Here is a 57,671-nt window from a genome sequence, read left to right as displayed (position 1 = left end):
GTTGGGAAAAGGTGTCTACCGGACTGGAACCGGTAGCTGGCGAGCCATTCACTTATACTGCTTCAAACTTTGACATTTTGTACGATAGCCCGATTGAAGTGGGCAACCAAGACGTATTTGAATTTACCGCCGCGGGGGTAAAACACGAAGTAGCCATGGTAGGAGGCGGCAATTACGATACAGAGAAACTGAAGAAAGATATGGCGCGCATTGTTGAAGAAGCAACCGCTATGTATGGTGAAAATCCCAATAAACATTATACGTTTATCGTCCACAACTATCAGAGCGGCGGCGGGGGACTGGAACACCTGAATTCAACCGTGCTGGGCGCGACAAGAAACGGCTATACCAACCCCAAAATCTATCTTGGCTTTCTGAACCTTGTAGCGCATGAATACTACCACCTGTGGAACGTCAAAAGATTGAGACCTCAGGCCCTCGGACCCTTCGACTATGAGAACGAGAATTATACCACAAGCTTATGGGTAGCGGAAGGTTTTACAGCCTACTATGAAAACAAACTGATGCACCGTTCCGGGTTCCTTACAACGGAGGAGACGGTTCAAAACCTAGCCACCGCCATAACGGGGGTGGTTAACACGCCCGGAGCAAAAATACAATCGGTCGCAGAAGCCAGTTACGATGCCTGGATCAAGTATTACAGACCAAATGAAAATTCCAATAACAGCACGATCTCTTATTACAACAAAGGCGAAGTGCTCGGCATGTTTATGGACTTGGAAATTTCTAACGCGACGAAGGGCACAAGAAATCTAGACGACGTCATGAAAGCGATGTATGACGAGTATTACAAAGCCAAAGGACGCGGGTATACAGACTCGGAATTTAAGGCCATGGTTGAAAAGTTAAGCGGGGTAGATTTTACAGCGTTCTGGGAGAAGTATGTGAATGGAACCGGGCCTTTGGATTATGAGAAATATTTTGGTTATGCCGGCATTAACGTGAAAAACATCACGGAAGGCCTTAACATTCCCTACCTCGGAACAGCGACGAAGCGGACGGAAGCTGGATTCTTTGTATCAGCAGTGTCCCGCAATTCTGCTGCCTGGACAGACGGCATTAACGTGAACGACGAACTGATCAGCGTAGACGATGTTCCGGTCGACATCTCTGTTGAAAATATGCCAGTTATAATGAGTAAAAAGCCAGGCGAGTCTGTTATGATCCGGGTAAGAAGAGATGGACTGATCAGGGACTTCAAAGTGACTTTAAAAGCAAATCCTAACGTAAAGCTGGAAGTCACCATAGACCCGAAGGCTACAAATAAACAAAAGGCGGTGCTGAAAGGCTGGCTTAAATAATAAAAAACAAAAAATGCCGTGGTAGCCACGGCATTTTTTTGTTCTATAGAGATGTTGTCCTAGAATGCATAGCGCAGGGAAATTCCGAACCGTGCAGCTGAAAAATCAGTACCGTGATTTAAACGGAAAGCTGGTCTCCAATCGAAAGCGAAATCAATTGGCGCGCTGGGGACTTTATAGTCAAGTCCGGCTACAGGCCTCAGTTGAACCGCAGTAACCTCATCATAGAAAAGGAAATTCGGACCAAGACCCAAATACCAGTCGAGCCCTGAAGCTCCCTTAACGCGATCGTTCCATTGCAACTCTGCACCCAGTCCTATAACGTCTCCATCATAGAACAAGAGATTTGCATCGATAGCAGTGTTGCTGCTAAAGAAGTGCTTAGCATTAAAACCAACGCCTGTTGAGCCATCTCCTGCCTCAATACGCATTCCAAGCGCGGTTTTGTAATTTTGTGCCTGTGCGGTGCTCTCGTTAAAGAAAAACATCGCTGCACATCCAATAAGGGTAATAAACAATTTTTTCATATTGATATTTGTTTGTTGAAGTGATAAGCATTCAACAAGTATTGTGCCGATTATAAGTCTGACGCCGCTGACTACTTCCTGGTCACTTTAAACTCAGTACGCCGGTTTAATGCCCGGCCTGCAGGATTGTCCTTCCCGTTCGCAAGCGTGTTGGGTGCTACGGGCCTGGTCTCGCCATAACCCTTACTCGTCATACGTGATGCAGAGATTCCCTTTGAGACCAGATAATCCACACAGGATCTGGCTCTTCGCTGCGACAAGTCCAAATTGTAAATATCTGGCCCTTTGCTGTCTGTGTGGGCGCCTAATTCTATCTCAATATTTGGGTTGTCGATCATGATACTGTATAAATGATCAAGCTTTCTTTTAGAATCCTCCGTTAGTGCAGCCTCATCAAACTCATAAAATACATCTTTAAGGACTATCGGCTTATCAACTTCAAAAGGCGTAAGGCAAAGTTCCGGACTAAACAAGGTATCTTTGTTTGCAAGCTCATCATAGGTGTAAACGAGAGCCTTCGTAAAATACCTGTCCTTTTCGGCGGTCAGTCTTAGTTTCCGGTTACTGCTTACTTTGAAGGTGTACGTACCATCATCACCTGTCGTCATCACCTGGCTTCCTGCAGAGTCTACCAACGTCACTTTTACCATACCAAGCGGTTTATTTGTATTGCAATCGAATACCGTGCCTTTTACATTGAGATACTCGCGCCGGATCTTAAAGATTTCGAGACAGCATAGCGATTCGCGGTCCGAACTGATATAACCCTCGGTTTCGTCGTGCCCTGCCGGGCTGAAATACATATCGTCTTTAGATGAATTAAAAGGGTATCCAAGATTTTCCGGAGTTGTCCAGCGACTAAAGTCGCCTGTGCTTTCGAAGAAGTCAAAACCTCCCATGCCTACCCTGCCTTTACTACTGTAGATAAGCTTCTTACTCACACTACTGTAATAGGGAGCCTGATCATCTTCACTCGTATTGATAACGTTCCCCATATTAATTGCCTGACCAATCTGGCCGTCAGGGCGAAGTGGACAATACCAAAGATCATATCCTCCAAGTCCACCAGGCCGGTCCGACGAAAAGATCAGGTATTTGCCGTCGGTGGTGACAAAAGGCTGAATAGCATTATAACCTCTAATGTTCACCTGGATACCTGCGTCGACAGGATCCGACCACTCCCCGGCTGCAGATCTCTTCTGTTTCGTGATTATTTTTTCGCCTTTTCCCGTCCAGCTCGTACAAAACATCACGTTCCCATCCGGCACAAATGCCGGCGCTGCTGACTCCCGCTGCCTTCCGCCGGTAACCTTGCTGATTCTAATGCTGGTATTTACCGGGTTATCCTTTACTTCATAAATGGCATTGAGGAAGGGCGTTTCCTTTTTTGCCACCCGGGTATTTTCTGCTCCGGTGAGAACCTCTGTTTTGCCAGAACCTCCCTGAGGCCTGGAGGACGTGAAATAAAACACACCTTGATGCATCAGGGGTGTATAGTTTGATCCCTTTTCGTTAATGTCGTTTGTTAAACGGCTAAGCCTGAACATCCGCGGGTAACGTAATTCATACAGCGCGAAACGGCAGGACGAGATTTCTGTCTTTGCGCGTTCCTTGAATTGATCGTTCTGACGATATGCGGCAATAAATGCATCAAAAGCCTTAATGGCTTGTTCGTATTTTTGGTTTGCCCTTAAGCATACCGCGTACCAGTATGGTGCCGTTGCATATTTTGGATTTTTAAAGTTTTTCGCCAGCGCATACCATCCCTCAGCATCCGTAAAATTCTTATATAGCCGCAAGGATTCCGCCAGCCTGAACACGCTGTATTCGTAGTCACCTTGATTCGAAGCGTCGTCTTTCATCCTACTTTCAAAACCATAAGGAACTACAAAGCCCGAACTATCTGCAGAGATCTGCAGGGATCTTTTGTAATATTCTGCTGCGGCAAAATATTCCTGATTGTGAAAGTAAACATCTGCCATCCGTTTATTATTCGTTGTAAACTGGGCTACGGAAGCGGCACTAAACATCAAAAACACTATTGAAGTATAAAGCAGTTTCATTGTCTGAAAATTTAAGTCTGTTTGGATAGTATTAGAGCCTCGGACAAAAAAAGTTCGGTCCTATAAACCCCTTACGGCTCGTAAATGAAACGGATAGTTCCAGCCCGCCCTGACTTCTGGTAGCCCGGCTGAGGCTAGAAGTGTTAAAGTCATAACTCAGCCCGAAAACCATATTCTTTAAGTGAAGGCCAAAGAATGCAATCGCTGCGTCATCGACCCGGTAGTTCGCACCAAACATGAGGTCTGTTTCCTGGTTTACCATAAGTTGCGCGTAACCGCCCGCGGCAATCTCCTGTGCATTGCCTTGCCGCATAAAAAGCACATTCGGAGTGAGGTCGAGCACCTCAGATATACGTGTCCGGGCACCCCCGTGTGCTGCATACCTTATCGGCATGCGCACATCATTCCCCAAAAACTTATCCACTGGCCGCGTAAGATGCGCCGCCATAGCCCCCCCAAAGACGTTTACCAGTTTACCTGGGTTTCCGTCGAAGTACATAAACCCCGCATTTACGTCCGGCACCAGTGTATTGGATGAAGTAAATGATTCATTAACCCCAAAGCCGGGATCGAAGCCTGTAACCGGATTATACTGTGATCCTAAGGTAATCTTTGACGGATCGAAGCTTTTATTCAGAATACCCGCCTGAAGCCCAAAGTTAATCATGTGCATACCCATCTGCCCGAAGTGTATCCGGTAGGCACCTGATACCAACGCACTAAGATGGTTATAACTAATATCCCCGGCATTCTGATTGAGCACCATAGCACCGAAAGACAGATTCTTAACCGGTGCCATGTCAAACGAAGCTCCACCGGTGAAGAAGCCGTTAGATAGGGAACTCCATTGCTGCTTAGCGTTCAGAGACACCCGGTATTCACCATCGGTAACACCCGTAAGGGCTGGATTCAGCCACAATGGATGCGCGTAGTATTGTGAAAAATGCGGATCGATCTGGGCTTTAGTTCCGGTTGGCGTAAAGCAGATTAAAAGAGCCGCTATTATTGTATTGATTAAATTTCTCATAACTATTCCTTTCGGTCTTTTGGTAAATGATTGTGATCGGACATCAGGTTATCTCAGCAATGTTATCGTTCCCTTTCTCGTTTGCTTACTTCCGTCGTTAAACTGGACATCGAGGTAGTATACATACACTCCATTTGGCTGCAGCACGCCCTTATATGTACCGTCCCATCCTGTTTGAATGTGCTGAGATTCGAAAAGGAACTGCCCCCACTGGTTGTACACCCGGAGTTTCATCCTCGATATGGTGTTTCCGTATACATAAAAAATATCGTTCCGTCCATCGTTGTTCGGCGTAAAAGTATTTGGCACAAATACATTATTGCCCTGCGGATTTTCAGCTCTGGCCGTAATGCTCGTCGCGTCACTTTGCTGACATGCCAGTTGACCTACCGCCCTTACCCGTATGGAAACCAACTGATCAGGGTTTAGTCCGGTCACCGTGTGACTCCTTCCTGCCGCGCCGGACGAAGGTGAAATCCAGTTTAGCCCATTGTCTATAGAAACCTCATAACCAGTTGCACCGGTCACATCGCTCCACTGGAACGTGATGCTGGTGGCGGTAGTCTGCGCAGATACAACCGGAGCTTCCAGTTTAGGAAGTACCATCACCGTAACCGGCAAGCGCGAAGTACTTGCACAACCAATTGTTGTGTTTACTGCCTCTAGATAATAAACCGTGGTTGTGGTAAGTACTGGTGTCATAAATGTAACGCCTTCGGCCAGCATGGTGCCTCCCGACTGCTGTGCATACCAACGGTATGTCAGGCTGGCATCCGGATTGTCGACCGAAAGGCTGGCATTGGTACCAGGGCATAATGGTCCGGAAGCGCCGGATACAGAGAGAGGTACATTCGGCGCAGCAGCGAAATTAACCGTCACTGCTGTACGTGATACGCTGGTACACGTTCCAACGGCCGCTTCAACATAAACAGTCGTGGTTGCGGTTATCGGGCCTGTCGTATAGGTAGCCCCTGTGCCCAGCAGGTTACCACCCGATGCAGCATCATACCAGTTATAGACCGTACCAGTTTGCGGAGCTGACACAGTAAGTACCGCAGGGCTTCCTCCACATGTATTTACTGAGGTAGAGGCCACGGAAGGCACCTGAGGTCTTGGCAATACAGTTATGGTAACGCGAACCCGGCCTGTCTCATTTCCGCAGCCTGTCGGGCTTACCGCTGCCACGTAATAATCAATGGTTCCGCTGAGCGGGCCTGTTGTAAAGCTTGTTCCAGTACTAACCAGGGAACCGCCGGTAGCGGCATCGTACCATTCGTAGGCCACGCCGCTCTGCGGATTTTGCACCGAAAGCACGGTTACGTCACCAGCACAGATGGAAGTACCAGCCGTACCTACTATCGGAACGTTAGGCGCCGGGTTTACGGTTACAACCACCTGTTTAGCTGTGCCCGGTACATTCGCACAGGCATCACTTCCACTCACTGTAACGTAAAACGTGGTAGTCGCATTCAGCAGCGGGGTTTGGAATCTCGCACCAGTACCGGCAACGTCGCTGAGCAGTGCATCGCGATACCAGGTAAAGACCGGATTAGACACAGTAGTACTCGCAGCGGTCAGCGTGGTAACGCTGCCAGCACAGATGGTCGTACTTCCGGAAGTAATGATATCATTCGCCGTCGCCGTACGTGTTACGTTCACTGTAATTACCCTGGCATTCATCATGTCGTTCGCACATGCATTACTGCCACTTACTGTAACATAATACCTTGTCGTCGTACTAAGCGCCGGTGTATTGAATATAGGACCGGTAAAAGCAAGATCTGTAAGCGACGCATCACGGTACCATCTGAATACAGGATTAGAAACCGTTGCACTGCTGGCATTCAAAGTCGCGCCGCCGCCCGCGCAGATCGCCATATCAGCTACATCTATATCCGCGGCCACTGCGTTCCTGTTCACGGTTACGGTTACGATCTTGGCATTAGCTGCGTCGTTTTCACATACCTCAGCCGAGCTCACCGTGACGTAATATTGAGTGGTATTAGCAAGTTGCGGCGTAATAAAAACAGCCCCCGTTTGTACCAGGTCTGTCAGCGCCGCATCACGATACCACCTGAATACCGGATCTGTAACCGTAGCGCTGGTCGCATTCAGCGTTACTGCTGTGCCGGAACAGGTCGTCGCATCTGCGAGGGTAATATCCGCAGCCGTAGCGTTGCGTCCTACATTCACCGTCACGATTTTCGCGTTTGCAGCATCGTTAGCGCAAACATTCGTTCCGGTTACGGTTACATAATAGCGCGTCAAACCAGTTAAGGCCGGTGTCGTAAACGAAGCGCCTTCAAAAGCCAGGTCGGTAAGCGCAGCATCATTGTACCACCTGAACACCGGCGATGTCACAGTAGTGCTCGCTGCTGTTAGGGTTACTGAACTTCCGGCGCAAACAGATGCCCCCGGGGCAAGAATGTCGGACGAAACTGCATTGCGGTTAATTGTCACCATGACCGTCCTGGCTGTGGCAGGAGTATTTTCGCAAGCATTCGAACCGCTAACGGTAACATAGTACTGCGTATTCGCGGTCAGTCCAACTGGGGAAAACACCGGACCAGTGGCCAGCAGGTCGGTCAACGCTGCATCCCTGTACCATCTGAATACAGGATCGGTTATAGTGGAAGTGCTTGCGTTCAATGTAACCTGAGCGCCAGCACAAATATTCTGATCGGCCACCGTAATGTCTGACGCTACAGCATTTGAGTTTATCCTGACGGTAATTACTGTACGGACTGGATTGCTGCATGAACTGCCATTTACTGCTTCTACATAATAAATATACGTTCCGGCAGACAATGCAGGGGATGTGGTGTAGCTGGCAGTATTGGCCGCCAGCAAGGTACCGCCAGATGCCGCATCATACCAATTGAAGCGAATTCCCGGAACAGTATTTACAGCAAGCGTGGCCGATGTTCCTGCGCATATCGTTTGTGGATTTCCACTGCTTGCGACTGGTCCCTCCGGAAGCGGAAGCAGGGTCACGTTCACCGGAGTCCGCTCGCTAGGACAACCGTTACGTGTAGCAGTTACGAAATAAGTGTACGTTCCAGGTGCAAGCAATGCATCTGTCTGATATGTAGCTCCCGTTGCAACCGGCGTGGTGGAGCTACCCAAGTACCAACTGTAAGTTACTGACCCATCTGTAACCGGGTTCTCCACCGCAAGCTGGGCCTGACTGCCTGCGCAGGCAGTCACCGTTGAGGCCTCAACAGTTGGAGGCACTACGATGCGTTGAGCATAATTGAAGTTTATGCTGTTTAAGGCGCCAAGTAAACCAGAATTAAGCCGTACTTCTACCCTATCAAATCTGTTCAACGGTGTGAACTCTACAATAGCTTCCGAATTGCCCGAAAGTAATTGAAGTGAGATTAAAGGGTTATTCAGAGCGCGGGTATCACTATTAGATACGCCGCCATTGTAGGTAGTTACCTGAATGTTCGACAACAAGCCCACTGATAACAAGGCTGCCGGAGAAGTCAGCCGGATTCGTATACGGTCGCCGACCGTTGAAGGGCCATTAAAGATTGCCCTCTGATATACGAAAGCGCCAACACCAACCGGTATCCTGAGCAATGAACCGGTATTGGCGTTATCGTCGACTGCAAATTGTGGATTGTCTACACCCGAAAGTACCGACAGAATACCGCCTACGCCGTTTTCCTCGGCTGAAGCTGACTCGCAAAATACAGCTCCAGGTCCGGACGTAGGAAGTACCGTAACAGTTACCTGAGCCGGCACCGAGGTGCAGCCTCCAGCGGTGCTAACCACCCAATACGTCGTTGTTGCGCTAAGCACAGGTGTAAGGAACGTACCGTTTTCGCCATTTGAGGACGTGGAAATGATGTTCGCCGCCGGGTCAGACGGGTCTGCATCGTACCAAACAAAGCTTGCCCCGGCGGAAGAAGAAGTTGCTGTAAGCAAAGCCCTTTCATTTTGATTAATGGTACTCGACGAAGGGATAACCTCAGGGGCATTTGGCGTACCCACTTCCACAGCAACAGTTGTGGAAGCCGAGGTCAATCCGCAGCTGTTAGAGGCAGTCACTGAATAAGACATCGGGCCGTTCACGGAACCGATCGTATATGTTGTTGCAGGTCCGGCCTGAAGCACGGTTATTCCCTGGCTGAAAGTGTAAATCATACCAGGCTGCGGGTTAGTCACCGTAAGTATGGCGCCCGCGCCCTGACATACCGTAATGGCAGTATTTGCGAGCTGAGGTTGCACAGGAGCCGGTGTAACATTCACATTCACTGTGGTTCTGCTGCTTGCGCAACCGCCCGGAGTACTGGCCGTCACAAAGTATTGCGTGCCAGTAGTCAGCGCCGGTGTCTGGAAGGTATCGCCCGAGCCCTGAAGGGTTCCGGCAGCATCGTACCAGTTATAAGTTATGCCCGGACGAGGATTAAGAACCGCAAGACTGGCTGTCTGCGTTTCGCAGCCGGAGACATCGGATGAAACAACATCAGGCGCCTTCAATGTCCGCTGCGCATAATTGACCCCTATTGTTGACAAGGCCCCGGCAATGCCAGCGTTCAAACGAATCTCTATTTGATCAAACGGTTGACCAGGCACCAGGGTTATCAATGCTTCGGTGCTTCCACTCAGCAATTCCAGACGAACCAGAGGATTGTTTAGGCCGACCGCATCGTTGTTGCTGGTTGTTCCGTTATAGGTGGTAAGCGTTACCCCAGACAACACGCCTAAAGACAATAATTTGCCAGGTGAGGTTAATTTCACTCTTAAGGTGTCGCCCGGAGCCGACAAACCTGTGAAGCCGAGGCGCTGATAAACAGAACCACTAAGAAGACCTACAGGCAAAACAAGCGTAGACGCCGTTTCCGAATTGTTGTCGATCGCTAATGCCGGATTCACGACACCAGCCAATATCGAAATCCCGTTCACGCCGTTGGTCTGGTTTACGGCAGACTCGCAGGGAACCGGGTTGGCTGCACCGCCATTATCTACTGTTACCGTAACTTGAACCCTTGCTGACGACTCGCAGCCGGTCACATTTGAAGTAGATGCTACATAGTAGGTCGTTGTGGCCGTAAGTGGTGGTGTAACATAAGTAGGCCCGCTATAAACCGGAACACTGGATCCAGGAGAGTCATACCAGTTATAGGTAACGTCTGCCTGATTTGAGGAGGCAGTCAGAACCGCGGATTGTCCGGGGCTGACTGTTGTAGACGATGCCTGAACTGCCGGCAATGCGGGACGGGCATTTACGATCACTTCTGCCATGGCTCTGCTGGTGCTTACGCAGTCTCCCTGGGCAGCTTCTACGTAATAAGTGACATTTGTGTTGAGCAACGGGGTGGTATATACAGACCCCTCGAAAACAGGTGTTCCCCCCGACGGCGCTGTATACCAACGGTAAGTTGCTGTAGCGGATGGATTTGACACGGATAGCGTTGCTGCAGACCCTGAACATACCGGTGCAGTGTTTACCAAGACAGGAACGGCTGGCGGAGTTGCTACGGATACAGTTACCGGAATCCTTTGCGGATTTGGACAGTTGCCCCTGCTTACTTCTATATAATACGTAGTTGTTGTTGTAAGAACCGGAGTTGTGAAGCTTTCCCCAGTGCCTAATGAAACGCCTCCGCTAGGTTGCGCGTACCAATTTAACGTGCTGCCCGCAGCTGGCACTGCCGACAATGTCGTAGCGCTGCCTGCACAGATCGTTTGTCCTTCTGAAGAAACAGCGGGACTTGGATAGATGACTTCTGCACCGTATATATTCAGATTACTGAGTGCAGAAGCAACTGCACCAAATCGCACTTCCACGCGATCGTACACGCCGGCTGCTGGTAAGGTTGCGCTAAAGCGGTTACCTCCTAATAATCTCAAATTCAGGAGGGATGAATTCAAAGGATAAGTTGCCACAGTTGCATTGCCACTCATCACCCTTACCGTGATGTTACCCAGCAAGGCAAGATCCGCCAATCCTACCGGTGTAGCCAGGTCTAAGCGAATACTGTCTGTTGCCACACCTGCCCCGGCAAATATCAATCGCTGATATCCGGTTGAACCGACCCCGACAGCCAGATTGATTCTCGTAAAATTATCCGGGTCTGCATCCGTTGAGTTACCCGCGCCCTGTATACTGCAAAGTACGCACACGCCATCTATTCCAGATTGCTGGGCAATAGCCACGTTACATCTTGGATCTGCTGGTACCGGTGTTACGGTTACCGTCACCGGCGTCCTGTTAGCGCTTACGCAACCTGATGTGTTGACTGCTTCCAAATAATATGTCGTTGTCGCGGTCAATGGTGGCGTTGTGTAAGTCGCGCCGGTAAAAAACGGACTGCCCCCGGTAGCACTGTTGTACCAGTTTATGGTAGTATTAGCCGCAGCAGTTGCGCTAATCGTTGCCGTCTGGCCGGCACTTATCGTCGGGCTTACAGAAGCTAAAGTCACCGGAGCCGGTACCGGGTTTACCGTTACAACTGCTTCAGACCGGCCGCTAACTGCCGCGCCCGAAACTGCCTGAATGTAATAGGTGGCGCTTGCACTAAGCGGTGAGGTGGTATACGTGGTGCCGGTATATACAGGGACGTTACCGGTTGAAGCATACCAATTATAAGTCACGCCCGATTGCGGGTTAGAGACCGAAAGTGTGGCCGCCGATCCTGCACAAATGCTTGTGCCTGCCACGACAGGGTTTCCGACTGTGACTGCCAGCACGTGGTCTGTCGACGTACTAAGTCCTCCTGCATCGGTTGCCGTTTGCGTTACATTGAACGTGCCTCCTATCAGCGGTGTTCCGGTAATTTCCCTGGTGTCGGGATTGAAATTTAATCCGGCCGGCAAACCAGTAACTGCATAAGTATAAGGCGCCGTACCGCCCGTTGCAGCAGGCAATACCTGAACCGGGTAAGGTGTGCCGACCATACCTGGAGGTAAAGTCGCCGTCGGAATACCAAGTGGGCCGCCAACAACCAATACATAAGTCTGGCTAGCCGAGCCGTTATTGGAATCAGTTACGTTAACGTTTATGTTAAAGGTACCGGATTGTGTAGGCGTGCCCGCAATCTGGCGTGTAGCAGCATCGAAAGTCAGCCCAGGCGGCAGGTTCGTTGCACTATACAGGTATGGCGCTACCCCACCTGTGGCAGCAGGAAGCGTTTCTGTCGGATAAGTTGCACCAACAACACCGTTGGCCAAAGACTTTCCGGCAAGAGCCAAAGGATTTCCAACCACAATGCTGAAGTCGGTCGTTGTTGTCTGGCCGACCGCATCTGTTACGGTCACCGGGATGCTATAGGTACCAGCCTGAGTTGGTGTACCGGTTATTTCACGGGTTTGGGGATTGAAATTTAATCCCGGTGGCAGATTAACTGCGCTGTATGTATGAGGCAGCGTGCCACCTGTAGCAGCGGGAATGATTTGAGTTGGATAAGGGACGCCAACGGTTCCCGGAGACAGTGATGCCGGAGCCAGTACAAGTGGATCAGCTATGTTTATGTTATAATCGGTGGTCGTAGCGTTGCCGTTAGCATCTGTTACGGTTACCGGAATGGTAAACGTGCCGCTCTGAGTCGGCGTACCTGTAATGTCGCGCGTTGCAGGATCGAAACTTAGTCCCGGCGGCAGGTTATCAGCCATATACACGTAGGGCCCAGTACCTCCAGATGCACTTGGAATTGTTTGGGGAGGATAAACTACGCCCACAGTACCTGGAGGTAACACAGCTACTGGCAATGTTAACGCATCGGTGACCACAAGTTCAGCAGACGCTGATGTTGAACAGCCTGCTGCATCCGTTGCCACCAGGGTAAAGTTATAACTGCCAGCCAATGTTGGTGTGCCATTTATGACACCGTTGGGCGACAGGGATAAACCTGCAGGCAAAGTGCTGCCCGCAGCAAGCGCATAGGTAACCGGCGCCGTGCCTCCCGCAGCAGGTTCAAGCTGCCTGGAATACGCAGAGCCGATGGTAGCGTTAGCAAATACGGTAGGGGTAAATACAAGCTGCGGATTTACGGCTACAGTCACTGGCACTCTGGTTGGATTAGGACAACCCCCGCGAACGGCTTGAATATAGTAGGTGGTAGTCGCCGTTAACGGTGCGGTTGTTGTGAATGACTCGCCGGTGGTGAGCAAGTCTCCCCCGGTGGGAGCCGAATACCACTCCAGTGTTGTCCCGGCGCCTGCGGTGGCCGACAATGTGGTCGTAGTGCCGAAACAAACCTGCTGCCCGGTTGCTGCTACAACGGGGTTAGGATAAATGACCTCTGCCCCGTAAATATCTATCGCTCCAAGAGCTGTAACAGTACCGCCAAGCCGTACTTCTACACGGTCGTACGCGCCCGTGGCTGGTAAGGTTGACTGGAAACGTGATCCTCCAAGTAGCCGAACGTTAATAAGTGAAGAGTTAAGCGTATATGTCCTTACAGTGGCTGCCCCGTTCATAACGGCAACCGTAATGTTGCTCAATACACCGGCATCAATTAGTCCGGTAGGTAAACCAAGATTTAACCGTATACTGTCGGTCGGCAGCCCTGCCGCTGGAAAAATTAAACGCTGGTATCCGGTTGCCGCCGCACCAACGGCCAGATTGATGCGCGTAAAGGTGTTCGGATCGTTATCGATAGCACCCGTTGGTGTAGTTATGCCACAAGCTACGCACAGTAAAGCGTTCACGCCGCTTTGCTGTGCGTTCGCTGCGTTACAGGCCAATCCATTTGCAACACCAGTTACAATAATGTCGACCGGAACGCGTGCTGAACTAACACATCCGCCCGGACCTATTGTTCCTGCATAATAGGTGGTATTATTATTTAAAGGATCTGTAACATAGGTATTCCCTGTAGCAAGGGGCGTCCCTCCGTTCGCTGCCGCATACCAGGCAACTACACTGCCTGTCGTTGGCGCAACAGCCTGCAAGGTGGCCGACTGTCCTACGCTGACAGCAACGCTGTTTGTAGACAGCTCAGCGTTCTCTGGTACAGGGTTTACGGTGATTTGCACTTCTGTCCTGGAAGCGCTTGCGCAGCTTGCGTTTACAGCTTCCAGGAAGTACGACACCCCTGCACTTAGTGGCTCGGGTGTCGTAAACGTTACGCCAGTCCCTGCTATGGTTCCACCAGTGGGCTCGGTATACCAGTTGTACGTATAGCCTGGCACCGGGTTCGTTACAGTAATTACCCCAGGATTCCCCGCGCAAACAGGAGCAGCACTTGCTGCAGGCGCCTCCGGTACGGCAGTAACGGTGACTGACGCGACGGCCACGTCAGACTCCCCATTACACCCGGTTCTCTGGGCGGAGAGATAATAGTTATATTGGCCCGGCGATAAGTTTGCCTCTGAAAAGGTTCCTGATGTAGAGCTCCCTACCAATACCCTCGCCGCTCCGTTCCCTCTGTACAAGTTGTATGTAAACCCGGATACGGGATTGCTCGCCGAGAGATTTACCTGATTGCCGCAAAAACTTACAGCGCCTGCAGTTAAGCCTTCAAAAGTAGGTGGAGCTACAGTTTGCTGCACTTCATGGACGTTTAGTCCGCCAGACAGTAAGTTGCCGCCTACCGCCAGTGTATTGTCTATACTTATACGTATCCGGTCAAACGCAGCGCCAGGCTGGAAAAACACAGGCACAACAGAGGTATTAGCCAGCAAACCCAGTAAATCAGCTGAGAGCAGGCTGCTTACCGACCTCCCGGCGCCTACAGCATTGTTTCCATGGAATGCCTGGAGCGTAACCGTATTGAGGAGATTAACATTGAGGATGCTGGCAGGCAAAGACAAGTATACCTTGGCGTAAGCGTCAGCGGGCGACAGTCCGTTAAGAAAAATTGTCTGCGAAACGACTGATGCGACGCCCACAACTCCGGCCTGAAGCTGCGATGCAGTAGCAACGTTGTTGTCGACTGCAAACTGAGGGTTCAGCACGGGCGCCGTGAGGCTTACGTTTATGCCCGAGGTTTCACCTACTGTAGCAAATAGTGCTGGCGCACAGTTCTCTGCACTCACGTTAAACGCGTTATAAACCCGCATACTTATGGACGACCCTAATGCCAGACCAAGCAGGTTGCCTCTAAACCGTAACCGGATCCGCACAGAGTTATAAGATGCTTCGGGCGTTACGGCAAAATAATTGGCTCCGGAAGCATCCCTGACTACCGTACTGCTCACTGTTGCCGACGGAAGTAAAGTGCCGTCTGCATTTGCAGTCGCGCCGGAATACACATCCAATTGTACCAGGTTGCTGCTTAAAAGGCCAGTCAGATTGCCTACCAGCTGAAGCAGATCGAGGCTAAGTCCGCCTCCAGTAGAAGGCTGATCGAATCTTATATAGGTCGTTTTGCCTGCGGGTAGAGCTGTGGGATATTTTAACTGCAACCAGGCCTCGCCTTCCCCGGTAGCCAGACCAAGAATATTACTGTAGTTGGCAGTTAAGGTTGCAAACGTCGAATTGTCGCTCGTAGCTGCGTTGCCCGCTCCGTTTACTGAACCTGCTCCCGAACCGGGATTGGTATTCGTAGTAGGTACGCCAAGCAAGCTATAATAAGCAACCAACCCGCTTGAAGGGGTAGCCGTAGCATAATTTTTGGATTGCCCATACGATTTAGATGTAACGAGCGTTAAAGCAAGATAGATGACAGAACTTACCAGGAAGTTCGCAGATCTTTTAAGATTTCTTAAAGGTGTAAACGTCAATTTCATAGGCCTGTATTAAATCTGATACAAGTTTATGCATCGATGCCATCCCTATGGTCGTTCGAGTTATTCAATTCATGCCTTCAAAGCCGTCCATTTTGTTCATTTTGTTCAATTTATACGACACAATCTTTTTACAATTTAAATTGGTATTTTTATTCATCTGTTAACCAGATAATTAATTGTAGTCACAAAGGAAGATATCAACTAATCACACGATTAAATATTTATTTCTTTCATTAAATGGGTTATATTCGGTTTATTCTTATTGAATCATCCGATATCATATGAATGAGACGCCTACCTTAAACGAGATCAAGTCCCTGATATTAGCCAAAACGGGAATCAGTATTCCTACGCCCTGCGACTGTAAACGTATTTCATTAGAAATCAGTAAGACCCTAGGAAAAAACCTGAGCGAGACCACAATAAAAAGACTTTTCGGCTTCGCCAATGCCAAACATAGTTTCTCGAAATTTACGGTGACCACCTTAGCTGAATTTGTGAGCGATCAACATGCGGCTATGACAGACAAGGGCGTACTGGCGGCAAACGATGGCTGGCAGCATGTAAGAGATAAAGCATCTGCTATTAGCAGCCTAACCGTCAAGACGTTTAAGAACCGTTCAAGCATCCCTTATGAATTAACTGTTCCGAGGAAGTTTTCCGAGGAGGACTTCGACCTATTTTTGGCATCCGAACAGAGCTATATGTGTTTTATTTCGCAGCCTGGATATGGAAAAAGCATCATACTTACGCAACTGGCCGAAAGATTTCTGACTACCCCTGCCTATGAGGGTAATCCTACCCTTTTTATAACTGCGCACAGCTTTTTTAGCGAAGGATTCGTTCCGGTAAGTCTTGGCGAACACATCAAGTCACTTCTGGGAATTCCTTCACATGAAAACCTGGCAACTTACATAACCAGGCATCTTGCCCCCACAAAGGGCAAATTCGTTATCTTCATGGATGGGTTCTCCGATCATGAGTTTACAAACGATTTAAAGACACAAGTTTTTGAAGGCCTTATAAACTTTTTGTGTACGCTGGAAAACGTTCCGCACATTAAGGTCGTCTTTGCTATGCGCTCGGCCACATGGATCCGCTTCTATAATAAGGTCAGGCATTCGTCCTACCTTAAAAAAAAGTGGTTCCAGGGAAGCTTCTATAACAGCAATGAGGTCTCCAATGTGCCATTACTTACCGGAGAGGAAGTCGACCAGCTTTTATCGAGAATAAATCTTGCAGGAAAAGCGACGATTAGTCCAGAGCTCAAAGCTCAGTTGAAGTTTCCATTCCATATACCGTTCCTATATCAGCTTAAAGACGAAGATTCTTATTTTAGTTATTTTACTTCCGTTATCTCCCATGAACTTGTGTCCCGTTTTGTATATGACAAAATTTACCTTCCGGGGGAATACACACAGAAACTTATCTTTTTCCGTAAGATAATTACTGTCACGGACTACGGAAAACTCAGTGCTGCGTTAAAAGACGAGCTGCTAGACGAAATCCGTCTGGATGTAAAGGCCTATGCCGAACTGCTTTCGGACGGCATTCTGATCGAAGAAACTGAAATAAGTGACCGGCATCCGAAAGAATATATAAGATTCGTGCACCCGCACATATTTGAATATTTTCTTTTTCTTGAATTGCTGGAAAAGTTTACCGTGTCAGATGGAAAGGCCTTCTTTGAGTTCGTATCAAAAACATATACAAATAATCAGACCAGGTTTGAACTTTATCAATGGATGATCCGGTATCTTGTCAGAAATGGAGAACTATCTTCCCTCCGGCACTTGTTTAAAACCGATTTGGACAGTTTTGAAAAAAACTATCTTATCTTGTTTATCGCAGAAAGTCTCTATTACAGAAGCAAGTCTTGCCCTGACACCTATTTACTGATAGACCAGCATGACCTCCATGACATCATGCTTAACCAGCTCATGCATTTCGATCTCGTTGATTCGATGTACAGAGAGGCCATCATTATGTTACTTCAAATAACCGAGAACCCGAAATATCTCACGGCTTACCATTCCATCTTACTTATATTCGATTTGCTTACATCAAATGTACGCCAGATTACTTTCAGGGGTAATCTGTTAGAGGGTCTTCAGCCTCAATCGTGGCCGGCTAACCCCGCGAAAGTAAGTCTCAATGCACTTGATCATATGCTAGGAAATGCCGGGGAGATCAATTTCATAGATGATCTACGGAACACCATGCCACTGCGTGATTCCGCAGAACTGACCTGGCAGGAGGGCGTTCAGTACACCCTTGCAATTATGCTTTCGCTATTCTACAGTGAGGAGGAAATGTTTAAAACGCTTAAACATCTGTTTGAGAAGCGTCGCCGGCTATTTTCGCGGAGAACCCCTTTTACCATTTTCAATATGAGTGTCTTTGCGTTGGTTAACTCCTGGCTAAGACCCGACCACCCCGATCGCTTGCCAATGGAAAAATCGAAAAAACTGGAGCGTATTCTCTTCATGCTGGATCAGGGGAAATTACGTTTCAGAATAACTAATTTCACGGCGGCAAATATTAAGCTAATGTATGCCATCAGCTTAAAGGATTCCGGACAATTCGAGGCAGCGCACCGCCTTTGTTTGGAGTGCATGGAAGTATACAAACGCAACCGGCTTAATCTAAGCTGTTTGTTTACCTACCGACTTATCATTAAGATCCTTATCGAAAAGGGGGATTTTAAGAAAGTAGAAGAGTACAACTGCGAACGGCACCGCTTTATTGAAGAAAACGGCATTTCCGGAAAGCTGCAGCCGTTCATGAATGAATCTATAAAATAGAAGCCGCTAAAGATTTAATCTTCAGCGGCTTCTCAACGATCTTTCTATTTTACTATTTATAACCCTCTGCGAGTTTTAAAGCATTGTAGGCGTTAACGATTCCACCTGTTACACACAGATCACTGAAAGGTACCGTCTTAGCACCTGAGTCGTCTGTGATGGTAACCGACTGGTCAACCTTAACTACCGACTTCATAATGATATCTTTTACCTGAACGGCTGTTAACTTAGGATAATACGAACGGATTAAAGCAGCCAGACCTGCTACTACCGGAGCGGCCATACTGGTACCGTTTAACTTTTCGTATTTTGAACCAGGTACTGTTGAGTTGATATTCACACCAGGCGCAAACACATCCACAGTGGTCTTACCGTAATTTGAGAAGCTCGCCCTAATAGTTCCGTCATTCTTCCAACCAGAGGCACCTACGGTTAACCATGAACTTGCTACGCCTCCGTCCACATATCTTGGGTCAGGAAAATTCTCCTTCTCTTCAAGATTGTTGTTGTCATTACCTGCAGCATGTACAAGCAGTACATCTTTAGAAACAGCATATTTTACAGCTTCATCTACGATGCCCTTGTCCCAGGAATACGACTTCCCAAAGCTCATATTGATCACTTTAGCACCCTTATCAACAGCATAGCGAATGGCGTTTGCCACATCCTTATCACGCTCGTCGCCGTTAGGAACAGCACGCACCACCATAATATCTACATTATCAGCTACACCCATAATGCCAAGACTGTTTGTGCGCGTTGCGCCAATAATACCGGCAACGTGCGTTCCGTGTCTTGCATCCGGGCCCTGCACCTCGGCAGTTCCATAAAAGCGTTCCTTCATGTTGTTCGGATCATCTCCAACAATAGAACGGGGATCATAATCAAGATTAAGGTTGTACTCCAGCTGGCTATGGTAGTGCTCATACCCCGGTTCGATCTGAGATTTGTAGAACTCAGCAAAGGTTTTGCCTTCCAGTTGCTGAAGCATGATGCGCTGAACATTAGCCTCCATATTATCAGCCGGCTTCAAAGCTTTAAAGTCCTCAAGCGTAGGGTTTTCTTTCCCCATCTTTTTTACTACGCCATCGATCGCATTTTTCACTGCAGAAAACTGCTCCAACCCGGCCTTCGCTTCAGCGACCTCCTGATCAAATGCAGCTTTATTTTTTAAATAAGTTTCATAAGCGGCTTTGTCTGCTGCAGGGATCTGAGAAGCATCCTTATCGCCAAACCTGGCTTTATCGCGTCTCACCAAACGGGTCAGTTCCAAAGTTTCGTTATTGATCGAGCCTTTGGCTGAACCTAAGAAACTCCAGCCTTTAACGTCATCAGTATAACCGTTTTTGTCATCATCCTTGCCGTTCCCCGCCTTTTCCTTCGGATTGACCCAGATTACCGGCTTAAGGTCTTCATGTTCAATATCCACTCCGGAATCTACCACCGCAACAGTCACTTTTTTTGACTTCTTTCCTTTCAACAATTCACTGTACGCTTTTTCGGTACTGATCCCGAATGTAGAATCAGCTTGTAAATCGAGATTCTGCCAATTCGGCTTTTGCGAAAAAGATAAAAAAGGGACGGCAACCATCAATCCAACGCCCACCAGGCCCTTACAAAAATTGTTCATCATTTTTTCAATCATAAAAATTAGTTTTTTCAAAGTTAGTCTTAAAAACGGATAAGCGCGTACGCAGCAACAGGTGATTATCACCTAATTCAACTTACAGCGATATTATCTGTCTCCCTTGCCATCACATCGGCAATAGAAGTCGAAGCAAGAACGTTAAGTGTGGCGTTTCTTACATCTATGAAAGTTTTCCGGATACCACATGTGACCTCATCATGACACTCATCACACTTACGGTAAAATTTTAAACTGGCGCAGGGCACCATAGCGATCGGCCCATCAGTAATCCTCAATATATCCGCTAAAAAGATATCCCGGGGATCCTTGTTTAAACTGTAGCCGCCACCGGCACCCTTTTTACTGTACAGATAGCCGGCATTACGCATATCGAGCAAAATCTGTTCAAGAAACTTCCGGGGAATCATCTCCTGTTCCGCAAGCCGAACAATTTGCATCGGCGGATTTCCAGTGTTCTTGCCCAGTGCCACAAGCGCCTTTATCGCATACTTTGTTTTTTTAGACAGCATATTAGCAAATTTACAAAAAGATTCAGGTATTGTAAAGGTTCTACACCTTTTAGCACGGGATTTCGTAGTTTTGTCACACATCTACCCATCCCCTATGGCAAAAACACTAATCATTGAAGATGATTTAACTTTCTCCCATATATTGGAGGGCTTCCTGACTAAAAGCGGGCATCAAGCTGTTTTATACCAGGACATTAAAACCAGTCTCCCAGCCCTGGAGCGGCAATCACCGGAGATCATCCTGCTTGACTACCGCCTTCCTGACGGCACAGGCATCGATGTGCTTTCCTACTTACGTGACAGGCAGATAGATGTCCCGGTGGTAATTATGACCAGCTTCAACGATGTACGTACAGCCGTAAAGTCTATGCAAATGGGGGCGGTCGACTATATCACAAAGCCGGTCAACCCTGATGAGTTGCTCATGGTCATCAATCATGCACTTAACAGCGGCGATACGCCCTCCAGCATTGAATTTGCTGATGCCTTGAAGGGTAAAAGCCCGAATGCTGAAAAGTTATACGAACATATAGCGCTGGTAGCCCCCACAAATATGTCGGTCATTATTCAGGGCGAAAGCGGAACGGGAAAAGAATACGCTGCGAGGGCGGTACATATGCAAAGCAGCCGTAAAGAGCATCCTTTTATTGCGATCGACTGCGGCGCTTTATCAAAAGAACTTGCAGCCAGCGAACTGTTCGGACACGTTAAAGGTGCTTTTACCGGGGCCCTTTCTGACAAGGCCGGGCAATTTCAGGCAGCCAATAAGGGGACAATTTTTCTGGACGAAATCGGCAACCTGAGTTACGAAGTGCAGATCAAATTACTGCGTGCCTTGCAGGAACGGGTGATACAGCCCGTGGGAGGCACCAGAACGATTAAAACCGATGTGCGCATCATTGCAGCCACAAACGACGATTTAAAAACAAGTGTTGCCAATGGCACCTTCCGGGAAGATCTTTACCACAGACTTAACGAATTTAAAATTCAGCTGCCGCCATTGCGTAGCCGGGGTAAGGATATTGAGTTGTTCATCGATCATTTTGTTGCGCTGGCCAACAAGGACCTGAACAGGAATGTAAAGCACATTTCGGCAGAAGCCAAAGAACTCCTCATGCGGTATGACTGGCCGGGAAATCTCAGGGAACTCAAAAACGTCATCAAACGGATGGTCCTGCTGACCCCTGGCGACACCGCAGAAGCGGGATCTTTACCAGAGGAAATGATCATTGCGATCAACCAGGACCCTAAGGCATCGGGATCAGACCTGAAAGCCATCAACGAAACGAACGAGCGGGCGATGATCGTTGAAACACTGATCAAGGTAAAGTACAATAAGTCAAAAGCCGCCAAACTGCTTAATATAGACCGCAAGACGCTCTATAGCAAGATGGAGCGCTACGAGATCGATTAAGAGATCCCGGTCTATGAAGTGATTTGCGAGGTTTTGTCACACAACCGATCAAGCCCCTGTAAAAGTGGAACGATATCCGCCTCCTTTCCTTCGGTGAGCGCGATTTCGCAACGCCTGAATTCAGCGGCCAGTTCAGCAGCTCCGATCTGAGCGGTGCGACCAGCGATCCGGTGAACAATCAACCGGACATTAGCGGTATCCCCTGCTTCTATGGCCAACCTGGCCTGCGCTATATCATTTCTTGAGTCCAGCACAAATCTCGTTAGTATCTTTCTAAGCTGCTCCTCATCGCCGTAAGTCATTTTCCGCAGCGCAGTCAGGTCGAGTTTAGGGCTATTGTCCGGCGAGCCCTGCTCTGTAAACAAAGCGATGATCTCCGATTCCCGGAAAGGCTTCATCACCAAGTGATCAAAGCCGCTGGCAAGTAACAGCTCCCTTTCGTCGGGAAGCACCTGGGCCGTTACCGCATATAGCTTTACACCGGGAGTAATCCTTTTTCTCATCTCCTTACACAGCGTTATACCGTCCATCCCCGGCATGCGAATATCGATGAACACATGTTTTACGCGCTCGTCCCAGGCTTCATTAAGCATATCCAGCGGACCGTCAAAGCGTTTATAAGGGATAAAGTGCCGTTCAAAAATGACCGAAAACAAGTCCAGTATAAGCGGGTCATCGTCTACCAGCCAGACCTTACCTTCAGAAAAAACTTTCACTTCCGGCTTGTCTGGTATTTCGACCTGTTGTGCCGCTGCCCGGAAGGTCAGATAGACGGTGAATACACTACCCGCACCAGGTCTGCTCTTTACATAGATCCGACCACCCTGCTGCTCAATGAGCGACTTAATAATACTTAGTCCCAAACCAGTCCCCATACGGTTGGCCACATGGCCGTCAACCGCGCCAGCCTGTTCAAACTCATTAAAAATGATCTGCGTCTCGGCCTCCGTCATGCCCACACCCGTATCGGCCACTACAAACGTAAAATACAAGTCGTCGTGCCGTTGCTTAAAGAACACTTTCAGCTTCACTTCCCCCTTAGGGGTGAACTTAACGGCATTACCCAGCAAATTGTACAAGATCTGTTTAAGCCGAAAGGGATCACCGTAAACAAAGCGGACCGGTTCGAGCTGGAATTCGGAAGACAGCGTAAGGCCCCGGGCATCCGATTGCAAACGCATCACCGACATGACCTCGTCGAGCAGCTTGCGCATATCAAACAAGTCGCTCGCAAAACTGAACTTACCCGAGGTGATCCGGTTATAATCCAGTATTTCATTTACAATTTGCAGCAGGTGTTCGGAAGAATGGTGGATGGCCTCTATGTCCGATTTTTTTGGTTCCTTCTCGTTACGGATCAGATCCGCATAGCCGATGATCGACTGTAAAGGCGTCCTGATCTCGTGACTCATATTCGCCAGAAAACGCTGCTTTGCCATACCGTGATACTCTGCTTCCTCTTTCGCCTTTTCGAGCTCAGCGCGATATCTTTTGCTTCGGGTAAGATCTGTTAAAATAAAATATAACAGGATAGCCATCAGGAAAACGAACACCAAAAAAATGATGCTTATTGTCCTGATACTGGTGTTCACAACGCCTTTCGCCTTAAAGCCGCTTTGCTCGATCTGACTTACCACTTCAGCCTCCACCTGGCTCAGCACATCGACCATCTGACCGATCAGTTTTTCGTTCGCCACGGCCAGTTCCGCCTCTCTGCCCAGAAAGTTAGCCTGCTGCTTTCGCTGCTGGGCGGCGATGACCTGAAGAGAACGCTCTAGATTGTGCGTGAGACTGTCTTCGGCGGATACCGCTATGGTATCACGTACCACCTTCTCCTCGCTCACAATACGGATCGGGCTATCATCGGAAGGACGTTTCCGCCCGAAAATCCGGCCAAAGAAACTCCTGGGCTTTTCGTCAGTGGGATAGACTGTAGTGGTGGAAGTCTTTTGCTCCCTGGCTAAAATGGTACTGTCGGACTGGGCATCTCTCTTATTCACCATATCGCTCACATCCCTGACCTGTTCAGAGAAGGCCTTGTCGTTCATCATAGCGGCGCGCACCCTGAGATAATTCACAAACTGCTTATCGCGTCTTGACAGTAGCTTTTTTATCGCGCTGATCCTGGACAGTTGTACGGTATCCTCCTTATACAGCACGCCGAGCGAATCAAGCGCAATCCGCAGCTCACGCGAAGCCTTAAAGCCTTTACTGTACTGTGCCGAAACATTCAGGTTGGGTAGCCGTTGAAGCTGTTCTAGTCCCCCGATCCTCCTGGATATCACGTTGACCAGCCGGAGGCGCTCACTCGGTGCAGAGATGTTTTCCACCGTTTCCAGCATTTCGTTGAAAGCTGTCCGGCTCACGCCCCATGCCAGAAAGAGTGCAAGGCAGGCTAGCAACAGGGCCGTGATGATCTTAACTCTCATCAGGCCGACATCACCCGGTTATATTTTGCCCTGTACTGGATGGGTGACAGGCCCGTCACACGCTTAAAAGTACTCCGAAAAGCTTTGGTGTCTGTATAGCCCACCTTATACATCACCTCATTGATGTTTTCTCTCGACGATTCCAGGCTCATTTTGGCTGCCTCTATCTTCACACGCTGGATATATTCTACGATCGTATTGTCCGTAGCCTTTTTAAATCTGCGTTCCAGGTTGCGGCGACCAATAGCCTGCATGGAAGCCAGTTCATCGATTGTTATTTTCTTTTGAAAATTACTTTCTATATACTCCTGAATTTTTTTGACCGGCTCATCTTCATGTCCTTTCTGACCCTGAAAAATGGTAAAAGGTAATTGGTTTTGCCTGTCCAGCTCTATAGCGAATACCTTAGCAGAAAGCACAGCGATCTCCCTCCCTGCATATTTCTCGATAAGATACAGAATCAGGTTGAGATACGAAAACGCACCACCGCTGGAATAAATGCGGTGCTCGTCGGTAATAATCTTTTGCGTTACCAGCTGCACATCAGGAAACATCTGACGGAAGGCACTTTCGGCCATCCAGTGCGTAGCGCATTTCCGGCCGCTTAGCAAACCTGTAGAAGCTAGCAGGAAAGCACCCAGACAAAGGCTGGCAACCTCCGCTCCAGCTTCGTATTGTTTTTTTATCCAGGGCAGGAAGGCCTTATTCTGATCTATGGCGTCCGACAAATCGCCGTCGACAGCAGGAATGATGATAAGGTCTGTCCGCGCCACGTCGTCGACCAAAGAATCGGTATTAACAGTAAACAGGCCGCCGCTGACCGGCGTTTCCCTGGTCAGCCCGATCAGCTCTACCTGGAATACCGGTGGCTTTCCCTGTTGTTTTGCAAATTGGTTCACCTGACTAAACAACTGCCGCGAGCCTTCCAGGCTACCCAGTATGGCACCTCTCGGAACTAAAATCGAAATGTGTTTCATAGTCCCTAATATAGCGACTTTTCTCCGAGTTGACCAGCCTCCCAGGCTAAGATCGCAAGTTTGCGGATGCCGCCCCACATATACCCTCCGGTGTCACCGCTGGCTTGTATCACCCGGTGACAGGGGATCAGGTAGGCGATTGGATTGGCGCCGATGGCTGTTCCCACGGCTCTTGACGCATTAGGATAGTCGATCTGCCGTGCCAGCGTTCCGTAGCTGCAAACTCCGCTTGCCGGTATCTTGAGCAAGGCATCCCATACCTTCAACTGGAAATCCGTACCCTTAAGGTGAAGCTTGATCTGAGGCAGCGTGGCGTCTTTATGAAATATAGCCAGCGCATTTTGCTGATGTTCATCCGAGCCTTCTCGGTACAAGGCGTTAGGAAAACGGCTTCTTAAATCTTCAAATGCAACCTGTTTATCGGAATGAAAGGCCATAAAACAAATACCTTTGGTCGTAGACGCCACAATCACCTGACCGAAGGGCGTAAAGGCATAGCTATACCTAATTTGAAGCGACTTCCCGCCCATCTTATATTCCGCAGGCGTCATGCCTTCAATGCCGACAAACAGGTCGTGCAGCCTGCCGGTGCCCGACAGACCGGTTTCTGAGGCTACGGTAAAGAGGGTGGGCCGACCGCTTGCCAGGAGCGACTTGGCATAGCCTATACTGACATACTGCAGAAACTTTTTAGGTGATGTACCGGCCCAGTCCGTAAATAGCTTTTGAAAATGGTAAGGGCTCAGGTGCACATGAGCGGCAATTTCCTCCAGTGTCGGCTGCGTCTTAAAATTGGCTTTGATAAAAGCTATAGCCGCTGCAATCCTTTCATAATTTAACGCTTGTTGCTCCATACAGATACCCGGGTTCTACATCAAATGAATACACGAATATCAGCATGATTTCTTAACTGCGAAACCCGAAACTTGCGATCTTTTCCAGCGCCAGAAAGCAAAAGTAGTTATTGCCTTTCAAACAACCAGCGGAAAGGCCTTTGCTTGTTCCGCGGCAGCAAGCCGTACGCTTTGATGCTCTTTTCCCGGATCATTTCAACGGCTTCCTGAATGTCGTCCGTAACCAGGAACATTTTAGCATCCTGTTCACTTATGGTCCCGCAACTGAGCATATGATCAATATACGATAAAAGCTCGCCGTGGTATTCCTGTCCGAGAATAATGACCGGAAAGTTTTTTATCGAGCCGGTCTGTATTAAGGTCAGCGCCTCAAAAAGCTCATCCAACGTACCATAACCGCCCGGCATCGCCACAAAAGCAAAAGAGTACTTCACAAGCAATACCTTTCTGACGAAGAAATGCTTCATCTCCACCCACTTGTCGAGATACCGGTTTGGAGCCTGCTCCATGGGCAATTTGATATTGCATCCGACACTGCGCCCGCCGACGTCCTTCGCTCCGCGATTGGCCGCCTCCATCAATCCGGGCCCGCCACCGGTCATTATGGTGAAGCCCAGTCTGGCAATCTCAGCAGAGGCTTTTTTGGTGAAATCATAATAAGGGTGATCTTCTTTAAACCTGGCCGATCCGAATACTGTTATACAGGGGCCGACAAAATGGAGTGACCTGAACCCGCGTATAAACTGAGACAAGATATTTAGTGTAAACTTGAACTCCTTCCATCTTGATTGGGGACCGTCGAGGAATACGATTTCTGATTTGTTCATGTGGTAGTTTGCTAAGGATTAGAATACCGGATAAACCCCTTCAGGAAGTACAAGCAGCGGAATGTTGGTCAGCGGCGCAAGCGCTCTGCAAAATCCCTCGCCTACAGATGCCGAATCATTGGTGCTGCGGTGCGTCATGATCAGGATGTCGACCAGTCCAAATTCACTGTACCAATCGAGCCCCTGGGCTACGCTGACAGCAGAGACCTGCCGAAAATAGATGCGATCGTAATTGATCTTGCAGGTGACTTCATTTAAAAAATCTGCACCATGCTTGCGCGACTTTACAGCCTCCCTTTCATCCCCTGTAATATATACAATCACGAGATCTGCATTAAACCGTCGGGCAAAGCTGGCGGCCGACTGAACCGCATGGATATCTGCACTTAAAAAATCTACGGCAAGGGCGATTCGACGTACAGGCCGGTACTTAAAGCCATCGGGCACAACGAGATAAGGGGTATCCAGCACAGTATCTGGCTCCACAACGGTTAACATCACGTCAGACCGGCCGTTCTCTGCTAAATTATCCCGAACTTCTACCTTTGCGCTTAATGGCTCGGCCAGCGAGTGTGCATAACTAAGCAGATTAGCGTTTGACGCAGTTCCTGCCTCCGAAACAACGATCTTTTTCATTTAAACATCAATTTTTCAAGCTTCTCATCCAACTTATCCGGATCGTCAAAAAACACCGGCACACCATCCTTAACGGCACAGGTCTGGTACGCAACGTGATTCCATTTTGCACGTTCCATATTCATGGCAATCTTTCGTACCTCGCCCTCAGGGAACTCGTAGCAGTCGCCCGTATATTGGCCATTCATCAGGCGCATATGTGCCTGCAACTGCCTGTACGCAGCAGTTTTAGGCTGAACGTTCAGAATAGCTGCACGAAAATCCCTTCCTGCCAAAGCCCCTCGCAAAATTACAGTGGCATCGAAGCCTTTGACGGGGGCCTTGTCGAGCAAAGCTGAAGAATAATCAGGATTAAACTTTCCGAAATGAAGATGATTGATAAATGTAATCAGTGCATCGCTGAGGAGCAGGTCGAACTCCAGACGTTGAGCTTCGCCAGTCTTGCCTTTCATTTCCTGCACCGCCTTTAACCGCTCAAAAGAAAGCTTATCGTTATGGTAGTCGCCCGGTTGAAGACCATATTGAATTACACAATCGAGCAAGAGCAGTGCATCATATACCTGGGTCAGCTTCTTTTGATCGCGGCTGAGCCAGACGAGCTTGCCACCTGAAGCATCATAAAAGCGCTTCAGCGCTAGTGGATAATAGGCATCGGGGAAAGACCGGGCCGACTTAAACCGTATGCGTCCCGGATCCTTCACGGGACTGTCCTGAGCAAATGTCCCGAACCAGAGAGCACCCAGAAAAACAGTGAGCAGTAAACTTTTCATATCAAGGTTTGATATTCAAAGTTGCCCCTAAATGCCATGAAGAAACGTGACCACCGTCACATAATGTGATGATACTACACCCGGAAAGCGCTGGGTGTTAAGCTGGTCTGCCTCTTAAAGAAGTTGGTAAAATGTGCCGGCTGTTCAAAGCCCAGGGTAAAACTGATCTCCGAAATATTCCAGTCGGTATGCTTAAGCAGCGCAATAGCTTCTGTTACCACACGTTCGGCAATATGCGAGGTCGTGGTTTTGCCTGTCACTGCTTTGATCGCCCTGTTCAGGTGATTGGGATGCAGGTTAAGTTTCTCTGCAAAATCCTTGGCCGATCGCAACTGGAAGTGCTGCGACCGCGACTCTATCGGAAACTGCCTTTCCAGGAGCTCGGTGAAGACCGCCGCAATGCGGGCATTGGCGTCGGTATGCTTATAGAGCGTTTCCGAGGGCTGCAGCTTTAAGGCGCCGTGGATAATCTCCATGATATATGTGCGGATCAGATCTGATTTGAACACGTAATCGGATTGCATCTCCTCAACCATTTTATCGAAGATACGGGCGAATGCCTCATCCTGCTCGCTGTTCAGTACATAGGCTGGCTTACAGCCGGGTGCATACATAGGCAGGTCTTTAATGCCACTGCGGAGATGACCTGTAAAAAAGGCGTCTTTGAAAATACAGAAATATCCTTCCTGCGTTTCGGTAAGCGGCTGAAAGGTGTAAGGTATCTGCGGATTAAAGAAGATCAGCGTACTTCCCGACACCTGCAAGGTCTTATCGCCATAATGATAAAGATGCGTGCCGCGCAGTAAAGCAATTTTGTAAAAGTCCCGGCGACTGTATTGCACAGGTGGTTTGCCGGGACCAGAACAATCTTCCATTTTAAAGACATTAAAGTGGCCAAGATCGGCATTAATGCCTTCGTAGTTGATGCCGAACTTGACCCGATAAAAATCTTCCAGAGTTTCAGTGGATTTCATAAAGCTAATTTAGTCAAAAGCTGTCTGAGTTGCCAGATGACGCACAGATTCCATGTCTTTTTGCACCATCGCTATCTTGCCTTCTGCAGTTTCATAGGCGTCTGCCCCAAGGAACAGATGCAGAACCGGCTCATCCTGAAGTGCAACCTCCATTAAAACTGCCGCTGCCTTTTCAGGATCATTGGGCTGATTGCGATTTATTGTCTCCTGATGCAGGACCTGCATTTGTCTGACGTTTTCGTACGCGTCAATCTGCGTTTTCGGAGCCACAAGCGAATCGCTTTCAAGAAAGTTGGTACGGAAATAACCGGGCATAACCAGGGTAACGTTGATACCGAAAGGCTTTACTTCCTGATACAAGGATTCTGTGAAGCCGTTGACCGCAAACTTCGTGGCACAATAAATACCAAAGGCAGGATAGCCGCCCGAAAAACCTCCGATCGAGGAAATATTAAATATCTGACCGTTCTGTTGTTCCCTGAAGTGCGGAAGTATGGCGCGGATCACGTTGAGTGAGCCAAACACGTTCACATCAAAATTCTTTCTCGCTTCCTCGTCGGTGAGTTCCTCCAGTCCGCCCATCAATCCGTAGCCGGCATTGTTGACCACCACATCGATAGTTCCAAACCGCTCGCGGGCGTCTGCTACCGCGCGCTGCACATCGGCCTCGTTTAGCAAATCCATGCTCAGCGGTAAAAAGTTTTCCGTATCGGCATTCACCGCTTTTCTTAGGGCGTCGACTGTTCTTGAGGTAGCTGCTACCTGATAACCATGTGCCAGTAGTCTTTTGACAAGGGTTAAACCCAGACCTTTAGAAGCACCTGTAACGAACCATGTTTTTCTTGTTTTCATAATGATTTAAATTTATGATACAAAGATGCTTGCGCCGGCAAGGGCGGCGTTATCCCTGTTCAAACAGATCCTTGCAAAATTCAAACAATCCTCTCATTTTTAATCACCATCTTTACCTAAAAACCATTTTATGCTTGCAGAGATTCCGACAAAAGACAAAAAGACCTGGTTTTCTTTTTCCAACCTTAGCACGGTGCTGCTGATCGGTTTAGCGGTATCCATGTTCGTTTTCCCCGATGTCAAATCCGTACTGCTAAGGGGTTTAATGGCGGTGGGCCTCTTTCAGCCCGAGATGCCGGCTGTTAAACATAGCGCAGCGTCGACGCAGAACGTAATATTTAAAGATGCGTCGGGGCGCAGTATAAGTACGGGCGACTTAAAAGGAAAGGTGGTGTTTATTAATTTCTGGGCGACCTGGTGCCCGCCCTGCCGCGCAGAGATGCCGGGCATAAACAAGCTGTACAACAATTACAAAAGCAAGCCAGACCTGGTCTTCATTATGGCAGATGCCGATGGCAAGCCGGAGGCTGCACTTGCCTATATGAAGAAAAAAGGATTTGAACTCCCAGTGCATACGATAGCCAGCGACATCCCCGACACCATGTTTTCAGGATCGCTTCCCACTACGGTGATCCTGAATAAATCAGGTCAGATCGTATACAGAGGCGTAGGCGCGGCCGACTACGGCAACCAGAAAGTGGCCGACTTCCTTGACCACCTGCTATCGGGCGGCCAGTCTAAATAAAGGTGGCCTTTTGCTTTTCAAAACGATCTTTTACATAATTGCTTAGTTCAGTTTTTCCAAAGGCGGCGGTCAGCAACTGCAATTTATTCAGCACAAATAAGCCTGCCCGGATATCACGCTCATAATACAGGAAGCGGTCTGAGCCTAAGGAACCGAAATAAGCCAGTTCAGCGTTCAGAAAGTCGGCCGTTTGCTTTACCAGCTGATCTGCCGCATTCGCGTTATGAGTCAGATACAAATGCTCAGCCGTTTGGAGCCTGACCAGCGTATCATCAATGCTATATATTTTAAGTGGCAGTTCCTTTACACTTTTCAGCATAAGGTTGCGCGCCATGTGCGACTTGTTTTCCGTGAGCAGGTTGGCCGACAAGGTATTTACGATCAGCCAAGTGCCCTTGGCTATGCGTCTGCTCTCCGGATCCAGGTACCGCGCCGTTTTATATCCGCGCTGATCAAAGCGGTTCATCACATTGTGGTACATCACATCTGAATTGGTCACCTCCGTTTTTGAACGGTCGTCGCCGGCCGATCGCTTCAATGGCAGTAAGCGATGGGCAAAACCCTCCAGGTACAAGTATTTGTCGAGCCCCACATAGGTCTCCTCTCCTACCGTACTCGCAAAATACACCGGCCGCTTCCAGTTGTTCGTTGCCAGCAAATCAAAGATAACCAGATCTGCTTTGCCGACTGCGTTCCGGTTGAATTCCCATTCCATTCTGGGCGCAATCTTATCTTTATCCTTTTCAGCTACAGTGCCCGTTTGTATCACCTGAGCGGCGTCGACCGCAATCTTCAGCTTCCTGGTCGGAAGAAAATTCTCGTAACTCCCATCATTCATAGGCAGCTTATCTTCGTTGTTGTCAGAGGTAAGCACCGACAGGAGTTCGCCCAGTTCAACGCTGTCCTGGATCCCGTAATCTACATAGCGCATGAAATCCCTCCGACCCTGCACATATTTGCTTTCGTCCATGCTGACCGGCAGCGGGGCCGACTTACCCATTGGTCGCTTTAACTGATCTATGTAGTCGTCGCTCGACAAATACTGGTAATTAACGACCCTTACATCGGTCCGGAAGCCTTCCACCTGCTGCACATACCATAAGGGAAAAGTATCGTTATCGGCATTGGTGATCAGTATGGCATTTGGAGCGCAGGAATTAAGATAGTTTTTGGCCCATTCCAGAGCCGTGGTTTTACCCGAGCGATTATGATCGTCCCAACCCTCAAAGCCCATAATTACCGGCCCGGCCAGTAAGCCTGTCACCGTAGCGGCAACCAAGGCCAGCGAAGGCTTGGAAACCCGCTGAAGCATAGCCTTGATCGCAGGTATAGCAAATCCGATCAGGATAGCAAAAGCGTAGAAAGACCCCACATAAGCATAGTCGCGCTCCCGCACCTGCATCGGATCCTGGTTGAGATATAAAATGATGGCGGGACCGGTCATAAAGAAAAAGGCCAGGACGACAAGCGCATCGCGCCTGCTCCGTTTAAACATGAATACCAGTCCCACAACACCTAGCACAAGCGGCAAGGCATAAAACCGGTTATAACCCTCGTTCTGCGTAATACTCGGCGGAAGATTCTGCTGTTTCTCCAAACGCATATTGTCGAGCCACTTGATGCCGCTGAGCCAGTTGCCCTCCATCTTACCGGCGTAGCCCTGCACATCGTTTTGCCGGCCCGCAAAATTCCAGAAGAAATAGCGCCAGTACATAAAATCAAGCTGATACGTGAAAAAGAACTTCAAGTTCTTCATGAACGAAGGTGTTTCGCCCTCTGCCAGCCTCATCCATTGCTGGTAAAACTGGATATGGTGCGGTTTGCTGCTGTACACCCGAGGAAAAAACATATTCTCGCCATACACGTAGTCCAGCTTTTCTCCGGCGACCTCATATTTATCCTTGCCTCTGCGGTATTCAACGCCCGTTTCTTTCACGTCGACAGGCTGAGCGTCGAAGGTTGGTCCGAACAGCAGCGGCCTGCTGCCGTAGTTGGTGCGACCAAGATAATTGTATAAGCCGTAAGCATTATCGGGATCAGAAAGGTTCAGGTCCGGCTTGGCATTGGCCCGGATAATGATCAGCGCGTATGCGCTAAATCCGAAATACAGGAAGGTAAGGCAGGTAACGCCCAGATTAAGTACATACTTTTTGTGTCTGACGCTGTACATGATCGCCGCAACTAAACCTGCAGAAAGGAGCAGCAGAAAGAACAATACACCAGAACCGAAACCAAAATTAAGTTGGTTTACGAAGAACATGTCGAATTTTGCGGCTACTAGAACCGTGTACTGGATTACCACATACTGAACCAGCACCCAAAGCAGGGCAGATAGACCAATCGCTTTCAACAGGCCGAAAGGCGTAGCACGGGCAGTTTTTTTGAAATAGCCGATAAGCACTACAGCAGGGATAACGAGCAGACTAAGCAAATGCACACCTATAGACAATCCGACAATGAAGGCGATGAGCACGAGCCAACGGTCGTCATTTTTCCGCTCCCACATCAGGGCCGACCAAAACACGATGGCCGTAAACAGAATAGAAAGGGAATACACTTCAGCCTCTGCGGCAGAGAACCAGAACGTATCAGAAAAGGTTAGCGCCAGCGCACCTGTTATGCCCGCTGCTATGGCGACAAAAGATTCTGACTTGTAAACCCTGGCCACGAGCAGCACTATGGTCCAGTACAAAAACATTACCGTAGACGCACTAAACAAAGCAGAGGAAAAGTTGATCCAATACGCCACCTTGTCCGGTTCACCTGCAGCCAGCAGCGAGAACATCTTTCCGATCATGAGAAAAAGCGGTGCACCCGGCTGGTGACCAATCTGAAGTTTGTCGGCCGCAGCGATAAACTCACCGCAATCCCAGAAACTTACCGTAGGCTCCATCGTGAGCCAGTAGATGGTAAGCGAAAAAAGAAACACAGCCCAGCCCGTGAGGTTGTTAAGCTTTTTAAATCCGTTCATCGTTTTGTTTTTGGTAAACTAAAAGTAATTACAAAAACCAAGCGATTTGAAAATTTAACATTTATTCACATTTCAAGACGGTGATACCCATCAGGTTATCAGACCCTCAGCGAACCCCGGAAGCCCCTTGCCCCGTAGTAAGATTCTGCCCCGTTGTGGTATACGAACACCGTTCCATACCGGTAATCAGCAAAGATAGCCCCGCCCAGTTTCCTGATCTCCTCTGGCGTGCGGATCCAGCTGGATGTTTTGGTGTCGAACTTCCCTTTTTGCTGCAGTTCCCGGTATTGCTGTTCGGTCAGTATCTCTATGCCCATCTGCCTGGACATGCCCAGGGCACTATTGGCCGGCTTGTGCTCCTTCCGCGATTCCAGCGCCTCAGGATCGTAGCATATGCTTCGCCGTCCTTTAGGGCTCTCTGCTACGCAATCAAAAAAGATATATTCCCCCGTTTTTTCGTCATATCCCACCACGTCAGGTTCGCCGCCGGTAACTTCCATTTCATCGAGTATCCACAACTTCTCAGGAGCGGCGAGGAGTTTCGCCTGTACGTCGGCCCATTTTAATCCTTCATGACGGCCCATGTTTTTCTCAAACCTTTCCTTAAGTATGGCCAGCAACTCTTCCTGGCGTTCTGATGGCAGCTTTTTTTCGGTATTGCTCATAGTATTTATTCCTTTTCTAAGCGCAAAGTAGTGAAAAAACAGCTAAGCTATGCTAGCCGGATACCACCCCGATCCTGGTCGGAAGCTAAGCGCTTCAACCCGGGCAACATCCGGGTAGCAACCGGGCAGTATCCGGGTAGTATCCGGGCAGCAAGCAATAGCAGAGGCCAGACAGCTCCCCCTCAACAGCCGTTGTTTTTGCTCGGATCAGCTTTAAAAAGCACCTTATTGTCTTTTTCGATATAGTCGCCCGATATGATCAGATAGGGATGATTAGGCGAATAGCCTGCACTGCGACTTCTCAAAGTAATTTTGTCGTTAACTTTCAGGCTTTTTAACCGCTGAAAATCCTTAGGAATAAACTGCATCATGTACTCCTCGTCCTCGATGCGGACAATGAGCCATTTTGGTGATGGTTGTGCGTAGGTACGCTGAAAAGTAACAGAGGTTACCACAGCCTCCATATTGGAAAAATCCTTTATGTGCTTTCTTATTTTATCATGACTGGCATGTATTTTCCGACCCGCCGGAGAGTTCTCCCATTCCTTGAACTTTATGCCGTCGGGAGTAGCCTCCCAGGCTTTTCTGGCATCCCGGGCAGCTTTCTTTTCGGCATTCGATAAGGGCCTTGGCGAGCGCTCATTTTCGTTTTTAATTTCGCGGTTTGCGAATACCAGTCCGCCGGCCACAACCAGCAACAAGATCAGCGCGTAGCTGACATTTCTTTTATTTTTCATAACCATTCAAATTGATTTCACCAAATCTACTTTGGTGATTTTCAAGATGAAGGGTCTGGATTGTAAATAAAAATGTAAACTTTGTAAATTATAATGCCGACATAGACGGCGCTGCATCTCCCGGCTTGCTGCCCCAGTTTTTATTAGGCCGCGGACCCATCACCAACACCATTCTTCCACCTTTTATCAGGTCGGCGTTGTCAACCCAGGGCTTATTTAAGGCGGTGCCGTTCAGGGTGGCTGACTGGATGTACTTATTTTGTTTGGATACATTCCTGGCCTCTATGACGAAGCTTTTGCCCCCGCCTACGTTGATCGTGGTTTCGTTGAACAATGGGCTGCCGATATCAAACACCGTACTACCCGGATTCTGGGGATAGATGCCTATGGAATTCAGCACATACCAGCTTGAAGTTGCACCCCCGTCTTCATCGCCGCTGATGCCATGCGGAGTGATGTCAAACCATAGGTCCATAAGCATGCGTACCCGGCTCTGCGTTTTCCAGGGCTGACCGGAATAGTTATACATATACGGAATATGGTAGACCGGTTCATTGCCCTGCGAGTACATCCCCACCAGGCCCGTCATGTCGGGAAACTGCCCCAGAAAGGCCAGCTTATCGGCAGGACGGTGACCCACGATGAACAGGGAGTCCAGCTTCCGATTGAAATTATCGTTACCACCCATCAGGTTAATCAAACCCTGAACGTCGTGCTGCACGTGCCAGGTATAGGTCCAGGAATTACCTTCGGCAAAGTAACCTTCACCAGCAAAACCGCCTGAAAAGATTGGATCGAAGGGCGCTACCCATTTACCATCGGCCGATTTCGGTGCCATCATCCCGATAGCAGGATTAAACACATTGCGGTAATTGCCCGCCCGTTTCATGAACAATTCATAGTCGGCCGTTTTACCCAAAAGCTTAGCCATTTGCGCCAGGCACCAATCGTCGTACGCGTGCTCCAGTGTCACCGAAACCGACTGCCGGCGGTGCCAGCCATCTACCTCTTTCACGGTTTCCTCTACGCCCACCTCGGGCAACCACCGCACCTGGTAAGGCAGGCGACTGTATTTATCGACCTCGTCCTTCTTGCCTGCATCGGCGCGCACAGGCAGCGCCGGGTAAAAACCCTTATCGAAATAACATTGCTCCAGCTCGGTGATCGGTGCCTGCCCGCCATCTTTCCAGGGGATCATGGTAGCCTCCATATGATTTTTGCGCATGCCCGCATAAGCCTTCTCCACATCGAAACCGCGCAGGCCTTTGCGGTAAGCCTCTACAATTACGGAGGTAGAATGATGCCCGATCATAGCGCCAGAGCTGGTAAGCCAGCCACTGGTTTCATATGCCCGGATAAAGTTGTTGATCGCTTTCACCGTTTCCTGCGGCCTGATCAGGTTCTGCAATGCATAAGCACTGCGGTATGTATCCCACACATTGCCCATGCGCAATACCATGGTGCGGTATAAGGTGCTGTAAAAGATGCCGCGCTGCCGCTCGGAGCCGCCTTTAATGTTAATGAGATTAAGCTCCGCATTCCAGCGTTCCTTTAACTTGTTTTTAACCTGATCAAACGTCGATTTGCCGATCTCTTTATCGAGGGTAGCCTTAGCATCATCCTCGCTAACATTGGATATACCTACCCTGAACTCGACCGTTTGCGGTTGCGCGGAAGCGGCCCAGTGAAAGTAACCGGTATTTCCACTGTTGCCGGGCTGATTACCCGATGGATTAGCCGGCTTACTGACCTCAGCGTGAAAATACCTCTTTTCCTGCGGGCCACCGCGGCGACCAGAAGGCACGTTGCCCTTGAGTATACTTTGCGTACCCGATAGGCTTGAGTTGCCCGGCACCGACAACACCAGCGAAGTGGCCTGGTTGGCCGGAATGGTAAACCTGAATATGGCCGCGTTGTCCGTCATCGTATATTCCGTGTTGACATTCGGATCTTCCAGCAAGACCTGGTAGTAATATGGCGTAGCCGTTTCCAGATCATGATCGAACCGCGAAGGCCGGGAATTTGGATCAAGCGCATCTCCTTTAGCGATCATCAGGGTACCGAAACCCAAGGGAAAGCCCATGATCTTATCACTCAGATAAAAATCTTCGATAGCAGGATTAAAAGCCGGAAAAATACTCATGTTGCCCCCCGGCGCCTTAATAACCGGTTGCGTACTGCGCGTTTTAGGGTTAATGCTGCCGATGTAGAGGTCGACATAATCGGCCGGTGCTTTTGATGGCTGCTGTGCAGTTGCGGTATTTTTCTGCTGCGCGAATACAGCAGATCCCAGCATACAGAATGCTACTAAGGTAAGTCTTGCGTTCATAACGGTGTTTTAAAACAATCGCTTCAGAAAAGCGGCTAAGTATTTGGTTTACTACTTAAAACTATGAAGAGAAAACCAGATTCGATTGCTGGCTAAGTAAAGGTTTTGATACATTCAACAAGGATCCTGTTGTTCGGGTGATTCGGGCTTAATCAGGGCTTTCTACGTACTTTCTTCGGGAAACCGGGTACTTTTCCCGAAGAAAGTACGGTCTAAGCCCGAAGAATGACCGAACACGGGGACCGTGGGGTAGCCGGAATGTGTGTGTGTGTGGCAGTCGCCGTCCACTACACTTGAAGGCTTAACTAGGATTCGATATTCGATTCCAATTATACGGTCCAACTAGTGATCAGCTAGGCCCCTGTTAGGATTTGCGTAGGAGGTCTAGCCCTTGCGGAACCTTACTATCGCATTTGAACTTCTTGGGATTTTGCAGACATCTCTTACACGTTTATATCGCGTTTGCTCGATGGCTTGTTATTTTATAAAATGGTTATGTTGCTTTGGACACAACTCTATGATAATTGATCTTTGTGGCCAAAGTATGTCGAATGAGATTAAAACACTTCTTGTTACTGGGCTGGCAGAGGTAACATTGGCCTCCTGTTCGAATCGTAAACAAGCAAATGAGTTACAAAGGAGATAGCCTAGGCCGAAGGTTTCCATACGGTTCTCTGATTCGACGAGCCTTATAATATTGATAACTGTTGAATGAATTCGTACAACTATACCCGAAATACCACGAGCATGCGGTATTGCCGATGCCTTGACGATAATTTCTAAACGTAGGTATTATTAATATCTTTATTGATCCATAAACAAATTGTACTCAATTCTGACAATGATAAACCTGATAATCCATTCACCTAAAAAAGCATTAAAGGCATTTGTCAAGCAAAAACCGTTAAGAAGTGAGATTGATATTTTCAAACTAAACTTAGCTGCGTTGCTTGATAAGATTAGTGTAATAGAAAACAGGCCAAAGGATGAGAGTGAGGAGCATTTAAAAAATGACATACGCGATTTTTTACGTGACACATATTATCGCGATTCTCATGCAATTAATACGAAAGACAAGAAGGATCTGGTTGTGCATATCGGCAAGTCTACAGTAAGCGAGGTTGGTGTTATTATCGAGGCTAAACGACCGAACAATACCAATGAAATGATTACGGCTATTAACCTTAACAAGAAAGCCATGCATGAGCTGATCTTATATTATCTAGACGAACGCAGCCGTGCAGGAAACAATCAGCTCAAAAAGTTAGTGATCACCAATATATATGAATGGTATATTATTGATGCCAATTACTTTGATAAATACATTTACCGCAATACTGCGATTAAAAGATTATATGACATTTATATAAACGACCGAAAGGACAACCCATTCTTTTACGAAGAAATCCGTAAGATTCTCGCAAACTTGGAAATTGACCTTCCTTGTGTCTATTTTGATATCAGAGAATATACGAAAATCATTAATAATAATAATAATAAAAAAGATGATGACAAGCAGTTAAGTGCATTGTTCAGGGTCCTATCACCACAATATTTATTAAAAGTAGGCGTGCCTAATGACGGCAACTCTCTTAATGAAAAGTTCTATAAAGAGCTTTTGCATTTAATCGGGCTAGAAGAGGCTAAAGAAAATAACAAGGCAATTATCCGAAGAAAGAAGGAGGGTCGTCACAATGCATCATTGATAGAAGCAACAATCGATGCTTTAAAGACTGAAGATGTGTTACACCACGTTCCTGACCTCGCTAGTTATGGTACTGACCTGGAGGCGCGAACATTCACTATTGCTCTTGAACTCTGTATTACTTGGGTTAACCGTATTTTATTTTTAAAGTTACTGGAAGGACAACTCCAAACATACCATTATGGTGATGAGGGATTTAGGTTCCTTAACAGTCAGATGATTCCCAATTTTAAAGAACTATATAAACTGTTCCATAAAGTATTAGCTGTACCAGTTGAAGAACGGACGGAAAATGTAAAGACTAAATACGCATTTGTCCCTTACCTTAATAGTTCTTTGTTTGACATAAGTGAACTTGAAGATCAAACTGTTAAAATCCAGGCCTTAGACCAAGCTGAACGATTACCACTTTTTCCTCAAACAGTTCTAAAAGAGGCTAAAAAGGATGCGGGTACCCTTCCTACATTGGATTATATTTTCCAATTTTTGGATGCTTATGATTTTGCAAGTGAAGGAGATGATACAGTACAAGAGGAAAATAAAACTATAATTAGTGCTTCAGTACTTGGTACTGTGTTTGAAAAGATCAATGGTTATAAAGACGGGTCTATCTTTACGCCTGCGTTTATCACCATGTATATGTGTAAACGAATCATTAGAGAAGCAATTGTTGCAAAATTTAATGACTCATTAGCAGGGGTTGGAAAAAAGCTGTTTGATGACTTTAAGGATCTTCGCAACTATACTCGGCGTCTATTCAAATCAGTGGAAATATTAGAGGCCAATCAAATCATAAACTCAATTAAAATTTGTGACCCAGCTGTTGGTTCTGGGCACTTTCTGGTTTCTGCGTTGAACGAGATAATCCATATTAAAGCAGAGTTAGGAATACTTGCTGACCATGAAGGCAATAGCATCAGTAATTACGAGTTTGATATAATTAATGATGAGCTTGTCATTACTGATCCAAAGGGCAACCTGCTTGGCTATAAGCTTAAAGACGGCAAACCTGTTTCTAAAGACATCCAACACCTGCAGAAGACTCTTTTTCATGAAAAGCAGTTACTCATAGAAAATTGCCTTTTTGGTGTAGATATCAATCCTAACTCAGTTAAAATTTGCCGTTTACGTCTATGGATTGAATTACTGAAAAATGCATACTATAAAGAAGAGACCTCATTTTCTCAATTGGAGACATTGCCTAATATTGATATAAATATCAAAACTGGCAATAGCTTACTAAGCCGTTTTAAACTTGATGCAGACTTAACCAAAGCATTAAAAAGTGTTAAATACGACATAAAAACCTATCGCGATTTCGTTGACCAATATAAAAATGAAAAAAGTCGGGAAGTAAAGCGTGACTTACAAGGCATAATTAATAGCATAAAAGCAGATTTCAAGACTGAAATACACAAGACAAGTAAGGACTACACCAATTGGTACAACGCTAAGAGCGAGCTAGATAAAACCACTGCTCAGCTAGGAATTTTTGAACTAAATGCTAAGGAAAAGAAAAAGTACAACGACAATATAGGGTTACTCACTTCGAAACTTAAAAAGTTCAGCCAAATTGTTGAGGATATAAAAAACAATGCTATTTACAAAAACGCTTTCGAGTGGCGGTTTGAATTTCCGGAGGTTCTTAAAAATAACGGTGAATTTGAAGGGTTTGACGTAATTATCGGCAACCCGCCATATATCCAACTGCAAAAACTAAATGAAGAGATCAAGAAGGGACTCGAACAGCAAAATTTCAAGACGTTTGGAAAAACAGGTGACATCTACCAGTTATTTTATGAGCACGGCTTAAACTTGCTTAAAGAAGGTGGGCGCCTAGCTTTTATAACAAGTAACAAATGGATGCGAACTGATTATGGAGATTGTACGCGAGAATACCTTGCTACTAAATGCCGACCTACACTTGTAGTTGATTTTGGGATGAAACAAATTTTCGAATCTGCTACGACCTATACTAATATGTTGTTTTTTGAGAAAGCCGCTCCGCCCACATCGATAAAAATGTGTAGAGTCAATGATAAGTTTGATATGAATACAATATTAGAAGAATATATTGACTACTTTTCTGTGGACATCGATAACCCGGGCAAAAAAAGTTGGGTTTGTTATCAAAAAGCCGAATATAAATTGATAAAGAAAATAGTTGAACAAGGTAAACCCCTGAAAGAGTGGGACATTAAAATCAATCGGGGAATACTTACCGGCTGTAATGAGGCCTTTATCGTACCTACAAAGATAAAGGAGGAGATCATTATGAAAGATCCTAAAAGTGCTGAGCTTATCAAACCTCTTCTTCGGGGAGAAGACATTAAAGCATACGTCCCTGAATGGAATGACCTATGGTTAATCGGAACGTTCCCAGCCCTCAAAATCGATATTGATCAATATCCTGGTATCAAAGAACATTTAATGCAGTTCAGAGAACGTATTGAACCTAAACCCAAAAATTATAATGAAAGATTAGGTAAATGGAAAGGCCGCAAGTCCGGGTCATATAAGTGGTTTGAGACGCAGGATAGCATTGCATATTACGAGGATTTTTTAAAACCTAAGATAATCTATCCGAACATGACAAAATACTTGCCGTTTGTATATGATAAACACCAGTTTTTTACCAACGACAAATCATTTATCCTCAGTAGTTCGACACCTGGTTACTTAACAGCATTTCTAAACTCTAAACTTTTCAAATTCGCCTTCAAAGATTATTTTCCTGAATTGCTGGGTGATACCAGAGAAATACGTAAAATTTTTTTCGAAACCATAACCATCAAGCCTCCTATTAAGACAGAAATATTTGATCAAAAAGTTATATCAATAGAACAGCAGAAAGCCCAAAATCTATCAACTATTGTTGAAGAAAATGAAATAAACAAACTGATTTTTGAGCACTATGATTTAACCAGTTCTGAGATATCTATTATCGAAGAATCTTCCTCGTTACCTGTTGTTTCTGACAAATTTACTAGCTTAATCTCTTCGTCTGTGAGCATATAAATCTCGAATAGTTTTCTGTCGACTAATTGCTGAATTAACAGGGTTGGCAGACCTGACAACTTCGCCTTAACCAATTCTGTCAAACAATTTTCAAATGCAAGATTGGTGTCGTTATCTATTTCCTTCACTGCGACAGTTTCAAAAAAAACTTTGCTCAATTCACGGGTATCTCCTAGAAGTTCTGGAAAGTATTCCTTAAAGGCAAAACGAAATAGTCTGGAACTAAAAAAGGCAGTTAAATAACTTAACTGAGTACCAGTTATAACAAAACATTTTTGGTTGGTAAAAAACTGGTGTTTTGTTTCTACATTAAAGCCAAAAATGGTATACGCCTATCTCAGAGTAAGCACAGACAAACAAACAGTTGAAAACCAACGATTTGAAATTCTAAAATTTGCCCAGCAAAGAAACTTCCATATTTCTAAGTGGGTGGAAGAAATTATTAGTTCCAGAAAAGACCTTTCGATTAGATCCTTTGGTAAATTATTAAATGAGCTTAAAGATGACGATATCTTAATTGTGTCTGAAATATCGCGCATGGGGCGAAATCTCATGCAGATTATGAGCATATTAAACCAATGCATGGAGAAACAGGTACGGGTGTATGCTATTAAAGAGGGGTACGAATTGGGTGATAATATTAATTCCAAGGTACTTGCGTTTGCTTTTGGTCTTTCAGCGGAGATTGAACGTTCATTAATTTCTCAAAGAATCCGGGAGGCCTTAGCCAGGAAAAAATCACAAGGTGTAAAGTTAGGACGTCCGAAAGGAAGCAAAAAGAGCAATCCAATTCTGGCCATCCATAAAAATTTTATTAAGGAACAGATTGCTTTGGGTGCGAAACAGATTGACATAGCTAGAAAGTTAAAGGTTCATAGACACACCGTCAAGAAATGGATTGAATTACAACAGGCTTAGAATCACTTTTAGTTATTATAAACACATATGCCTGCTTAAGGAGCCGCCCCAAATTTTGGCGGCCTTTACAGAGTATATTATTTCAATACTAAAATCTGCCTCTGTCAGGTGTGGGATTTGAACCTGTTATAGTGTGGGCTTCATGGATCACTTGACCGCAACGCTCGCATCGACAATGATGGGAGTGTGATGTGAACTTTGTTCATTCTGACTTCCTCCCTTTGATTGAAAGATCCTTCCAGCGCGCGTTTGAGTTCTGGTTCATAGCGGACCTGATCATGGCAGACATCAGGTTCTCGGGTAACGGTGTCTTTGGCACCCTCCCTCTATGGGCCAAGCAAAAGCCAGGTCACCCTGGTGAGCTTGAGTTGTTCAGCAAAAGTAATCCAGTTTGACGCCACGTGGTCATAGCGCGGATCTTTATAAGCCGGGTTGCCGGCATGGAAACGGGCCTCCAAACAGGATCCCCCAATAATAACAGTTCCTGAATGGACCAGTTAATCTGGCATAGCTCGGAAAGGTAACTCTTTACCGTATTCTTGCTGATACCCAGTTTTCGTGGGCAATGGTCTTGATCCCCGCTGTGCTGCTGGTGCAGCCGTAATAATTGTTTGATCTGGCTCATAGGTCGTGCTATTCCGGCCATCATAGTATGCTTTAGTGAACAAATCACCAAAGCAACCTAAATCAATACAATTATCGAAGGAGGTTCAGCTTGCTCCGGAACAACCTCCAAAATAGCCGCGCCCTGGGGCTAGTATGCTCCGGAATAGTATACGTATGTCAAATCAAAGGGGGCAGCATCCACGGAATTAAAGCTTTACAAGCACTTAGGTACTTCAAAAGGCTAACCGAACTGAGGGTCAATATGCTCCGGAATATCCAATCAAATTTCCAAGTTCGTTGGATTTTGTTTTTCGATATTAATTAGTTTACCACTCCTAATTTTGTTAAGAAGCACATTTCAACGTAATATGACTTTGAGATTCCTCCAAATGATATCGGAGATATCTTTCATGGAGGTCTGGGCAAACTCATAGTTTCCAAATCTTTCTTGCCAACCTCAGAGTAATGGAATTGACTTTTATCTTTTAATCCTTCAAGTATTTTCTGAAATTTTCACTTGTTTAAATGGTGGCTAACCCGACGGAGCTTGGTGTGATAGAAAAGCGAAGTGGAAAACTTATGTTTAGATAACACTTAGCCAAGTATGTATTAACAAATGGTTTTACTTGCACGCATTTTTGAATTGTATACCATATTCATTGACGTACACGATACTTTCTGTACCTCCAATCTCCAATTCTAGATCTGCATTTCCAGTCTGATATTTGTTTAGTATCGAACGTAAAAAAGGAGTGCTTCTAATACTATCGTAGCCATCTTTACCTGCTGTTCTGTCGAACATTAACTCTATTAAACCAAATTTACTCAACCTCACTAAACTAGCAGAAACATCAAATTCAGAATAGCCTTCAATTGTCCAGCCTGCATACCATTCTGGGGTAGCACCCGTAAAGAACTTCCCTTGTCCTTTTATCGTAATTCTAGGATTTAGAATTTTTTGATATGCATTAATTTTCGCTAATTCATCAAATACTTTAGCGTCCAATGAGTTCATTTGTTTAATAATTTCAACAAAGGATGGATGAACGACGTTATTTTTATCTACATTCATGGCGTTCGCGAGTAAGTTAACGTACATCTCTCTTAATGTTTCATTTTGAGCGGTATAAGTTAAAGCCTGCAGAAGGGGAACAGCAATTTCTGGTTCAGGCGATTTCCTTTTTTCTTCTGGGATTTTGTCTAACCTTTTCTTTACTTCAGTTTCTACAAAATCTTCAATTCTTTCCCAACCCCACAACAAACCCCTTAAAGGCGCTAAAAATGCTTTCACAGTCCTTCCAGCGACACTACCGACTTCTTGCAATGCTGGCTTTGCCACATCTTTATAAACTTCAGGAGCTAAAGCTTTTGCTTCATTGACAATTTCTTTTGAGCTTTCCGGGTCAATAATCATAATTAGTGGTCTTAAAAAATGTTAGCTAATTTAAAATAACTGCAATAATATTTTGTATGCAAGGATCGTCAAATATTTTAATTTTCCAACACAAATAGCTGCTTTTAAGAGTCTTACTTTATATTGCTGGGTCTTTTGGTCCGTCGTCCATTCTGTATGGCTTTCTTAGTTTAGCTGTTAACAGTTAAATAAAAAAACCGCAATAAGAACACTACTGTTTTCAATCTTTTCTGCTATTTACAAGCCGCTCCAAATAAGCAACTTCTCCTCTTCCACCTCAATCAGTAGCTCGTATAGCTTTATTTTCTTCGTAGGATTCGATCAGCGTGTCATGGGGATTGAAGTTATAATGTTGGCTCTCCCGCAGGAAACGGGCGGACAGCAAACCCTATCTAGGAAGTGGAAAAGCGGCGCAACTGGAAAAAGGAAAGCACTGACCGTGTTCACCATCGGCCTATTCACCTGGTCAATCTTAAAAAATACCATCGATGACAAATAATAGAACGAGACTTAGGATTTGACCATAAATCGTATACTGTATATATCATTTAAAGAAATGTATCTTTAAGCGTAAATAGACTCAAAAGCTGGTGGTCATCAATAGGAGACCGGCTAATTTTCAGAATGCAATATGGAAATAATTTACTTATACATTGGAGACGATGGAAAGAACATAAAAGACTGTGAATTCAACTTTTCTCCCGAGTTTCGAATATCCTATGACCAAAACAAAAATTATATCAACGTAAATAAGAATGAGGCACATCTACCGAATTTTTGGGAAGCCAACAACATCTACAACATCACTGCGATCATCGGGAAAAATGGGGCTGGAAAAAGCAACTTGTTAGAATTTATCTTCAGGTATTATACCAGCTCATCTGGACTAAGTAACCTACCTAGAATGAAGTTGATTCATATTTATCGGCGAAATGGATATTTGTACATAAATAGAAATGATATAGCCAGCAACTACAACTTTCGCAACAAGCATTACGTGCAGTATCCCTTGAACAATTTTAGGAAGGATGTCAGTACAAAATTCCTGCACTATTCAACACACTACGAAAAGAATATTCTTTTTGACCTTGGTGGAGGCATTACATCTGAAGACATTTCTACCGGAGGCTTGCTGAGAAAATACGGGGAAGATAGGAAAGTAATGAAGTTTCCAGAGGCCACTTCTTCAGATATAGAGAGGTTGATGATTGATGATACTTTCAGACAAATTGAATTGATCACTTCTTCGAATGCTACGTATTTTAAGGGCATCAGCTTGCCAAAAGCCCTGAATATAACGTTTAAGAAAGGTGCAAACAAGCTAAAGATTGACAATCCTGTATATGACAAACTGTTTATCGATAAGCCATTACCCGAAATGGATTTTATCGAACATTTCACCAATAGATTTTTATACGCCTATTTTAATGATCCAAAGAACGCATCGGATTTGGAGATTGTACCAGAAGATCTCACGGTTGAGGAGTTTATCAAAAAAAGCTATGCTGGAGAACTGTATAGCGAACTGATCAGCTTGAACGAAACAGGTAAAATTCTATTCACCAAATACCCTGACAATATGGGAATGAGGTCAGATTATAGCTGGACTTTTGGCGTCAAAACAGTAGACCTATCTTTTAACCTGCGTATTGGTCTATATCGTTACTATTTCAAGGGAGACGTTTTTTCAAACCCTAGTTCACTAGACCATAGAGGCTTAGCAGCTAGTGATTTAACAATAGGATGGCACGGATTGTCTGCTGGAGAGCTGGAATATCTCAATTTACTATCTCGTATTTATGCCTCCATCAATGAAGTCATTATTGACCACGGCCAAGAAAAGAACGTGCAGAGACCACCCCAAACCTATAAGAATATCATCCTACTGCTTGACGAACCTGAAAATTCCTTTCATCCCGAGTGGCAAAGATTGTTTTTGAGTAATTTGCTGGATTTCCTGAATAAGACTACTCCATATCACACTTTCCAGATCATACTAGCCTCCCATTCTCCGATAATTATTTCTGATTTCCCAAAAGACAACATCATTTTCCTGGATAAAAATGAGATCAATGGGACCTGTAGGGTCGTGAACTCGATCAGCCGGGACAATACTTTTGGCGCAAACATACACACATTATACAGGAACAGTTTTTTCATTGACGGACTTCCAATCGGTGAATTTGCAAAAAAGAAGATCAATCAACTATTCGATGAACTCGAAAATGCTGAAGCGATCAGGCCGACAATATTGAAGGAAATCCAAATGATCGGTGAACCAATTATCCGTGATGAACTTATGAAACTGTACAAGCAAAGGGAAGGGGTTCCCGAAGAAGTGAACAGAAGAATAGCTGAACTGGAAAAAGAAATAAGAATCCTTAAAGATAGATTAAATGATTAAGATCAACCGTAAGAATATTGAAGATATTGCACTACAGTATCTGAACAGCATAAAAAGCCGGAGGTTTAGAAAAACAAATCCTATAGCCACTTATTATGTAGATCATCTTGATGAGATCATATTGGTGAAACCAGCAGCAACGGACCAGATTAATCAAAAATTCCTAAGCCTCTATGCTCTTCATAAGGCAGACTTCCATTCATTTCGCGCATACATGGACAACCAATACAAAAGAATGTGCATGGAAATAGGCAACTGGTTAGCTAAAGAGTTAAATGTAAATACCTGTCCTTATTGCAACAGACAATATACCTTCACGATTGACAAGAAAAAGAAAATCAGGCCACAGTTTGACCATTTCTTATCAAAATCTAAACACCCGCACTTTGCCTTATCGTTTTACAACCTCATTCCATGTTGTCCGACCTGTAATCACATTAAATCGGACACGGCAGAAGAGCTTCTATACCCCTACGACGAAGGATTCGAGAGCAAATGTTACTTTAAGACAAATCATGTGGATTTTATGATCAATAGAAAAGAACTCGAAATTCAACTTGAAACAATAACTGAATGTGACGAACATTTTAAAGCAAGATGCAATAACAGTATACATACATTTGCTTTACAAGAGTTGTATGAGCAACACTTAGACTATGCTGAAGAGATCATTATCAAAGCTTACTCTTACAATGAGGACTATTACCAAGGCTTAACCGAGAATTTTTCTAAAATGGGCAAAAGCAAAAATGAAATTCAACGTTTAATTTTTGGAAATCATATAGACAGAGCGAGTAATGAACGACGACCACTCTCAAAATTAACCAGTGATCTATTAGAGCATATTGGAATTGTTGAATGCTTGGCTTGAAATTCAAAGTACAATGTTGACAACCCGAAAACGTGAGTAATAAGCAGTAAAAACTTCCATAGTAGTCTCTATAAATATATGTTTCCAAGGAATTGTTATCCTTGTTATATTGCATGGGGCCTAGCATTAGTAAAACGACAGCTTTTTGAACATGTCACTATGATTCAGATGCCATTAAAAGATGTATAATCTTATTGTTAAGCACAAGCGTTGATTAGCAACCCTTGTTGATTGAATTGAATCGAAATGGTAAGGAATCAACGTTACGTACCAAGATTTTATCTCAGTGGGTTTGTGTCCAAGAAACACCAACATTAGCGGATAATTCGCTAAATATACCTGCAGTATTCCACAGTGTTTTATCTCCTACAACGTAAATAACTTCTTTTGCCCGTGTAACTGCTACGTTAAGGATATTGGGCTTGTTTCCGGCCCATTTTCTTGCCCCTATTTGCTCGGGAGATGGTGCTCCAAGTACGAATATAACTGCTTCGGCTTCTCTGCCCTGAACGGTATGGACTGTTCCTATTCGCTCATTCGGCCATAGATATGGGTTTTCCACCCAACCATCTAATATTCCACTATTAACAATGAGCTTTCTAAGATTTTCTGCCACGATCAGGAACGGACTAATGATATAAAGATTCGGATTGATTCCTCCTTCCTTTATTTTCTGGAGTAATTGTAGTACCAATTCACCTTCTTTCTGGCTCCATTTATCGAGCGATCGTCCTTTTACATCAAACCATTGAGAAGTTCCTATGAGATCCCTTATTTTAGACTCTCCCTTTTGTTTAGCCTGTACCATCTTTCCGCTGTAGGCAATACTGTTCGATATGGTAAACATTGGTTCTGTACAACGCCTGTGAACGAGCAATGGAATCCCTACTTTCCTGGTTCCATCATTTCCATCAAATTCTGCGATGTACTTAGAGGTAGCATCTGCGAGGGTCTGGACAGACGCATCCGGTGCATTAAAGCGGTCGGCGTCTACTTTGAAATATTGGCAAATACTTTTAGTCAGTATTTCGGGGAGGATGACTACCGGCTCGATCTGGATGGGGTCGCCTACTACTACTGCTCTTTTGCTTCTCATGATTGCACCTACTGCTGCCTGTGGCACTGCCTGGCCTGCCTCATCGATTAATAGCCATCCAAGACTTTCGGGCGGTATCTTGCCTAGCATTCGTTCAATGGATGCAAATGTGGTGGAAATACTAGGAACAATGAGGAATAGCGAAGACCAAAGATCTGGGACAAGCGCTTCCTTTTCCTTATCCGGCATTTTCTTACCCGAAAGCACCATCATCATAAGTGATAAATTATGCCTGATTTTTTGTGCTGACGCATCGATAAAAGCCTTGTGTACAGCTATTGCTGAAATAAAAATCTTATCTCTTATTCGCTGCACCTCGTCATTACACCATGGCGAGATTAAATGTATTTCTTCCCTGGTTTGACTCCAGAAAGTTTCTCCAAGAAGATGCTTGCCAATTTTTTTACTGGCCTCTTCTAATTTTTCTTGGGTCGAATTTATGTTGTTTGTTTCTATTCCTAAATCTTTCTCAGCTGCCTGCATTTTGGATAAGCTTTCACTTACATTTTTTGACTGCTCAGCCTCTTGCTTTGTCAGATTTTGGATTTTAGTGAGTATGGCGGAAAGTTCATTTAATAAGGCTAAATCTCCGGCTTTCCATCGTAAAAACTCAGCCGACCGGAGCAACCTGGAAAAAAAGCCAGGTCTTGATTGCCTATGGACAGCTTTTCTGGTTTCTATCTGCTGTTGCTCTATTTTAGCATAGGCTAAATCTTTTACAATAGGGCCATATTTTTTTTGAGCATTTTCATATTCAAGAGAAAAAACAGATATAGCCGCTTTGAGTTTACCCGCCTTAATTTTAAATGCTTCTAATGAAATAACGAGCGCTCTGGTTTTCTCCAGTTCTTTAAGCTTTATTTTACTCTCTTCAAGGAGCGATAAATGTTCCTGGCGCAGCAACTTCCATTTCATAAGCGCACTCTCAGGATTTGAAGGTGCTTGTTCTTCTGTTACAATCTTAGGGCGTTCATGTTTGACCTCTCCCGTTTTCGGATCCGTTACTTCTATCCATTGAGGCGTTCCTGATGCTTCAGCGAGGTAAGTACGTAATCCAAAATCTTTATCCCACCAAAAAGTTTGCTGGAACACATTTTTATTCTTTGCATTTCCTAACACAGCCGCAACAATTCCCCAGGTTTCCTTTTTATGGAGTCTATCAGACATGCTTTTAAAATAACGTAGCTCCGGATATTCGTTGCTCACCGCCTCAAGGGTGGGAAGTTCTGCACTTACATTTTCAACAGCTTTATTGTTTGACGATGCAATGAGCATTTCATAACCTTTGAGCTTACTGTCGAGTTCATAGAAATGAAGCCAGGCCTGTCCAATATTAATTTTCTGCCCCGTAGTATGAAATGCTTGTTTGGGATCATGGAAACTGCACATAGCTTCTGCACGTTGGGTGATAACCCCTGCAACAATGTCCCGCAATAGTGTAGTCTTTCCTGTTCCCGGAGGACCGTTTACAGGTAAAATGCCATTATTTTCCAGACTCATGAAAGTAAGGTTAACTGCTGCCTGTTGAAGCAAGACTAAAGGATGCAGGCCTTTTCCCGGCCACCTTGCAGGAGGCATATTTATTGGTGCTAATAATTTTTCAAGAGCTGTATTATCTTCCAAAAGATTATAATAGTGCTCTGGACTGGTGGCGCCCAGGTACCGTTTTAAATTGGCTGTTGTACTTTTTTTCTGGGCAAGCTTTTTTGCTGTAGCCAGATCATTTAAATAAAAACTATTCAACAACAGCCCTTCAGGTGAGCCTCCGCTCTTATAGTAATGATAGTATTTAATCGCAAATTGATTTTGCCTGGCTAAATCTTGCGGTATGCTCAGTCTCTTTATCAGCCACTTGTATCCTTTGTCAATGATATTAAGGTCTAGAGGAATCGGCTCTCCATTTTCATCTTTTCGCCTTAGAATGCTATCTAGCTCTTCATGCAATTTCTGCTCAATATTGGACCAATTATCAAGTTTGGGCAGTTGTCCGTCAATTGCATACGCGAGTGCCCAGGCAAAGCTGGATATGGAAACCGATAGAGGTTCAACCATGAAACCCTTGTTGTTGACCAGAACCGACGCCAGGATCGCCTCTCCTTTTCTCGTCGCCTTTTCCTCACTGGTATCATTATATACTTTCAAAAGCAGTTTAAAAGATTCGTCAACTTTTATTGTACCGATGACGATATTGTAAAATAACTGATAGTTGGGCTTTGAGATTCCACCCGGCCCTTCCCAGGGAGCTTTTCCACTTCGGAACGATAAAATAAGCTGAGGATCTCCGTTTTGGGCCAGGTCCTTAGGTTCAGTGAAAGTTTGTGGTGATAACACCTCTAGGCAGGTCCATGCAGATAAAATATTTTGGCTCGTTTCTTTACTAACTTTGGCAGGTTCAAGGTTTTCCTTTATTGATGTAATTGGATCCATATTACTTTGGGATAACGACTCTAATGTTGTCGCTTTTTCCGCAACTTGCTTTTCCTCCTGATCCATAATCAGAGCCACCAATTTTTTCGCTCTTAGTGTATTCCGATGATTAAGTTCGATCAATAAGCCCTTCACCAGCGCATGATCATTCGATTTATTAGAAAACTCCTTTTCCAGTTGTTCTATTGTGTAATTGAAGTATGGTCTTGTCATCAGGTGGCTTGTAGCGCATTAATTTCCAACAAGATAAAAAAAGGAATGATAAATATAATAAAGATCGCTTTATTGCTCTGATCACAGATCTCCTTAAGGATCAGACCGAAATTTGAAGTAGAGTACCTTTCATTCGAAGAAAAGGCTACCCACTCAGAGACGGGAAGATCGCCTTTTGAAAACATTGAGAGTGTAATAATCTGTTCATAGATGTGTTTTGAGAGATTTTCTGCAAAGAATTTCAATCGGCAATGATGGAAGAGTTCAGTAGCAAATCATTAAGAGGCCATTGAAAAATACTATTTGTGCGTCAAATGGATAAGATTTAGCCATAACACCTACATGCCTATGAAATAATGGGAATTGTAAGCAAGCTAAAACACAGTAACGACAATCGTAGATTCAGGATTATTGAGAATTATTTGACTTAATCACAGCGCGGCAGTGGCCAATAGGTTTTAAGCGTATAAAAAAAGGAAACAACCATGACATGTTATTTCCTTAAGTAGCCCGTAGGGGAATCGAACCCCTGTTTCCAGAATGAAAATCTGGCGTCCTAACCCCTAGACGAACGGGCCATGATCATTCGGAACGTAGTAAAAGCTACCTCTTATTTCCGAACGCGTGCAAAGATAGAGTTTTTTGGAAAATGCAAAAATATTTTTCCAATGCTTTTAAAGTTTAAGTAAGGGTACCCTCATAATCCCAAATGGCATTCTGCTCGGTGATGAGGTCGCGATTGAGGTCGGCCAGCAACTGGGAATATTTATTTTGCAATTGCTTTTCCTGTGAAGTGTCGAAGTATAAGGCCTCGCCTTCGTCAAAGATATCCAGCTGACCAAGTTCCAGCCGTCCGATACAACTGTAGATCATGAAACTGATATGTCCGTAAAACGTACTCAGGTTTCTGACCTTACTTGCGTAAGATCCGTCGCACTCCAGGTCGATGTTGTAGACAAACATAATACCTTCTGCTTCATCGCCGCAGTCTTCATCTTCCAGCAGTTCAAATTCGTCTATTCCGGTGACAAGCAGATACGTACGTTTGCATTCCAGGATCTTTTCTATACCAGACATAATTAATTTTACTGCGGGATCGCTCACCGTACTTAACAGTTCCAGATCGTCGTCTATGGAAATGATCTCCACTTCATCGGAGTCCTCTCTCATAAACTCGTCTTTTCCGGTGTTAACCATGCCATTCAAGTCGGCAAGTTCTCCGTGCATGGCGATACTGTAACCGTAACGCATGAGTTCGGTAACGATGCTGTTCAAAACCCAAACCGGAGTACCTTGTATAATTTCGTTATCTCTCATAGTAGATATCTTTGATATAAAGATCGGAAATAAACGGGCTAAAAAAAAGAGGTTAAACAGTCGTCAATTAATAATGTCATCTTTTTTACCGGCAAACCTGTCGCGAATACGCTGTACTTGTTCCGGTGATGTTCTTTGCCATTCATTCGCTTCCCCAATTATCCTCAGCGGTTCGCTGCTCCGGTAGGAACGCGTGGGGTTGCCTGGGAATTTCAGGTTGGTCACATTGGGATCATCCTCAAAACTGCCGGTAGGTTCTACGATGTACACGCGTTCCGGGCCTTCACCTGGTGCGAGTGCCGCCGCCAGGCCTGCCCCATTTGGCAGGGCGGTGAAGTAGATATGATTCATCAGCAAGTCTGACTGGTAGTTGGAAACCCGGCCGGGAGTCAGTAAGTCACCCATATTGAGCTGCGCTTTAGTACCATGATAAAATGGTCCTTTGTCGGCAGGCTGGCTTACAGACTCAATGGCCAGCTCCTGATGCATTGCTGCTTTTTCTGGATTACCTACCTCCTCATAGCATTTGGACAAATTGGTGTGCAGCGAAGGAAATGCACTTTGAACCGCGTTGTCCCCAACCTTTTCCGCAAGCTCCAGGGCGCTCTCATACCACGTAATTCTGTCTGAGACATTAGACTGAACGCGCGCAGTAAACCAGGCGATAAGAAATCTTTCAAAATCATTAGTGGCTTCGTCCCAGCCCTGAAGGAAAAGAACTGCGGCTTCTTCAAGTTTTCCCTGCTCCTCTAAACGCATCCCCTGCATGCAGAGCCTAACGATAGGATTATCTGGATGAAATTCTGTAGTCATATTCATTGAATTTGTTCGAATATAGCGGGTCAGAACCATAAAGAAGTGCGTTTTAAACTATATTTTCCCGGGCGTACAAAGACTGAAATTTCTGCGTTATACATACAACAGCCAGACAATAAGTGACTGATTGCAGCTCGTGACTAAGAGAAATTAAAAGGCATAAAAAAAGGGAAAGAAGTTTTTTAAAACTCTTTCCCTTTTTGTAGCCCGTAGGGGAATCGAACCCCTGTTTCCAGAATGAAAATCTGGCGTCCTCACCCCTAGACGAACGGGCCTTTTTAAAGATTGCCCCAGCTTTACAACTGTGAACCTTTAGGTAGCGGGGACCAGACTCGAACTGATGACCTTCGGGTTATGAGCCCGACGAGCTACCAACTGCTCCACCCCGCACTATATACAATTCTTTTGGTGTTTGTTAAATCCTTAACGTTCCTTCCGAATTGGAATGCAAAGATATAATTCGTTTCTTTGCACTGCAAATTTATTTTAAAAAACTTTTTATGTCCCATAAAGCAGGTTTCGTCAGCATCATTGGTAAGCCTAACGCAGGCAAATCGACCTTAATGAATGCTTTGGTTGGTGAGAAATTGTCTATCATTACACCTAAAGCGCAGACAACCAGACATCGTATACTTGGCATTGTGAACGAACCGGAATACCAGATTGTGTTTTCGGACACGCCGGGAATCATAAAACCTAAGTACGAATTGCAGGATTCTATGATGAATTTTGTGAAAGGGGCGCTTACGGATGCTGACTTAATTTTGTTGGTGACCGACATTAATGAGCAGTATGACGAGAACGATGTGATCGAGAGATTGTCGAAAACGGAGGTTCCGGTGATTGTACTGATCAACAAAATAGATACGGCTACACAGGAGCAGGTGGAAGAGAAAATCAGCCACTGGCAGGAAACATTAAAGCCCAGGCAGATTTTTGCGATCTCGGCGCTTGAGAACTACAACCTTAACGGAATCATGGAAACTGTACTCAGTTACCTGCCCGAGCATGAAGCCTATTATGATAAGGAAGATCTGACTGATCGGAGTCAGCGCTTTTTTGTATCGGAGATTATCCGTGAGAAAATCTTCAATAACTATCAAAAGGAGATTCCTTATAGCACTGAGGTTATCGTTACCTCATTTAAAGAAGAGGAAAAGATCACCCGCATCAGTGCTGAGATTATCGTTGAACGCGACTCTCAAAAGAATATCCTGATCGGGAAAGGCGGGGCCAGCTTGAAAAAGGTGGGCACGGAAGCGCGTAAAGACATCGAAAAGTTTCTTGATCAGAAGGTTTTTCTGGAGACGTTTGTGAAGGTAGTTCCCGACTGGAGGAGCAAAAAGAACTACTTAAAAAGCTTCGGCTACGAAAATTAACCTTACCTTTACCGCCCCCTATTGTCAAACCATTTCACTAGTACAACATGAGCAATATTATCGCAATCGTAGGAAGACCCAACGTAGGCAAGTCGACACTTTTTAATCGCCTCACCGAAAGCCGGAAAGCTATTGTAGATGATTTCAGCGGCGTAACGCGCGACCGCCATTATGGCTCGGCGGAATGGACAAACAAGCAGTTTACAGTGATAGACACGGGCGGTTATGTAGCCAATTCGGAAGATGTATTTGAAGCGGCTATCCGCGAGCAGGTCATTATTGCGATAGAGGAAGCTACCGTGCTGCTGTTTATGGTGGACGTGACAACCGGCATCACCGACCTGGATGATGAAATTGCGCAACTGCTTAGAAGAAGCAAGAAGCCAGTGTTCACTGTTGTAAATAAAGTAGATAATACACAGCTTCAAAATGATGCCTCTGTGTTTTACGGTTTCGGATTGGGTGAGATCTACCCTATTTCGTCAATGACCGGCTCGGGCACCGGCGATCTTCTTGATGATGTGGTTGAACATTTTGAAGATATTCCTGAAGAGGAAAACTCACTGCCTAAGATTACGATAGTAGGTCGACCTAACGTAGGGAAATCGTCTTTGATCAACGCGCTGATTGGGAAAGACCGTAATATTGTGACTCCAATTGCTGGGACTACGCGCGACTCAATCCATATCCATTACAACCAGTTTGGTCATGAGTTTATGTTCATTGATACCGCTGGTTTGCGTAAAAAAACCAAGGTTAAGGAAAATATTGAGTTCTATTCGGTGATGAGAACCATTAAAGCCCTGGAAGAGGCGGATGTGGTAATTCTGATGGTGGATGCTATGGAAGGTCTTGAATCGCAGGACGTGAACATCTTCCACCTCGCGGAGAAAAACAAAAAGGGTGTGGTTATCCTGGTCAACAAATGGGACCTGGTAGAAAAGAACAGCAAGACGATCAATGTTTTCAAGGAGCAGATTCAGCAGAAGCTGCAGCCCTTTACTGATGTGCCGATACTCTTTACTTCGGTAATTAATAAGCAGCGTATCTTCCAGGCCATTGAAACAGCGCTCGAGGTATATAAGAATAGAAGCAAGAAGGTACCTACGTCTAAACTGAATGACGTTATGCTTCCGATTATCGAGAAATACCCGCCTCCGGCTACGAAAGGAAAATACATCAAGATCAAATACATCACCCAGATCAGTGCAAGTTCTCCGATGTTTGCTTTCTTCTGCAATCTACCTCAGTATATCAAAGAGCCATATAAGCGGTTTCTGGAGAACAAGTTAAGGGAGAACTTCGATTTCAGCGGTGTGCCGATCCAGATCTACTTCCGCCAGAAATAGCATTCAGGATATTATTCGAGTGCGGTAAGTGCCTGTTTTACGATGGGGTCGCTAAGGTTTAGTGCCTTATAGTAACCTGCCGAACCAAGGTAATATTTAGCCAAAAGAACTTTCATATCATTTATGATCAAGGGCTTGGATGCTGCGAGCTGCCTCGGATCTATGATAACCTCTCTCTTTAATGCGTAGCGGATAAAATCTTTGAAGTCGGTCTCGCTGACATTGAAATCTACCAGGTTTTCCTCAACATAGTTTGCCGTGTACCTGCCCGACAACACATCATATACAAAGTCTGAAAGCACTTTCTTTTCGGCCAGACCTGCATAGAACTGGTTGAAGCCCAGGGTATCAGGCTGCACATAAATGTCGGGCTGG

Annotated in this window: 34 protein-coding genes and 3 tRNA genes (2 of these 37 cut by a window edge); 11 read left to right on the top strand and 26 right to left on the bottom strand. The window is 45.8% G+C overall.

All coding sequences use genetic code 11. From position 1 onward, the window contains the following. On the top strand, window positions 1-1,322 hold the 3' portion of the coding sequence (locus J3P40_RS05690; RefSeq protein WP_256003698.1) for a M61 family metallopeptidase. It extends 466 nt beyond the left edge of the window; 1,322 of the gene's 1,788 nt are visible here — the last part of the coding sequence; the start codon falls outside the window, past its left edge; the stop codon is at window positions 1,320-1,322. A gap of 59 nt (window positions 1,323-1,381) precedes the next feature. Here J3P40_RS05690 and J3P40_RS05685 read toward each other — a convergent pair whose 3' ends face one another. The 4 genes from J3P40_RS05685 to J3P40_RS05670 form a co-directional block, all read right to left on the bottom strand. Continuing rightward, a complete protein-coding gene (locus J3P40_RS05685) occupies window positions 1,382-1,849 on the bottom strand; it encodes a hypothetical protein (protein ID WP_256003697.1) in 468 nt (155 codons plus the stop codon). Window positions 1,850-1,920: 71 nt separating this feature from the next. Continuing rightward, window positions 1,921-3,912 carry an OmpA family protein gene (locus J3P40_RS05680; protein WP_256003694.1) on the bottom strand — a complete coding sequence of 664 codons (1,992 nt, stop codon included), beginning with the start codon at window positions 3,910-3,912 and terminating at the stop codon, window positions 1,921-1,923. Window positions 3,913-3,943: 31 nt separating this feature from the next. Continuing rightward, window positions 3,944-4,939, bottom strand: coding sequence for a PorP/SprF family type IX secretion system membrane protein (locus tag J3P40_RS05675; protein ID WP_256003691.1), 996 nt, complete (start codon window positions 4,937-4,939; stop codon window positions 3,944-3,946). Window positions 4,940-4,987: 48 nt separating this feature from the next. After that, the gene (locus tag J3P40_RS05670) at window positions 4,988-15,622 is read right to left on the bottom strand and encodes an Ig-like domain-containing protein (RefSeq protein WP_256003688.1); all 10,635 of its coding nucleotides are present in this window, start codon (window positions 15,620-15,622) and stop codon (window positions 4,988-4,990) included. A 281-nt stretch (window positions 15,623-15,903) separates the two neighbouring features. On the opposite strand from J3P40_RS05670, the gene J3P40_RS05665 reads away from it, so the two are divergent. Further along, complete coding sequence (locus tag J3P40_RS05665; protein WP_256003686.1) at window positions 15,904-18,426, top strand: NACHT domain-containing protein; 2,523 nt, start codon at window positions 15,904-15,906, stop codon at window positions 18,424-18,426. 52 nt (window positions 18,427-18,478) lie between these two features. Here the strand turns inward: J3P40_RS05665 and J3P40_RS05660 are convergent, their stop codons facing one another. Together J3P40_RS05660 and J3P40_RS05655 are read right to left on the bottom strand one after the other, a co-directional pair. Continuing rightward, window positions 18,479-20,071: a S8 family peptidase gene (locus tag J3P40_RS05660; protein ID WP_256003685.1), complete on the bottom strand. Its 1,593-nt coding sequence runs from the start codon at window positions 20,069-20,071 to the stop codon at window positions 18,479-18,481. Window positions 20,072-20,145: 74 nt separating this feature from the next. Beyond that, on the bottom strand, window positions 20,146-20,583 hold the full coding sequence (locus tag J3P40_RS05655; protein ID WP_256003684.1) for an RrF2 family transcriptional regulator: 438 nt from the start codon (window positions 20,581-20,583) through the stop codon (window positions 20,146-20,148). A gap of 94 nt (window positions 20,584-20,677) precedes the next feature. Between J3P40_RS05655 and J3P40_RS05650 the strand changes: the two genes are divergently transcribed. After that, the gene (locus tag J3P40_RS05650) at window positions 20,678-21,997 is read left to right on the top strand and encodes a sigma-54-dependent transcriptional regulator (protein ID WP_256003683.1); all 1,320 of its coding nucleotides are present in this window, start codon (window positions 20,678-20,680) and stop codon (window positions 21,995-21,997) included. A gap of 11 nt (window positions 21,998-22,008) precedes the next feature. Here the strand turns inward: J3P40_RS05650 and J3P40_RS05645 are convergent, their stop codons facing one another. The 8 genes from J3P40_RS05645 to J3P40_RS05610 form a co-directional block, all read right to left on the bottom strand. Then, entirely contained in the window at window positions 22,009-24,426 is a 2,418-nt protein-coding gene (locus J3P40_RS05645) for an ATP-binding protein (RefSeq protein WP_256003682.1), read from the bottom strand. Then, on the bottom strand, window positions 24,426-25,403 hold the full coding sequence (locus J3P40_RS05640) for a GlxA family transcriptional regulator (protein ID WP_256003680.1): 978 nt from the start codon (window positions 25,401-25,403) through the stop codon (window positions 24,426-24,428). Before J3P40_RS05640 ends, J3P40_RS05645 begins: the two co-directional genes overlap by 1 nt. A 5-nt stretch (window positions 25,404-25,408) precedes the next feature. Beyond that, window positions 25,409-26,257, bottom strand: a complete 849-nt coding sequence (locus J3P40_RS05635; protein WP_256003678.1) for a bifunctional helix-turn-helix domain-containing protein/methylated-DNA--[protein]-cysteine S-methyltransferase — start codon at window positions 26,255-26,257, stop codon at window positions 25,409-25,411. A 107-nt stretch (window positions 26,258-26,364) separates the two neighbouring features. Further along, complete coding sequence (locus tag J3P40_RS05630; protein WP_256003676.1) at window positions 26,365-27,084, bottom strand: LOG family protein; 720 nt, start codon at window positions 27,082-27,084, stop codon at window positions 26,365-26,367. A gap of 18 nt (window positions 27,085-27,102) precedes the next feature. Then, a complete protein-coding gene (locus J3P40_RS05625; protein ID WP_256003674.1) occupies window positions 27,103-27,720 on the bottom strand; it encodes a hypothetical protein in 618 nt (205 codons plus the stop codon). Next, window positions 27,717-28,490 (bottom strand): L,D-transpeptidase scaffold domain-containing protein, encoded by a 774-nt coding sequence (locus tag J3P40_RS05620; protein ID WP_256003672.1) that lies wholly within the window; start codon window positions 28,488-28,490, stop codon window positions 27,717-27,719. The genes J3P40_RS05625 and J3P40_RS05620 overlap by 4 nt, the downstream gene beginning before the upstream one ends. 74 nt (window positions 28,491-28,564) lie before the next feature. After that, entirely contained in the window at window positions 28,565-29,464 is a 900-nt protein-coding gene (locus tag J3P40_RS05615) for a helix-turn-helix domain-containing protein (RefSeq protein ID WP_256003670.1), read from the bottom strand. 9 nt (window positions 29,465-29,473) lie between these two features. Further along, the gene (locus tag J3P40_RS05610) at window positions 29,474-30,316 is read right to left on the bottom strand and encodes an SDR family oxidoreductase (RefSeq protein WP_256003669.1); all 843 of its coding nucleotides are present in this window, start codon (window positions 30,314-30,316) and stop codon (window positions 29,474-29,476) included. A 130-nt stretch (window positions 30,317-30,446) separates the two neighbouring features. Here J3P40_RS05610 and J3P40_RS05605 point away from each other — a divergent pair, with 130 nt between their 5' ends. Further along, window positions 30,447-31,061, top strand: coding sequence for a TlpA family protein disulfide reductase (locus tag J3P40_RS05605; RefSeq protein ID WP_256003668.1), 615 nt, complete (start codon window positions 30,447-30,449; stop codon window positions 31,059-31,061). Here the strand turns inward: J3P40_RS05605 and J3P40_RS05600 are convergent. From J3P40_RS05600 to J3P40_RS05585, 4 genes are all read right to left on the bottom strand, one after another. After that, window positions 31,054-34,032, bottom strand: a complete 2,979-nt coding sequence (locus J3P40_RS05600) for a glycosyltransferase family 117 protein (RefSeq protein WP_256003667.1) — start codon at window positions 34,030-34,032, stop codon at window positions 31,054-31,056. The two genes, J3P40_RS05605 and J3P40_RS05600, sit on opposite strands and share 8 nt — an antisense overlap. A gap of 98 nt (window positions 34,033-34,130) precedes the next feature. Then, complete coding sequence (locus J3P40_RS05595; RefSeq protein WP_256003666.1) at window positions 34,131-34,697, bottom strand: DUF4256 domain-containing protein; 567 nt, start codon at window positions 34,695-34,697, stop codon at window positions 34,131-34,133. A 182-nt stretch (window positions 34,698-34,879) separates the two neighbouring features. After that, on the bottom strand, window positions 34,880-35,434 hold the full coding sequence (locus J3P40_RS05590) for a hypothetical protein (RefSeq protein ID WP_256003664.1): 555 nt from the start codon (window positions 35,432-35,434) through the stop codon (window positions 34,880-34,882). A gap of 88 nt (window positions 35,435-35,522) precedes the next feature. After that, complete coding sequence (locus J3P40_RS05585) at window positions 35,523-37,763, bottom strand: GH92 family glycosyl hydrolase (RefSeq protein WP_256003663.1); 2,241 nt, start codon at window positions 37,761-37,763, stop codon at window positions 35,523-35,525. 841 nt (window positions 37,764-38,604) lie between these two features. Here J3P40_RS05585 and J3P40_RS05580 point away from each other — a divergent pair. From J3P40_RS05580 to J3P40_RS05570, 3 genes are all read left to right on the top strand, one after another. After that, window positions 38,605-42,486 carry a type IIG restriction enzyme/methyltransferase gene (locus tag J3P40_RS05580; RefSeq protein ID WP_256003662.1) on the top strand — a complete coding sequence of 1,294 codons (3,882 nt, stop codon included), beginning with the start codon at window positions 38,605-38,607 and terminating at the stop codon, window positions 42,484-42,486. A 279-nt stretch (window positions 42,487-42,765) separates the two neighbouring features. Further along, window positions 42,766-43,404, top strand: coding sequence for a master DNA invertase Mpi family serine-type recombinase (locus J3P40_RS05575; RefSeq protein WP_256003661.1), 639 nt, complete (start codon window positions 42,766-42,768; stop codon window positions 43,402-43,404). Between the two features lie 221 nt (window positions 43,405-43,625). Next, the gene (locus J3P40_RS05570; protein ID WP_256003660.1) at window positions 43,626-43,799 is read left to right on the top strand and encodes a hypothetical protein; all 174 of its coding nucleotides are present in this window, start codon (window positions 43,626-43,628) and stop codon (window positions 43,797-43,799) included. Window positions 43,800-44,632: 833 nt separating this feature from the next. Here the strand turns inward: J3P40_RS05570 and J3P40_RS05565 are convergent. Further along, window positions 44,633-45,424 (bottom strand): DUF4393 domain-containing protein, encoded by a 792-nt coding sequence (locus J3P40_RS05565; RefSeq protein WP_256003658.1) that lies wholly within the window; start codon window positions 45,422-45,424, stop codon window positions 44,633-44,635. A 631-nt stretch (window positions 45,425-46,055) separates the two neighbouring features. Between J3P40_RS05565 and J3P40_RS05560 the strand changes: the two genes are divergently transcribed. Both J3P40_RS05560 and J3P40_RS05555 read left to right on the top strand, forming a co-directional pair. Next, window positions 46,056-47,828, top strand: a complete 1,773-nt coding sequence (locus tag J3P40_RS05560; protein ID WP_256003656.1) for an AAA family ATPase — start codon at window positions 46,056-46,058, stop codon at window positions 47,826-47,828. Continuing rightward, complete coding sequence (locus J3P40_RS05555; protein WP_256003654.1) at window positions 47,821-48,699, top strand: HNH endonuclease; 879 nt, start codon at window positions 47,821-47,823, stop codon at window positions 48,697-48,699. The genes J3P40_RS05560 and J3P40_RS05555 overlap by 8 nt, the downstream gene beginning before the upstream one ends. Before the next feature lie 283 nt (window positions 48,700-48,982). Here J3P40_RS05555 and J3P40_RS05550 read toward each other — a convergent pair whose 3' ends face one another. From J3P40_RS05550 to J3P40_RS05525, 6 genes are all read right to left on the bottom strand, one after another. Further along, window positions 48,983-52,435 carry a DEAD/DEAH box helicase gene (locus J3P40_RS05550; protein WP_256003651.1) on the bottom strand — a complete coding sequence of 1,151 codons (3,453 nt, stop codon included), beginning with the start codon at window positions 52,433-52,435 and terminating at the stop codon, window positions 48,983-48,985. A gap of 506 nt (window positions 52,436-52,941) precedes the next feature. Continuing rightward, window positions 52,942-53,013 (bottom strand) — tRNA-Glu (locus J3P40_RS05545). 103 nt (window positions 53,014-53,116) lie between these two features. After that, the gene (locus tag J3P40_RS05540; protein WP_256003650.1) at window positions 53,117-53,752 is read right to left on the bottom strand and encodes a hypothetical protein; all 636 of its coding nucleotides are present in this window, start codon (window positions 53,750-53,752) and stop codon (window positions 53,117-53,119) included. 63 nt (window positions 53,753-53,815) lie between these two features. Beyond that, on the bottom strand, window positions 53,816-54,241 hold the full coding sequence (gene arr / locus J3P40_RS17800) for an NAD(+)--rifampin ADP-ribosyltransferase (RefSeq protein ID WP_370687724.1): 426 nt from the start codon (window positions 54,239-54,241) through the stop codon (window positions 53,816-53,818). A 530-nt stretch (window positions 54,242-54,771) separates the two neighbouring features. Next, window positions 54,772-54,843 (bottom strand) — tRNA-Glu (locus tag J3P40_RS05530). A gap of 42 nt (window positions 54,844-54,885) precedes the next feature. Then, a tRNA-Met gene (locus J3P40_RS05525) sits at window positions 54,886-54,958 on the bottom strand. Window positions 54,959-55,068: 110 nt separating this feature from the next. Here J3P40_RS05525 and era point away from each other — a divergent pair. After that, complete coding sequence (gene era / locus J3P40_RS05520; protein WP_256003648.1) at window positions 55,069-55,947, top strand: GTPase Era; 879 nt, start codon at window positions 55,069-55,071, stop codon at window positions 55,945-55,947. 47 nt (window positions 55,948-55,994) lie between these two features. Continuing rightward, window positions 55,995-57,296 carry a ribosome biogenesis GTPase Der gene (der, locus tag J3P40_RS05515; RefSeq protein WP_256003647.1) on the top strand — a complete coding sequence of 434 codons (1,302 nt, stop codon included), beginning with the start codon at window positions 55,995-55,997 and terminating at the stop codon, window positions 57,294-57,296. Window positions 57,297-57,307: 11 nt separating this feature from the next. Here the strand turns inward: der and J3P40_RS05510 are convergent, their stop codons facing one another. Beyond that, a protein-coding gene (locus J3P40_RS05510) for a S41 family peptidase (RefSeq protein WP_256003645.1) crosses the window boundary here: on the bottom strand, window positions 57,308-57,671 show its final stretch. The gene runs 1,205 nt beyond the window's last position; only the last 364 of its 1,569 coding nucleotides appear in the window; the start codon falls outside the window, past its right edge; the stop codon is at window positions 57,308-57,310.

It is taken from the genome of Pedobacter deserti, from assembly GCF_024436415.1.
GTDB lineage: Bacteria > Bacteroidota > Bacteroidia > Sphingobacteriales > Sphingobacteriaceae > Pedobacter > Pedobacter faecalis.
Note: the sequence above shows the minus strand (reverse complement) of the source record. Positions and strands in the feature narration are given on the sequence as shown.

Bases quoted from the DNA above. Each gene is read 5' to 3' on its own strand.
- J3P40_RS05685 (WP_256003697.1), bottom strand. From the start codon at position 1,849: ATGAAAAAATTGTTTATTACCCTTATTGGATGTGCAGCGATGTTTTTC.
- J3P40_RS05680 (WP_256003694.1), bottom strand. From the start codon at position 3,912: ATGAAACTGCTTTATACTTCAATAGTGTTTTTGATGTTTAGTGCCGCT.
- J3P40_RS05675 (WP_256003691.1), bottom strand. From the start codon at position 4,939: ATGAGAAATTTAATCAATACAATAATAGCGGCTCTTTTAATCTGCTTT.
- J3P40_RS05670 (WP_256003688.1), bottom strand. From the start codon at position 15,622: ATGAAATTGACGTTTACACCTTTAAGAAATCTTAAAAGATCTGCGAAC.
- J3P40_RS05665 (WP_256003686.1), top strand. From the start codon at position 15,904: ATGAATGAGACGCCTACCTTAAACGAGATCAAGTCCCTGATATTAGCC.
- J3P40_RS05660 (WP_256003685.1), bottom strand. From the start codon at position 20,071: ATGATTGAAAAAATGATGAACAATTTTTGTAAGGGCCTGGTGGGCGTT.
- J3P40_RS05655 (WP_256003684.1), bottom strand. From the start codon at position 20,583: ATGCTGTCTAAAAAAACAAAGTATGCGATAAAGGCGCTTGTGGCACTG.
- J3P40_RS05650 (WP_256003683.1), top strand. From the start codon at position 20,678: ATGGCAAAAACACTAATCATTGAAGATGATTTAACTTTCTCCCATATA.
- J3P40_RS05645 (WP_256003682.1), bottom strand. From the start codon at position 24,426: ATGAGAGTTAAGATCATCACGGCCCTGTTGCTAGCCTGCCTTGCACTC.
- J3P40_RS05640 (WP_256003680.1), bottom strand. From the start codon at position 25,403: ATGAAACACATTTCGATTTTAGTTCCGAGAGGTGCCATACTGGGTAGC.
- J3P40_RS05635 (WP_256003678.1), bottom strand. From the start codon at position 26,257: ATGGAGCAACAAGCGTTAAATTATGAAAGGATTGCAGCGGCTATAGCT.
- J3P40_RS05630 (WP_256003676.1), bottom strand. From the start codon at position 27,084: ATGAACAAATCAGAAATCGTATTCCTCGACGGTCCCCAATCAAGATGG.
- J3P40_RS05625 (WP_256003674.1), bottom strand. From the start codon at position 27,720: ATGAAAAAGATCGTTGTTTCGGAGGCAGGAACTGCGTCAAACGCTAAT.
- J3P40_RS05620 (WP_256003672.1), bottom strand. From the start codon at position 28,490: ATGAAAAGTTTACTGCTCACTGTTTTTCTGGGTGCTCTCTGGTTCGGG.
- J3P40_RS05615 (WP_256003670.1), bottom strand. From the start codon at position 29,464: ATGAAATCCACTGAAACTCTGGAAGATTTTTATCGGGTCAAGTTCGGC.
- J3P40_RS05610 (WP_256003669.1), bottom strand. From the start codon at position 30,316: ATGAAAACAAGAAAAACATGGTTCGTTACAGGTGCTTCTAAAGGTCTG.
- J3P40_RS05605 (WP_256003668.1), top strand. From the start codon at position 30,447: ATGCTTGCAGAGATTCCGACAAAAGACAAAAAGACCTGGTTTTCTTTT.
- J3P40_RS05600 (WP_256003667.1), bottom strand. From the start codon at position 34,032: ATGAACGGATTTAAAAAGCTTAACAACCTCACGGGCTGGGCTGTGTTT.
- J3P40_RS05595 (WP_256003666.1), bottom strand. From the start codon at position 34,697: ATGAGCAATACCGAAAAAAAGCTGCCATCAGAACGCCAGGAAGAGTTG.
- J3P40_RS05590 (WP_256003664.1), bottom strand. From the start codon at position 35,434: ATGAAAAATAAAAGAAATGTCAGCTACGCGCTGATCTTGTTGCTGGTT.
- J3P40_RS05585 (WP_256003663.1), bottom strand. From the start codon at position 37,763: ATGAACGCAAGACTTACCTTAGTAGCATTCTGTATGCTGGGATCTGCT.
- J3P40_RS05580 (WP_256003662.1), top strand. From the start codon at position 38,605: ATGATAAACCTGATAATCCATTCACCTAAAAAAGCATTAAAGGCATTT.
- J3P40_RS05565 (WP_256003658.1), bottom strand. From the start codon at position 45,424: ATGATTATTGACCCGGAAAGCTCAAAAGAAATTGTCAATGAAGCAAAA.
- J3P40_RS05560 (WP_256003656.1), top strand. From the start codon at position 46,056: ATGGAAATAATTTACTTATACATTGGAGACGATGGAAAGAACATAAAA.
- J3P40_RS05555 (WP_256003654.1), top strand. From the start codon at position 47,821: ATGATTAAGATCAACCGTAAGAATATTGAAGATATTGCACTACAGTAT.
- J3P40_RS05550 (WP_256003651.1), bottom strand. From the start codon at position 52,435: ATGACAAGACCATACTTCAATTACACAATAGAACAACTGGAAAAGGAG.
- J3P40_RS05540 (WP_256003650.1), bottom strand. From the start codon at position 53,752: ATGAGAGATAACGAAATTATACAAGGTACTCCGGTTTGGGTTTTGAAC.
- arr (WP_370687724.1), bottom strand. From the start codon at position 54,241: ATGCATCAGGAGCTGGCCATTGAGTCTGTAAGCCAGCCTGCCGACAAA.
- era (WP_256003648.1), top strand. From the start codon at position 55,069: ATGTCCCATAAAGCAGGTTTCGTCAGCATCATTGGTAAGCCTAACGCA.
- der (WP_256003647.1), top strand. From the start codon at position 55,995: ATGAGCAATATTATCGCAATCGTAGGAAGACCCAACGTAGGCAAGTCG.